The 55,236-nt window shown below is 63.6% G+C and carries 57 protein-coding genes and 1 pseudogene (1 of these 58 cut by a window edge); 35 read left to right on the top strand and 23 right to left on the bottom strand.

The annotated features are described in order from the left end of the window. From mnxG to QCL51_RS13915, 20 genes and pseudogenes are all read left to right on the top strand, one after another. Window positions 1-5,658 carry the 3' portion of a manganese-oxidizing multicopper oxidase MnxG gene (gene mnxG, locus QCL51_RS14010; RefSeq protein WP_338443507.1) on the top strand. 180 nt of this gene lie to the left of the window's left edge, so the window shows 5,658 of its 5,838 coding nt (coding positions 181-5,838); the start codon falls outside the window, past its left edge; the stop codon is at window positions 5,656-5,658. 18 nt (window positions 5,659-5,676) lie between these two features. Then, on the top strand, window positions 5,677-7,653 hold the full coding sequence (locus tag QCL51_RS14005; protein ID WP_021785613.1) for a cytochrome D1 domain-containing protein: 1,977 nt from the start codon (window positions 5,677-5,679) through the stop codon (window positions 7,651-7,653). Further along, on the top strand, window positions 7,650-8,306 hold the full coding sequence (locus QCL51_RS14000; RefSeq protein ID WP_021785612.1) for an SCO family protein: 657 nt from the start codon (window positions 7,650-7,652) through the stop codon (window positions 8,304-8,306). The genes QCL51_RS14005 and QCL51_RS14000 overlap by 4 nt, the downstream gene beginning before the upstream one ends. Further along, on the top strand, window positions 8,303-8,968 hold the full coding sequence (locus QCL51_RS13995) for an SCO family protein (protein ID WP_338443506.1): 666 nt from the start codon (window positions 8,303-8,305) through the stop codon (window positions 8,966-8,968). Before QCL51_RS14000 ends, QCL51_RS13995 begins: the two co-directional genes overlap by 4 nt. Before the next feature lie 104 nt (window positions 8,969-9,072). Further along, the gene (locus QCL51_RS13990; RefSeq protein ID WP_338443505.1) at window positions 9,073-10,563 is read left to right on the top strand and encodes an ABC transporter substrate-binding protein; all 1,491 of its coding nucleotides are present in this window, start codon (window positions 9,073-9,075) and stop codon (window positions 10,561-10,563) included. A gap of 12 nt (window positions 10,564-10,575) precedes the next feature. Next, complete coding sequence (locus QCL51_RS13985; protein WP_021785609.1) at window positions 10,576-11,217, top strand: SurA N-terminal domain-containing protein; 642 nt, start codon at window positions 10,576-10,578, stop codon at window positions 11,215-11,217. Between the two features lie 249 nt (window positions 11,218-11,466). Continuing rightward, window positions 11,467-12,000 (top strand): response regulator, encoded by a 534-nt coding sequence (locus QCL51_RS13980; protein ID WP_021785608.1) that lies wholly within the window; start codon window positions 11,467-11,469, stop codon window positions 11,998-12,000. 183 nt (window positions 12,001-12,183) lie between these two features. After that, window positions 12,184-13,857: a GspE/PulE family protein gene (locus QCL51_RS13975; RefSeq protein WP_021785607.1), complete on the top strand. Its 1,674-nt coding sequence runs from the start codon at window positions 12,184-12,186 to the stop codon at window positions 13,855-13,857. After that, window positions 13,841-14,620, top strand: coding sequence for a hypothetical protein (locus QCL51_RS13970; protein ID WP_021785606.1), 780 nt, complete (start codon window positions 13,841-13,843; stop codon window positions 14,618-14,620). Before QCL51_RS13975 ends, QCL51_RS13970 begins: the two co-directional genes overlap by 17 nt. Window position 14,621: 1 nt before the next feature. Beyond that, complete coding sequence (locus QCL51_RS13965; RefSeq protein ID WP_021785605.1) at window positions 14,622-15,164, top strand: hypothetical protein; 543 nt, start codon at window positions 14,622-14,624, stop codon at window positions 15,162-15,164. Further along, window positions 15,151-15,714, top strand: a complete 564-nt coding sequence (pilO, locus tag QCL51_RS13960) for a type 4a pilus biogenesis protein PilO (RefSeq protein ID WP_021785604.1) — start codon at window positions 15,151-15,153, stop codon at window positions 15,712-15,714. Before QCL51_RS13965 ends, pilO begins: the two co-directional genes overlap by 14 nt. After that, complete coding sequence (locus QCL51_RS13955) at window positions 15,714-16,220, top strand: hypothetical protein (RefSeq protein WP_021785603.1); 507 nt, start codon at window positions 15,714-15,716, stop codon at window positions 16,218-16,220. The genes pilO and QCL51_RS13955 overlap by 1 nt, the downstream gene beginning before the upstream one ends. Beyond that, window positions 16,217-18,082: a secretin N-terminal domain-containing protein gene (locus QCL51_RS13950; RefSeq protein WP_274118899.1), complete on the top strand. Its 1,866-nt coding sequence runs from the start codon at window positions 16,217-16,219 to the stop codon at window positions 18,080-18,082. The genes QCL51_RS13955 and QCL51_RS13950 overlap by 4 nt, the downstream gene beginning before the upstream one ends. Continuing rightward, window positions 18,079-18,558, top strand: coding sequence for a type II secretion system protein (locus QCL51_RS13945; RefSeq protein ID WP_274118900.1), 480 nt, complete (start codon window positions 18,079-18,081; stop codon window positions 18,556-18,558). The genes QCL51_RS13950 and QCL51_RS13945 overlap by 4 nt, the downstream gene beginning before the upstream one ends. Before the next feature lie 5 nt (window positions 18,559-18,563). After that, window positions 18,564-18,938 carry a type II secretion system protein gene (locus tag QCL51_RS13940; RefSeq protein ID WP_003247965.1) on the top strand — a complete coding sequence of 125 codons (375 nt, stop codon included), beginning with the start codon at window positions 18,564-18,566 and terminating at the stop codon, window positions 18,936-18,938. Next, window positions 18,913-19,440, top strand: a complete 528-nt coding sequence (locus QCL51_RS13935) for a type II secretion system protein (RefSeq protein ID WP_021785600.1) — start codon at window positions 18,913-18,915, stop codon at window positions 19,438-19,440. Before QCL51_RS13940 ends, QCL51_RS13935 begins: the two co-directional genes overlap by 26 nt. Then, window positions 19,437-19,838, top strand: a complete 402-nt coding sequence (csgE, locus tag QCL51_RS13930; RefSeq protein WP_101196051.1) for a curli production assembly/transport protein CsgE — start codon at window positions 19,437-19,439, stop codon at window positions 19,836-19,838. The genes QCL51_RS13935 and csgE overlap by 4 nt, the downstream gene beginning before the upstream one ends. After that, window positions 19,835-20,248 (top strand): curli assembly protein CsgF, encoded by a 414-nt coding sequence (locus QCL51_RS13925; protein ID WP_003247970.1) that lies wholly within the window; start codon window positions 19,835-19,837, stop codon window positions 20,246-20,248. The genes csgE and QCL51_RS13925 overlap by 4 nt, the downstream gene beginning before the upstream one ends. 34 nt (window positions 20,249-20,282) lie before the next feature. Continuing rightward, window positions 20,283-21,134, top strand: a complete 852-nt coding sequence (locus QCL51_RS13920) for a CsgG/HfaB family protein (RefSeq protein WP_021785597.1) — start codon at window positions 20,283-20,285, stop codon at window positions 21,132-21,134. 291 nt (window positions 21,135-21,425) lie between these two features. Then, a pseudogene (locus QCL51_RS13915) lies at window positions 21,426-21,663 on the top strand (hypothetical protein). A 148-nt stretch (window positions 21,664-21,811) separates the two neighbouring features. On the opposite strand, the gene QCL51_RS13910 reads toward QCL51_RS13915, so the two are convergent. Beyond that, complete coding sequence (locus QCL51_RS13910; protein WP_274148903.1) at window positions 21,812-23,560, bottom strand: OPT family oligopeptide transporter; 1,749 nt, start codon at window positions 23,558-23,560, stop codon at window positions 21,812-21,814. Between the two features lie 213 nt (window positions 23,561-23,773). After that, complete coding sequence (locus QCL51_RS13905) at window positions 23,774-24,688, bottom strand: LysR family transcriptional regulator (RefSeq protein ID WP_338444891.1); 915 nt, start codon at window positions 24,686-24,688, stop codon at window positions 23,774-23,776. 93 nt (window positions 24,689-24,781) lie between these two features. Here QCL51_RS13905 and QCL51_RS13900 point away from each other — a divergent pair, with 93 nt between their 5' ends. The 7 genes from QCL51_RS13900 to QCL51_RS13870 all read left to right on the top strand — a co-directional run bounded on the left by QCL51_RS13900 (window position 24,782) and on the right by QCL51_RS13870 (window position 29,553). Then, entirely contained in the window at window positions 24,782-25,729 is a 948-nt protein-coding gene (locus QCL51_RS13900; protein ID WP_319298134.1) for a ketopantoate reductase family protein, read from the top strand. Then, window positions 25,726-26,124, top strand: coding sequence for a glyoxalase/bleomycin resistance/dioxygenase family protein (locus QCL51_RS13895; protein ID WP_021785592.1), 399 nt, complete (start codon window positions 25,726-25,728; stop codon window positions 26,122-26,124). The genes QCL51_RS13900 and QCL51_RS13895 overlap by 4 nt, the downstream gene beginning before the upstream one ends. After that, window positions 26,121-26,576: a MaoC family dehydratase gene (locus QCL51_RS13890; RefSeq protein ID WP_004576665.1), complete on the top strand. Its 456-nt coding sequence runs from the start codon at window positions 26,121-26,123 to the stop codon at window positions 26,574-26,576. The genes QCL51_RS13895 and QCL51_RS13890 overlap by 4 nt, the downstream gene beginning before the upstream one ends. Beyond that, window positions 26,573-27,805 (top strand): CoA transferase, encoded by a 1,233-nt coding sequence (locus QCL51_RS13885; protein ID WP_338443494.1) that lies wholly within the window; start codon window positions 26,573-26,575, stop codon window positions 27,803-27,805. The genes QCL51_RS13890 and QCL51_RS13885 overlap by 4 nt, the downstream gene beginning before the upstream one ends. Then, a complete protein-coding gene (gene aroE / locus QCL51_RS13880; protein WP_274148909.1) occupies window positions 27,802-28,620 on the top strand; it encodes a shikimate dehydrogenase in 819 nt (272 codons plus the stop codon). Before QCL51_RS13885 ends, aroE begins: the two co-directional genes overlap by 4 nt. A gap of 4 nt (window positions 28,621-28,624) precedes the next feature. Further along, entirely contained in the window at window positions 28,625-29,062 is a 438-nt protein-coding gene (aroQ, locus tag QCL51_RS13875; RefSeq protein ID WP_338443490.1) for a type II 3-dehydroquinate dehydratase, read from the top strand. 233 nt (window positions 29,063-29,295) lie between these two features. Then, entirely contained in the window at window positions 29,296-29,553 is a 258-nt protein-coding gene (locus QCL51_RS13870; protein ID WP_021785589.1) for a hypothetical protein, read from the top strand. 53 nt (window positions 29,554-29,606) lie between these two features. Here QCL51_RS13870 and QCL51_RS13865 read toward each other — a convergent pair whose 3' ends face one another. From QCL51_RS13865 to QCL51_RS13855, 3 genes are all read right to left on the bottom strand, one after another. Next, the gene (locus tag QCL51_RS13865) at window positions 29,607-30,299 is read right to left on the bottom strand and encodes an anti-sigma factor (RefSeq protein ID WP_021785588.1); all 693 of its coding nucleotides are present in this window, start codon (window positions 30,297-30,299) and stop codon (window positions 29,607-29,609) included. Beyond that, window positions 30,296-30,844 (bottom strand): sigma-70 family RNA polymerase sigma factor, encoded by a 549-nt coding sequence (locus QCL51_RS13860; protein WP_021785587.1) that lies wholly within the window; start codon window positions 30,842-30,844, stop codon window positions 30,296-30,298. Before QCL51_RS13860 ends, QCL51_RS13865 begins: the two co-directional genes overlap by 4 nt. 103 nt (window positions 30,845-30,947) lie before the next feature. Then, window positions 30,948-31,475 carry a DUF3455 domain-containing protein gene (locus tag QCL51_RS13855; protein ID WP_021785586.1) on the bottom strand — a complete coding sequence of 176 codons (528 nt, stop codon included), beginning with the start codon at window positions 31,473-31,475 and terminating at the stop codon, window positions 30,948-30,950. Window positions 31,476-31,689: 214 nt separating this feature from the next. Between QCL51_RS13855 and QCL51_RS13850 the strand changes: the two genes are divergently transcribed. The 3 genes from QCL51_RS13850 to QCL51_RS13840 all read left to right on the top strand — a co-directional run bounded on the left by QCL51_RS13850 (window position 31,690) and on the right by QCL51_RS13840 (window position 33,256). Continuing rightward, window positions 31,690-31,977, top strand: coding sequence for a hypothetical protein (locus QCL51_RS13850; protein ID WP_021785585.1), 288 nt, complete (start codon window positions 31,690-31,692; stop codon window positions 31,975-31,977). Window positions 31,978-32,379: 402 nt separating this feature from the next. Next, the gene (locus QCL51_RS13845; RefSeq protein WP_325950829.1) at window positions 32,380-32,748 is read left to right on the top strand and encodes a hypothetical protein; all 369 of its coding nucleotides are present in this window, start codon (window positions 32,380-32,382) and stop codon (window positions 32,746-32,748) included. A gap of 199 nt (window positions 32,749-32,947) precedes the next feature. Further along, window positions 32,948-33,256 (top strand): hypothetical protein, encoded by a 309-nt coding sequence (locus QCL51_RS13840; RefSeq protein ID WP_021785583.1) that lies wholly within the window; start codon window positions 32,948-32,950, stop codon window positions 33,254-33,256. Between the two features lie 224 nt (window positions 33,257-33,480). Here QCL51_RS13840 and QCL51_RS13835 read toward each other — a convergent pair whose 3' ends face one another. After that, window positions 33,481-33,681: a hypothetical protein gene (locus tag QCL51_RS13835; protein WP_021785581.1), complete on the bottom strand. Its 201-nt coding sequence runs from the start codon at window positions 33,679-33,681 to the stop codon at window positions 33,481-33,483. Between the two features lie 167 nt (window positions 33,682-33,848). Between QCL51_RS13835 and QCL51_RS13830 the strand changes: the two genes are divergently transcribed. Then, a complete protein-coding gene (locus tag QCL51_RS13830) occupies window positions 33,849-34,208 on the top strand; it encodes a hypothetical protein (RefSeq protein ID WP_021785580.1) in 360 nt (119 codons plus the stop codon). Between the two features lie 41 nt (window positions 34,209-34,249). Here the strand turns inward: QCL51_RS13830 and QCL51_RS13825 are convergent, their stop codons facing one another. Continuing rightward, window positions 34,250-34,456 (bottom strand): hypothetical protein, encoded by a 207-nt coding sequence (locus QCL51_RS13825; protein ID WP_021785579.1) that lies wholly within the window; start codon window positions 34,454-34,456, stop codon window positions 34,250-34,252. A 325-nt stretch (window positions 34,457-34,781) separates the two neighbouring features. Here QCL51_RS13825 and QCL51_RS13820 point away from each other — a divergent pair, with 325 nt between their 5' ends. Both QCL51_RS13820 and QCL51_RS13815 read left to right on the top strand, forming a co-directional pair. Continuing rightward, window positions 34,782-35,582, top strand: coding sequence for an LPS biosynthesis protein (locus tag QCL51_RS13820; protein ID WP_021785578.1), 801 nt, complete (start codon window positions 34,782-34,784; stop codon window positions 35,580-35,582). Window positions 35,583-35,652: 70 nt separating this feature from the next. Continuing rightward, window positions 35,653-36,153 (top strand): methylated-DNA--[protein]-cysteine S-methyltransferase, encoded by a 501-nt coding sequence (locus QCL51_RS13815; protein ID WP_021785577.1) that lies wholly within the window; start codon window positions 35,653-35,655, stop codon window positions 36,151-36,153. Between the two features lie 4 nt (window positions 36,154-36,157). Here the strand turns inward: QCL51_RS13815 and QCL51_RS13810 are convergent, their stop codons facing one another. Both QCL51_RS13810 and QCL51_RS13805 read right to left on the bottom strand, forming a co-directional pair. After that, window positions 36,158-36,400: a hypothetical protein gene (locus tag QCL51_RS13810; RefSeq protein ID WP_323601230.1), complete on the bottom strand. Its 243-nt coding sequence runs from the start codon at window positions 36,398-36,400 to the stop codon at window positions 36,158-36,160. Next, the gene (locus QCL51_RS13805) at window positions 36,397-37,140 is read right to left on the bottom strand and encodes a carbon-nitrogen hydrolase family protein (RefSeq protein ID WP_338443483.1); all 744 of its coding nucleotides are present in this window, start codon (window positions 37,138-37,140) and stop codon (window positions 36,397-36,399) included. Before QCL51_RS13805 ends, QCL51_RS13810 begins: the two co-directional genes overlap by 4 nt. 214 nt (window positions 37,141-37,354) lie before the next feature. Between QCL51_RS13805 and QCL51_RS13800 the strand changes: the two genes are divergently transcribed. Beyond that, window positions 37,355-38,080 carry a serine/threonine protein phosphatase gene (locus tag QCL51_RS13800; protein ID WP_338443482.1) on the top strand — a complete coding sequence of 242 codons (726 nt, stop codon included), beginning with the start codon at window positions 37,355-37,357 and terminating at the stop codon, window positions 38,078-38,080. Here the strand turns inward: QCL51_RS13800 and QCL51_RS13795 are convergent. After that, window positions 38,028-38,642, bottom strand: coding sequence for a LysE family translocator (locus QCL51_RS13795; RefSeq protein ID WP_338443481.1), 615 nt, complete (start codon window positions 38,640-38,642; stop codon window positions 38,028-38,030). The two genes, QCL51_RS13800 and QCL51_RS13795, sit on opposite strands and share 53 nt — an antisense overlap. 83 nt (window positions 38,643-38,725) lie before the next feature. Next, on the bottom strand, window positions 38,726-39,535 hold the full coding sequence (locus QCL51_RS13790; RefSeq protein ID WP_101196065.1) for an AraC family transcriptional regulator: 810 nt from the start codon (window positions 39,533-39,535) through the stop codon (window positions 38,726-38,728). Window positions 39,536-39,666: 131 nt separating this feature from the next. Here QCL51_RS13790 and QCL51_RS13785 point away from each other — a divergent pair, with 131 nt between their 5' ends. Then, window positions 39,667-40,290, top strand: coding sequence for a LysE family translocator (locus QCL51_RS13785; RefSeq protein ID WP_101196066.1), 624 nt, complete (start codon window positions 39,667-39,669; stop codon window positions 40,288-40,290). On the opposite strand, the gene QCL51_RS13780 is transcribed toward QCL51_RS13785, so the two are convergent. The 12 genes from QCL51_RS13780 to QCL51_RS13725 form a co-directional block, all read right to left on the bottom strand. Beyond that, complete coding sequence (locus tag QCL51_RS13780) at window positions 40,287-42,764, bottom strand: autotransporter outer membrane beta-barrel domain-containing protein (protein WP_338443480.1); 2,478 nt, start codon at window positions 42,762-42,764, stop codon at window positions 40,287-40,289. The two genes, QCL51_RS13785 and QCL51_RS13780, sit on opposite strands and share 4 nt — an antisense overlap. A gap of 112 nt (window positions 42,765-42,876) precedes the next feature. After that, window positions 42,877-43,152, bottom strand: a complete 276-nt coding sequence (locus QCL51_RS13775) for a peptidylprolyl isomerase (RefSeq protein WP_010953969.1) — start codon at window positions 43,150-43,152, stop codon at window positions 42,877-42,879. Between the two features lie 87 nt (window positions 43,153-43,239). Then, window positions 43,240-45,192 carry an acetoacetate--CoA ligase gene (locus tag QCL51_RS13770; protein ID WP_338443477.1) on the bottom strand — a complete coding sequence of 651 codons (1,953 nt, stop codon included), beginning with the start codon at window positions 45,190-45,192 and terminating at the stop codon, window positions 43,240-43,242. Window positions 45,193-45,283: 91 nt separating this feature from the next. Beyond that, complete coding sequence (gene eco / locus QCL51_RS13765; RefSeq protein ID WP_021785663.1) at window positions 45,284-45,763, bottom strand: serine protease inhibitor ecotin; 480 nt, start codon at window positions 45,761-45,763, stop codon at window positions 45,284-45,286. 55 nt (window positions 45,764-45,818) lie between these two features. Beyond that, a complete protein-coding gene (hbdH, locus tag QCL51_RS13760) occupies window positions 45,819-46,589 on the bottom strand; it encodes a 3-hydroxybutyrate dehydrogenase (protein ID WP_021785664.1) in 771 nt (256 codons plus the stop codon). Between the two features lie 10 nt (window positions 46,590-46,599). Next, entirely contained in the window at window positions 46,600-47,991 is a 1,392-nt protein-coding gene (locus tag QCL51_RS13755; RefSeq protein ID WP_103444317.1) for a GntP family permease, read from the bottom strand. A 225-nt stretch (window positions 47,992-48,216) separates the two neighbouring features. Then, complete coding sequence (locus QCL51_RS13750) at window positions 48,217-49,599, bottom strand: sigma 54-interacting transcriptional regulator (RefSeq protein WP_103444318.1); 1,383 nt, start codon at window positions 49,597-49,599, stop codon at window positions 48,217-48,219. 59 nt (window positions 49,600-49,658) lie between these two features. Beyond that, the gene (locus QCL51_RS13745; protein WP_338443472.1) at window positions 49,659-50,672 is read right to left on the bottom strand and encodes an ABC transporter permease; all 1,014 of its coding nucleotides are present in this window, start codon (window positions 50,670-50,672) and stop codon (window positions 49,659-49,661) included. After that, the gene (locus QCL51_RS13740; protein WP_021785668.1) at window positions 50,672-51,730 is read right to left on the bottom strand and encodes a microcin C ABC transporter permease YejB; all 1,059 of its coding nucleotides are present in this window, start codon (window positions 51,728-51,730) and stop codon (window positions 50,672-50,674) included. The genes QCL51_RS13745 and QCL51_RS13740 overlap by 1 nt, the downstream gene beginning before the upstream one ends. Further along, window positions 51,727-53,526, bottom strand: coding sequence for an extracellular solute-binding protein (locus tag QCL51_RS13735; protein ID WP_135192731.1), 1,800 nt, complete (start codon window positions 53,524-53,526; stop codon window positions 51,727-51,729). The genes QCL51_RS13740 and QCL51_RS13735 overlap by 4 nt, the downstream gene beginning before the upstream one ends. Window positions 53,527-53,668: 142 nt before the next feature. Then, window positions 53,669-53,950, bottom strand: coding sequence for a peptidylprolyl isomerase (locus QCL51_RS13730; protein ID WP_003248318.1), 282 nt, complete (start codon window positions 53,948-53,950; stop codon window positions 53,669-53,671). 81 nt (window positions 53,951-54,031) lie between these two features. Then, window positions 54,032-55,093 (bottom strand): 3-deoxy-7-phosphoheptulonate synthase, encoded by a 1,062-nt coding sequence (locus QCL51_RS13725; RefSeq protein ID WP_103462546.1) that lies wholly within the window; start codon window positions 55,091-55,093, stop codon window positions 54,032-54,034. Between the last annotated feature and the right edge of the window lie 143 nt (window positions 55,094-55,236).

Genomic DNA, 55,236 nt, shown 5'->3' with positions numbered 1-55,236 from the left:
GCCCTTCGTGAGGATGTGGTGGACGACAAGCAGGTCCCCCTCAGCAAGGGCGGGGCCGCAGTACCGGGCAAGGTCACCCTGCGCCCGGACAAGCGCCCGCGGCCTATCGTGCTGCGTGTGGCTGCCGGTGACTGCCTGACGGTCAACCTAACCAACCTGCTGGATTACAAGGCGAACCCCAACAAACACGGTATCGAGGCCGAAGTGCCCGAGGGTGAGGCAGAGGCGCCGGAGGTTGAAAACGAAGGCGGCGAAGGCTTTGTCGCCGACGAACAGGTCGCCGAGCGCATGGTCGGCTTCCAGGTCAACGGTATGCAGGCGGTGAACAGCATTGCCGATATTTCCGCCTATACCGGGCGCAACGGCAACTTCTTCGTCAGCCCCGGCAGCACCCGCAGCTACACCTTGTATGCCGAGCGCGAAGGCGCCTTTGCCGCCACCAGCAAAGCCGCTACATTCGGCGGCGAGGGTACGGCGGGCAACGTTTCCAATGGCCTGTTCGGCCAGGTGGTAGTGGTGCCCAAACTGGGCCGTACCTACCGCAATACCCTCACTGAAGAAGAAATGCGCCTGGCCACCACCGGTCGAACCGCCACCGGCCAGCCCGTGATCGACTACGAAGCCCGTTATCCGCAGGTCGAGCCGTGGATCGCCGAAGGCAAGGCCGGCAAGCCGATCATTGCCATGGTCAACGGCAACGAGATCATCAGCAGCGAGACCGATGCCATCGTCATGGGGCCCAACCCCGACGGCAGCTTCCCCGGCGCCACTTACCCGCTGGAAAGCACGGGCAAACGCAACCCGGCGCTGCCCAACCGACTGGAGGCGTTCCGTGATTTCGCCTCGCAGTTCGCCGACGAGGTTGCCGGTACCCAGGCCTTCCCTGGCTACTGGGCCGACCCGGTGATGGGCCATGTGCTGGAGCCTACGCGCGATGCGTTCATGATCAATTACGGTTCTGGTGGCATGGGCGCCGAAGTGGTGGCAAACCGCTTGGGGGTGGGCCCGATGCACGATTGCCTGTCGTGCGCCTATGAAGAGTTCTTCCTCAGCGCCCACACGGTTGGCGATATCGGCACCCTGGTGGATGTACCGGCAAACGTCGGCCTGGAACACATCCGCCCAGGCGAAGTGCCGCCGGCCAGTGCCGTCGGGGTCAAGGCCAGCATGGCCCTTTACCCCTCAGAGCCTGCCAACGTGCACCACAGCTATATCGGTGACTTCACCAAGTTCCGCAACACCCACAACGGGCACGAGCAGCACATCTTCCACTTGCACGGCCACCAGTGGCTGTTCAACCCCAATGACGACAACTCCGACTACATCGATGCCCAAGGCATCGGCGCCGGCGTCGGCTACACCTACGAAATCGCCAACGGCGGTTCGGGCAACCGCAACCGTGTTGCCGGCGATGCCATTTACCACTGTCACTTCTACCCGCACTTCGCCCAAGGCATGTGGGCCATGTGGCGGGTACATGACGTGTTCGAAGAAGGCACGCGGCTGGAGGTAAGCGGGGAGGGCGAGAATGGCTTCCACAGTACCCCGTTCGCACTGCGGAGCGGTAAGCCGGCCTTTGGCGCCCGAGCCCTGCCCGATGGCGAGATCATTGCCGGTACGCCTATTCCGGCCATCGTGCCGCTGCCCGGCAAGGCCATGCCGCCCATGCCCGGCAAAGTCGTGGTCGTGCCCAAGCTCTCCGAAACGTTGGTTGCCGTCAACGATGATGACCACGAAGACGATGACGAGCCTGCCGGCGAGGCGCCAGTGCGCAAGGCCGTGGGCTCGCTGGCGCTGGTCGACCGCACCGAGGCCAACCGCAACGCCGACGGCACGTTGAAAAACCCAGGCTACCCGTTCTGGATCGGCGGCATGGAAAGTAGCGTCGGCAACCGCCCGCCAACCCCGCCCCTGGACATGCTCGACCCGGCCCTGGCCCGGCAGCTGAAAGACAGCGGTAAAGCCCTGTGGGCCAACCTGGATGCGAACCAGGTCGATGGCTGGGACGGCGGCCTTGGCCGCCATGCACTGGACGGTGTGTCGGCCGGTGGCGTAGCGGATACCACCACCACCAAACTGGACTTCACCAAGGTCGTGCACAAGGCCAAGCCCATCTACCTGCCGGAAGAGGGCACCGATGTGGAGCAGGCAGCCATGCAGTTCCACGCCATGGGTGAACACCCCAGCTATGCACTGATTCCCGGTAACCAGCCAGTGGCCAAGGCGTTCCGCACCAACGGCGCCTTGCCGACTGCGGGTGCGCCGTACTACGAGCCCTGCATGGATGACCGTGGAAAACGTCTGACGCAGTCCTCCGGGGTCGGTGAGTTCAACAGTGGAGAGAGCCTGACGGGTGTGAACTTCCGTGGCGCCTCGGCCTTCACTGCCGACCGCCCACGCATCTACAAAGGGGCCAACATCCAGTTCGACGCGGTGTATAACAAAGTGGGCTACCACTTCCCGCAGGCACGCATCATCGCCCTGTGGGAGGACGCCTGGCCGGTCATTACCAAGCAGCGCCCGCCAGAGCCGCTGGTGATGCGCATGAACACCTTCGACTGCGCGATGTACCAGCACACCAACCTGATCCCGAACATCTATGAGATGGACGATTACCAGGTGCGCACCCCGACCGACGTGATCGGCCAGCACATCCACCTGCCCAAATGGGACCTGACCGCCGCCGACGGTTCGGCCAACGGCTGGAACTACGAAGACGGCATTCTTTCGCCCGGTAGCGTGGTCGAGCGCGTGCATGCCATTCGTACTTATAACGGTTGCACCGAAGGGGATAGTCGCGATGGCACTGCTGCCTGCCCGATAGCCAGGCAGCACCCGTACTTCGGCCGCTTTGGCCGCGCCGACTGGCTGGGCGCACGTACAGCCATGCAGCGCTGGTTCGCCGACCCGCTGGTGAACGTGCATAACGTCGACCGTGGCCTGGGCACCATCTTCACCCATGACCACCTTGGCCCATCGACCCACCAGCAAGTGGGCCTGTATGCCACCGTGCTGGCCGAACCGGCCGGCTCTACCTGGTACCACGCCGAAACCGGCGAGCAGCTGTATAACCCGGCCACGCGCCAGGACGGCGGCCCGACCTCGTGGCAGGCGGTGATCCAGACCGGCGACCACGATGGCGACGGCAAGAACGACAGCTACCGCGAGTTCTTCCTGGAGTACAGCGACTTCCAGCATGCCTATGAAGCCGGCGTGTATGTAGGCGCAGGGCCGGACGGCATTCCCAATGCCCAGTCGTACCCGGCCACGGCCGACAGCTTCCGCTACGCCATCAACCCGCCCGTGCGTGGCAAGGCGTCGAGCCTGCTTGAGGCCATCGTCGAGGAACGTGGTGGTATCAACCCTGGCTGCCCAAGCCGGCCATGCCCGCAGGCGATCTCGGTGGATGACCCGGGGATGTTCGTCGTCAACTACCGTAACGAGCCGCTGGCCCTGCGCGTGTACGACCCGAACAAGGTCGGCCCGGACGGCAAGCGTGGCATGCAGGCCGACGGCCTGGCCGGCGACCTCAGCTATGCCCTGCAAACCCGTACCGACCGCGCTATCCCGGCGATGAACCTGTCGCCATCGGCGATCACCTCGGCAGTCGGCCCCACCGGCGGCACCACGCTGTTCCCGCCACATATCAACACGGCCGGCGCCGAGCCGGGCGACCCGTTCACCCCATTGCTGCGAACCTATTCCGGTGACAACGTGCGCCTGCGCATGCACGCCGGTGGCCACGAAGAGGAGCACAACGTCACCCTGCACGGCGTGAAATGGCTGCAGAATGGCTCTGGCTTTGGCAACAGCTCCAACTCGGGCTGGAAGTCGTCGCAAATGATCGGCATCTCCGAGCAGTTGGGCTTCATGGCGCCTGTGTCGATGATCTCCAGTTCGGCAGCCACCAACGGCGACTACCTGTACTCGCTGGACGCCGCCCTGGAAGGCTACTGGAACGGTATCTGGGGCATCATGCGCAACTACACCGCGCAGCGTGCCGACCTGTTCCCGCTGCCCAACAACCCGCAGCCGGTGGCCATGCGCAATACCGTGAACTTCAACGGCATCTGCCCGAAAACCACGGCCAACCCCAACGGCATCGGCACCCGCACCACGGTCAAGCGCAACTACGAGATCGTCGCGGCGCTGGCCAACGACATCCTCGAAAACCGTAACGGCGTCAGCATCAATGACCCGGCGGGCATCGGCCAGCATGTCGGAGGCGCGCTCAAGGCCGACGGTGGCACCCTGGTGTTCAACAGCCGCAAAACCGCCATCCCGCTGGTCAGTGGGGTAGACCCTGAAGATGGGGCGACCTTCACCATCGGTGGCCACAGTGCGCCGCTGCATGACCCGACCGCGATCCTGTACGTGCGCAAGGCTGACCTCGACGCCACCACCGGCAAGCTCAAGCCGGGTGTTCCGGTAGAGCCCCTGGTACTGCGCGCCAATGCCGGCGACTGCATCAGCATCACCCTGGAGAACCGCTTGCCACTGGTGATGCCAGACCTGTCGAGCACTGCAGTGATGCACAACGTGGTCAAGCGTGACCGCTTCGACAGCGAGGGCTCCACCGCGTTTGCCAACAACCTGATGCGGCCGTCCAGCCACGTGGGCCTGCATGCGCAGCTGCTGGCCTACGACATCACCAAGTCCGACGGTGCCAACGTTGGCCTGAACCCGGTGCAGACCGTGCCACCGCGTGCCGGCACCAGCGGCGCTTACCCGACCAAGGAGTACCAGTACTACGCCGGCCACTTGGAGCGTGAAGGCAAACCGGTGTCGCAACTGGGCCGCACAGTGGACAACATCAAGACCACGCCTATCGAGTTCGGTGGCCTCAACCTGACCCCGTCAGACTTCATCAAACAGCCGCAGAAAGGTCTGGTGGGTGCCATGAGCATCCTGCCGCAAACCGCCACCTGGACCGAGGATACTGCTACCCGTACCCAGGCCACGGTGAAGGTCAGTGGCCAGCCGGACTACCGCGACTTCGTCACGGTGTGGCAGCGCGCACTGAACATGCGCTGGGCCGACGGTCGTCCGGTAGAAGGTATCAATGTCGAAGGCAACGGCGCTGCCGGTGACCCGCAAGACAACGGCAACATGGCGGTCAACTACAAGACCGAACCGTTGTGGCTGCGCTTCGGCATGGCGCCCGACTCGCCATTCGGCCGCGCCAATGGCCTGGGCTTTGGTGATGTACCCAACGCCCACATGGCCTACGCCAACGCCCTGGTCGGTGGCGACCCGCAAACCCCGGTGCTGTACGCCAAGCCAGGGCAACCGGTGCGCAACCATATCGTGATGCCCAGTGGTGGCAGCCGCGGCATGGTCTACCAACTGGACGGGCACGTATGGCCACTGCACAACTACCAGGCCGAGAAGAGCGATGCGGACGGTTACCCGATGAGCATGCCTGGTATCGGTTCGGTGCGCTTTGGCTACAACCCGATGGCCATGTACATCGGCGCGCAGGAAAGCGTACTGCCAGCGGCGCACTTCAGCTTCATGCTGCCGAGTGCCGGCGGTGCCAACGCGGTGGCGGGTGACTACCTGTTCCGCGACTACGCCGCCTACGGCAACCTTTCGGGGCTGTGGGGGATCTTGCGGGTGACCAACGAAGCGCCGCCGGCAACGGCCCCGGCGCAGTGACGGAAGGGGAACGCGAGCATGAACAAAAAGACTCGCCCTGCTTACCTGGGGGTAGTGTTGGGGGTAGCGCTGATCGGCCTGGGCGTGGCGTACGAAAAGCTATGGTGCGACCCGCGCGAGCTGTTGCAGGAACGGGCCAATCCGCAGGCCTTGCACCGGCTCAGCCGGGACGGCGTGACCGTGGAGTTCGAGGCCCGGCCATTGGCCGGAGGGGAACTGAAGGAGGGCGATTTCGCCAATATCCGCTTCAAGCTCAGCGACCAGACCAGTGGTCAACCGCTGTCGGGCATGGCCCCGGGGGCGTGGATCGACCCGGTGCAGTCGGCCCCGGCGGGGGACCGCGAGCAGAGCTGCAAGGCGCGGGTTGCGCTGTTTCTCAAGAGCAGCATCGGGGCCCGGCCGCTGCTCGACCTGAACAGCTACTTCTTGCTGATGTTGAACAATGACGCCAGCCTCACCGTGATCGACCCGACGGTGTCGGTGGGGGGCGTAACCAGCACCATGGCCCGCATCGAGCTGCCAGGCCGGCCCATGGACTGGGCGGCCATCAGCGATGACAAGCAGGTTTTCGTGTCGATACCAGAGCGGGGCAAGGTTTCGGTGATCGATACCGAGACCTTCACCCGCGTGGCCGACCTGGATGCCGGTGACCAGCCGCTGCGCGTGGCCCTGCAGCCGGACCAGCTTCGGCTGTGGGTCGGCAACAACAGCAGCGACCCGGCCAAAGGCGGGGTAACAGTGATCGACGTGCCGGGGCGCAGCGTCCTGAAACACTTCAACACCGGTACCGGGCACCACGAAATCGCCTTCAGCGCCGACTCGCGCTATGCCTACGTCAGCAATCGCGACAGCGGCACCCTGAGCGTCATCGACATCCCGGAAATGCGCCTGGCCAAGACCATCAAGGTGGGCCCACACCCGCTGTCGGTCAGCTATTCGGCGCTGTCCCAGGCCGTGTACGTGGTCGATGGCGAGGAAGGCAGCGTAAGGGTGTTCGATGCCCGCAGCCACCAGTTGCGCCACACGGTCCAGGCCGAGCAGGGCCTGGGGCCGATGCGCTTCAGCCAGGATGGCCGCTACGGCATCGTGCTCAATACTCTGGAGAACCAGGCCCTGGTCATAGACGCCAGTACCGACAAGCTGATCCACCACGTTCCGGTGGCGGCCGAACCGTACCAGCTGACGTTCACCAAAGGCTATGCCTACGTGCGGGGCCTGGCCTCACCGAGAGTGAGCATGATCAATCTGGCCAGCCTGGGAGAGGGGCGCTCGCCAATCGTGCAAAGCTTCGAGGCCGGCCCGGCAGCGCCGCGCCAGGCCGGTGACCTGCCACTGGCCCAAGGGCTGTCGGTATCGCGTGATGATAATTCGGTGTTCGTGGTCAACCCGGTGGACAACAACACCTACTTCTACACCGAAGGCATGAATGCGCCGATGTCCGGCTACAACAACCGCGGCCACCAGGCCCGCGCCGCCCTCGTCGTTGACCGCAGCCTGCGGGAAGTGGCCCCCGGCGTGTATGGCTCGACGGTGAAGCTGCCCATCGCCGGCAAGTTCGATGTGGCCTTCCTGCTCAACCAGCCGCAGATCATTCACTGCTTCAGCACCGAGGTGGCCGCAGGGGCCAATGCCAGCAAACCCAAAGGCGCGCGTGCCGAGTTCATCGGCCTCGACCAGCCGCTGCCGCAGCACAGCGACTTCACCGCGCGAGTGCGGATTGTCGGTGACGACGGGCAGCCGCGCCTGGGCCTGAACGACTTGAGCCTGCGCTACTTCCTGGCGCCATCGTCGATGCCGCGCAACCTGCAGTTGCAAGAGGTGGGCGAGGGGGTCTACCAGGCGGCGCTGAACCTGCCTGAGGCCGGTGCCTGGTACCTGCATGTGCAGTCGCCCTCGTTGGGGCGCAAGTTTGCCGAAGAAAACTACACCAGCCTGCGCGTCCTGCCGGCTGCTGCAACCAACGCTTCCCAGACTGACGTGAGGAATGTGCGATGAACGCCAAGCATGCTTGCACACTGTTGGCCCTGAGTCTGGCATTTGCCAGCAACCTGGCAATGGCCCACGCCGGTCACGACCATGACGGTCACACCGGGCAACCGCCGGCGGCGCATCAGGAAAAGACCAGCGTGCGCTTTGCCGATGTTTCCCTGCTGAACCAGGACGGCATGCCGGTACGCCTGGAGAAAGACCTGGTGAGTGACCATCTGGTGGTCATGGGCTTCATTTACACCAGCTGCACCACGGTGTGCCCGGTGGTGTCGTCGATCATGGGCAAGGTCCAGCAACAGCTGGGCGGCCGGGTAGGCGAAGAGATTCGCATGGTGTCGATCAGTGTCGACCCCCAGCGTGACGACGCCAAGCGCCTGCAAAATTATGCCAAGGCATTCCAGAAAGGGCCGGGCTGGAGCTGGCTGACCGGTACCCCATACGCCATCACTGAAACCCTGAAAGGGCTGGGCAGCTTCAACGCCGACCTCAGCCAGCACCCGCCGCTGATATTGGTGGGTGACGGGCGTAGCGGGCACTGGACGCGTTACTACGGCTTCACCGACCCGGCTGTATTGATCGAGGAAATCAACCGCCTCAGTGCCCGCCGGGTACATGCCAAGAGCACCGCCATTGCCGACCACCACGAGGTGCAACCATGAGCACTGCAAGCACCCACCGCGCTGGCATGCGTGCTTTCGACTGGCTGGTGCTGGGTGGCTGCCTGTGGATCCTCACGTCGGTGGCGTTCGCCCACGAAGGCCATGCTCCGCAACCCCCCGAGCCGCAGCCGGCACCGCAGGCGATGGCCAGTGGTGGCGGCACCCGCGATGCCAGGACCTGGTTCACCGACACCCTGCTGAAGGACCAGAATGGCCGCGAGCTGCGCTTTTACAGTGACGTGCTCAAGGACAAGGTGGTGATGCTCAACGTGATCTTCACCCACTGCACTGATGCCTGCCCGCTGATCACCCGCAAGCTGCGCGAGGTGCGCGAGGCCATGGGGCCAGTGCTGGCCGGCCAGGTGACCTTCGTGTCGATCAGCAGTGACCCGCTGAACGACACCCCCGAGGTGCTGAAGGCGTTCGCCGCCAAGCAGGGGGTGGATGGGCCTAACTGGTTGTTCCTGACTGGCGACAAGCCCAGCGTCGACCTGGTGCTTGGCCGTATAGGGCAGTTCCTGCCGAGTCCCGAGCAGCATTCGACGCAGCTGATTGCCGGTGATGTTGCAGGTAAACGCTGGAGCAAGATTCGCCCGGATGCACCGCCAGCGGCCATTGCCCAGCGCATGCAGCTGCTGACCCAGCCGCTGGCCGGTCGGTGAGTATCATGGGCCGCCTGGGGAATTGGCCTCTGTGGCATCAGCTTTTGCGGGCGCGCCCTTGCGTCGCGAAAGGGCTTGCGATATGGCTCACATGCGCGCTTGGCATGGCATCTTCGACCTCAGCCTTGGCGCTGGACCTGACCGACCACGAACAAGCCGGCAAACGCCTTTACCGTGAGGGCGTTTCCAGTAGCGATGCTCAGTTGCAAGCCCGGGTAGGCGCCAGCGACATCACAGTCCCCACCAGCGTGCTGCCTTGCGCCAGTTGCCACGGCAACGACGGCCGTGGCCGAGCCGAAGGCGGTGTGCGCCCCCCAGGCCTCGACTGGCAACGCCTGGCACTCGGCCAGGGCATGCGTGAGGCCAACGGCCGTCGTTACCCGGCCTATACCGACAGCAGCCTGGCGCGGGCCATCCAGCAGGGCATCGACCCGGCAGGCAATCGCCTGGACCCGGCCATGCCACGCTTCGAACTGACCTTGGCCGACCAGCGCAACCTCACCGCCTATCTCAAGCGCTTGGCCCAAGAACGCGACCCTGGTGTGGAGGAGGGCGTGCTGCGCCTTGGCACCCTGCTGCCCGCGAGCGGTCCGCTGGGCGAAGCCGGTCAGGTAGTGCGTGCCGTGCTGGAAGACGGCGTGGATCAACTCAATCAGCAAGGCGGCATTCACGGGCGGCGCGTGGAACTGGTCGTGCTTGACCCAGGTGCCGACCCGGTCAGTGCCGAACGCGCCTTGCAACAATTGCTCGAGCAAAAGCGGGTGTTTGCCCTGATCGTGCCATTGGCGCCCATGCTCGACCAGCGCCTGACGACCTTGCTGGCGCCACAGAACGTGCCGATGGTCGGCAGCACCCCGCGCAGCGGCGGCAGCGAACAGATCTTCGACCCGCTACCCGGCTTGCCCGAGCAGTTGCTGAGCCTGGCAGAGCATGCCCGTGGAGCGCTGGGCCTGGCCCCGGATGAGTTACGTGTAGTGTTTGCCGGTAACGAGCACGCAGCCTTGGCCGAGCAGGTACGCGAGCTTTTACGACAGCAGGGCTGGGCGCCACCCGCTATCCAGGCTTTCGACGGCCAGGCCGTGGACGGGCAGGGCATCGTCTTTCTTGGCCGCGCCCAGGCCTTTGCCGAGTTGGCCACGGCGTTGCAGGTGGCCGGCCGCGAGCCTTACCTGTTTGCCGCCTCCAGTCAGGTGGCCGGCGCTGTGGCGCGTTTGCCGGCGCAGTGGTCGCAACGGCTGTTTCTGGCCTATCCCTACGTGCCAGAGGACTGGACCGAGCAAGGCATGGCTGCGCTTACCGGGCTGCAGCAGCGTCAGGGCCTGGACCCGCGCCAGGCGTCATTGCAGGTCAATACGCTGTGCGCATTGCGCCTGCTGAGCGAAGCGCTGAAGCAGATTGGTCGTGATGCCAGTCGCGAGCAACTGATTGCTGCGCTCGAAGGCCTGCACGATGTGCCCACCGGCCTGACCCCGGCACTGGGCTTTGGCCCTGGTCGCCGCCAGGGCATGGCAGGTGCCCACGTGGTGGCCGTGACCCTGCCCGGGCCGCGCTTTACTGCGGTCACCCCCTACCGACCAGTGCCGGTCAGCCCTTGAGCGGAGGTTGTCATGCGTATCGTATGGTTGTGCCTGTTGCTGGTGCTGACCAGGGCGAGCTGGGCCGATGTGCCGGCGGCGCGAGTCAATGGTGTCGAGATCGGGTTGATGCGTCTGGAGCGCTACTTCAGCGAGTACCTGGACGCTCAGGGTCGGGCGGTGACCAGCATCCGCAACCCAGGCCTGTATAAACGCCTGCGTGACCAAGCGCTGGACGAGCTGATCGACAAGGAGCTGTTGTGGCAGGAAGCGCAACGCCAAGGCATAGCCATCAGCGATGAACAAGTGTCGGCGCAGATTGGCGAGGTGGAAGCGGCATTTGGCAGCCCGGCGTTATTCGAAAGGCGGCTGGCAGAGGCAGGCTTCGATAGGGCACAGTACACTGAATACACCCGGCATGAGATGGCGGCCCAGCAGGTGTACGCCCAGCTCAGCGCAGTCGACGCGCCGAGCCAGGGCGAAGTGGAGGCATTCTATGATGCCAACCAGGAGAGACTGCAAGGAGCGCAGAACCAAAGTGATAATCCATCGGTCATACGCGAACAGGGCCTGGCGTTGGCCAGGGCAACGCTCATCGGTCAGCGGGAGGCGCAGGCGCGCCAATCCGTGCGCCAACGTTTGCGCGAGTCCGCTAAAGTGGAGATCGCCAACTGAGACCGTTGAGGGCGCTTGCCCCAATCCTGGGGAATTAAGACTTGGCAATGTGCCATCATTTTCCCCGCTTGTGGGGAACGGGTGGGGTGCGCCTGCTCTGCGTATGTCGGTTACTGGCCGGCACCCTAGTAAAATCAGTGGCTTACAGTGGTGCAACATGACTATTCACGCCTGGCACGAAGCCTGCTCAAGTCTCTACAAGGGCGTACTTCGCAGACCGGGGAACCGGGCAGTATTTGGGAGTCGACCTTGGTGAACAGAGTATTGGTAGTCGATGACGAACAGACTCTTGCGCAGAACCTGCAAGCGTACCTGCAGGCGCAAGGCCTGGAAGTTCATGTTGCCCACGACGGTGCCAGTGGTATCGAACAGGCTGAAAGCCTGGCACCGCAAGTAGTTGTGCTGGATTACCGCCTGCCCGACATGGAAGGTTTTCAGGTTCTGGAGGCTGTACGCAAGAACAGGCAATGCCACTTCGTGCTGATCACCGCCCACCCCACCGTCGAGGTGCGTGAGCGGGCCGCCGAACTCGGTGTGAGTCACGTCCTGTTCAAGCCGTTCCCACTGATGGAACTGGCGCGTGCGATCTTCGACCTGCTGGGCATCGAGCGCCGGCGCAGGGCCACAGACAACCCGGCCGAAGGGTTCGTCGAACGACGCCAGAACAGGAACGAATCGTTCCCCCTGCAGTTGTACGATGGAAGCTGGGTGTTGGCCGACCGCCGCCGTAATGGCGCCAAGCCACCAGAGCCCGACGACGATCAACTGCTCACAGGGGAATAGCGGCGCCCGCACCCCTGGTAGAGCCAGCCTGCGACGCGCCCCTGAGCGGAGTCGCAGGCCATGCCACAAGCATTCGATGCAACCCCGGAATCTGCAAAGCCTGCACCGACGTCTTCGCGGGCATGCCCGCTCCCACAGGATGTATGCAGCCCACAGACCTGTGATGTACCTGTGGGAGCGGGTATGCCCGCGAAGAACCCGGCAAAAATTTCCGCCTACCCCCGCGAACTGCTGGCCCAGGCCCGTCTGCAAGCCACTGACGAGCGCCTGCTCGACTGCCTGGAACGCCTGGCCTGCGACACCCCCGACACCTTCACCCAGCGCCTGGGCCTGACCCTGCATTACCCGGTACTCGACAGCCACAGCCTGCTGGCCAGCACCCCACGCTTCGACAAGGTGGCCTTGGCCCAGTGCATCAAGCGCGAATGTGTGCTGATCGAGCAAGGCGGCCAACTGCTGGGCGTGTTCGCCGACCCCTTCGACCACGCCCGCCTGGCCTGGATCGACGACGTACTGCAAGGCGCGCCGCTTTACCTGGCCCACGCCGCCGACCTGGCCACCTTTCTGGCCCGTCATGAAGAAAGCTTCCACGCTGTCGATGCCCTTGACCACGACGCCGAAGCCAGCAGCGAAAGTGACCCGCTGCAACGCCTGTCGCTGGCCAGTATCAGCGAAGACCAGAGCCGCGTGGTCAAGCTGGTCAACTCCACCCTGTACGACGCCCTCAAGCTGCACGCCAGCGACATCCACCTGGGCATGACCGGCCAGGGCCTGACCATCAAGTACCGTATCGACGGCGTGCTCAACGGTGCTGGCAAGGCCAGTGGCAGCGCCTTCGCCGACCAGGTGATCTCGCGCATCAAGGTCATGGCCGAGCTGGACATCGGCGAAAAACGCGTACCCCAGGACGGCCGCTTCAAGGTGGCCGTGGGCGACCGGCAAATCGACTTCCGGGTGTCGATCATGCCTAGCATCTTCGGTGAAGATGCCGTGCTGCGGGTGCTCGACAAGCAGGACTTGTCTGACCGGGTCAGCGGCGTGCAACTGCAAGCCTTGGGCTTTGCCGACGAAACCTTGCGCGCCCTGCGCCGGTTGGCGGCAGAACCCTACGGCATGATCCTGGTCACCGGCCCTACAGGCAGCGGCAAGACCACCACCCTGTACGCCATGATCAGCGAGATCAACCATGGCGTGGACAAGATCATCACCATCGAGGACCCGGTCGAGTATCAACTGCCCGGCGTGCTGCAGATCCCGGTCAACGAGAAGAAGGGCCTGACCTTCGCCCGCGGCCTGCGCTCGATCCTGCGTCACGACCCGGACAAGATCCTGGTCGGTGAAATCCGTGACCCCGACACGGCCCAGATTGCCGTGCAATCGGCGCTCACCGGCCACCTGGTGTTCACCACCATCCACGCCAACAACGTGTTCGACGTGATTGGCCGCTTCAGCCAGATGCAGGTCGACCCCTACAGCTTCGTTTCTGCGCTCAACGCGGTGCTGGCCCAGCGCCTGATTCGCCTGGCCTGCCCGCACTGCGCCACGCCCTGCGAACACGATGACGACACCTTGTATGGCTCAGGCCTGACCCGCGAGGGTGTTGCCGGCTGGACGTTCGTCCGCGTCAAGGGTTGCGGCCAGTGCCGTGGCAGTGGCTACCGCGGCCGCAGTGCGATTGCCGAACTGCTGCACCTGGATGACGACCTGCGGCAAATGATCGTCGAGCGCCGCCCGCTGGCGCAGATCAAGACGCTTGCCTGCCAGCGCGGTCTGCGCCTGCTGCGGGCCTCGGCCCTGGACCTGGTCCGCGATGGCCGCACCACCCTTGAGGAGATCAACCGTGTCACATTCATCTGACCGTTACTGCGCCGTAGTGGGCGCCGAGGGTGTCGGCCTGGGCCGCTGGCACAAGAACCACCACCAATGGCTGGGCAGCCGTGCGTTCAGTAGCGACGTCGCCCAATCGGCCTGGGAAGCTGCCGTCGATGCACTTGCTGCGCTGTTGGCCGAGCATGCGGTGCGGGGTGCCCAGTTGCGGGTGCTGCTGTCCGCCCGCTACAGCCGCTTCTGCCTGGTGCCCTGGAGTGACGCCATTGGCCACCCTCGCGAGCTGGACGCCTATGCCCGTGCTTGCTTCGAAAACCTCTACGGGCAGCCGTTGGACGACTGGCGCATCGTGCTGTCACCCGAGCCTGCCGGTGCGGCCCGCATCGCCACGGCACTGCCCGAAGCCTTGCTGCAACGGCTGCAGGCACTGGGCCAGGAAAGCCGCCTGAGCCTGCGCTCGGTGCAGCCGTACCTGATGGCTGCCTACAACCGCTGCTGGTCACAGCTGGAGCAGGGTGACTTCCTGTTCGTGCTGGCCGAGCCGCGCCGCAGTGTATTGCTGCTGGCCGCCGGCGGTGCCTGGCAGCAAGTGCTGGCGCAAGGCTGCGCTGACAGCGACCAGGCCCTGCAAGCACTGATCGAGCGTACCTGTGAGCTGTACGGCGAGCACCTGCCACGGGTGTACCTGCATGCCCCGGGTCGCTGCGACATGCCGCAACTGGCGGCCGTGCAACTGTGCCAGCCGGCCAGTGAAGCCGACCCGCTGTGCGCCATGTGGCGGGCGGTGGCCTGACATGCGCCGCCTCGACCTGGAATTTCAGCCACGGCGCAGCGGACCGCTGGTTTGGTCGCTGCTCGTCCTTGCCAGCGCCATGGTCGCCGGCCTGGTGCTGCTGCAGCAAAGCTTGCAGACCGAGCAAGTGGCACTGGAAGCCAGCGTCCATAGCCTGGAACTGCAACTGGGCCGCCGCCCGGCCAGCGCCGAACCCAGGAACAGCGCTGCCAGCCGGGAGCAGGCTGAGCGCCTGGCACAGATGCGCAGTGTGTCGCAGCAACTGCAGCGCCCTTGGCAGCAACTGTTCGCCATGCTTGAAGCCATGCCGCAGGACGACGTCGCGCTGCTTGCTCTGACGCCGGATGCGCGCAAGGGCCAGGTGCGCATTGCCGCCGAGGCGCGCAACCTCGAAGCGATGCTGCAGTACCACCAGCGGCTGGAAGCCAGCGACGAGCTCAGCGACGTGTCGTTGCTCAACCACGAGGTGCTCGCTGCGCGGCCCGAGCACCCGGTGCGCTTCACCCTCACTGCCACCTGGGAGACCGGCCATGCGCGCCCTTGAATCGTTCAGCAGCCTGATCCTCCATGAGCGCCTGCGCGTTGTCGGCCCGGTAGGCCTGGCTGCGGTCGCCGTAGGTCTGCTCGCCATTGGTGTGGGGTGTGCCGGTGTGCTGCCGCAATGGCAAAGCGTACGCGAACTGCGCGCCACCGAAGCGCAGGCCAGCGTACAGGTAGGGCGTGTCAAGCGGGGTGAGCTGAAGATTGCGGCCCAGCCCGAGCAGCAGGCCCTCGACAGCCTGCGCCAGCAACTGCCCGGGCAGCCCCAGGCCAGCGAACTGATCGAGCGTCTGTACCGCCTGGCCAGCGCCGAGCGCATCAGCTTGGCCCGTGGTGAATACGCGTTGGGCATCGACCCCAAGACCCAGTTGGCCCGCTATCAGATCGTGCTGCCTGTGCGCGGCAGCTACCCGCAGATTCGCGGCTTTATCAAAGGCCTGCTCAAGCAACTGCCGACCCTGGTGCTGGAAGACCTTGAGCTGCAACGCAAACGCATCGGCGACAGCGAGCTCAATGCCCGCCTGCGCATGACCCTTTACCTGTCGAGGTCGTGATGAACACACAACGTGCAGTCATCTGGGTCGGCTTCCTCGGCGTGAGTGCGGCGCTGGCCTGGGCACCGGACCATTGGTTTGGCCAGGACGATGGCGTCGCGGCCTTCGCGGGTAAACCCGCTCCTGCAACAGAAAGCGCTGCGCCCATTGTGGGAGCGGGCTTGCCCGCGAAAGGGCCGGAGCAGGCTTCCCGCGACCTGTTCCCAACCCAGCAATGGACCCAACCCAAAGCCCTGGCCACGGTCATCGAACAGCCCGTGGTCGTCGCGCCAGTACTGGCACCCGCTCCGACCGCCCCAGCCTTGCCATTTGAATTCATCGGCCGCATGGGTGACCGCGACGACCTGCAGGTCTTCCTGCAGAGCGGCGAAAAACTCTACGTCGTGCGCCAAGGCGACGTGATCGAAGACACCTATCGCCTCGATCGGGTATCGGCCAGCGAGCTGAACCTGGTCTACCTGCCTTTGCACCAGTCGCAGACCTTGTCTGTCGGGAGCGCACCATGATGTCGTCAAAGCTGTGCAAGCCTGCTCCGTTTCTGCTCGTTGCGCTGTGCGTGGCCATTGCCGGTTGCGGCTCCAGCGCGGTACGCAAGGACAGCGATCAATTGATGAAGGAGGGCCAGTACGAAGCCGGCATCGCCCGCCTGGAAGAGGCGTTGCGCGACGACCCGCGTGACACAGAGCTGAACATCGCCCTGGCCCACAGCCGCCAGGCGGCTGTCGAGGCCCTGATTACCCAGGCCGACAGCGACCGCGTCCGCCACGACTTCGCCAACGCCCGCATGGGCTATGGCCGGGTGCTCACCCTGGAGCCGAACAACCGCCGTGCCCAGGAAGGCATTCGCCAGCTGGAGCTGATCCGCACCCTGGACGAACGCGTCGCGCTTGGCCAGGCAGCGCTGCGCCAGGGCGACCTGTTCGGTGCCGAACGCTACATGCGCGAAGTATTGCGTCTGGACCCGCAGAATCAGAAGGGCATGACCCTGCGCAGCGACATCGAAAACGTGCAGGCACGCACCGCGCAGCCGTACCCGCAATTGCGCAGCAAGCTCGAGCGGCCGGTAACCCTGGAGTTTCGCGATGCCAACCTGAAGACCATCTTCGAAGTGCTGTCGCAGGTGGCCGGCATCAACTTCATCTTCGACAAGGACCTGCGCCCGGACATGAAGGCCACCATCTTCGTGCGCGAGGTGCGCATCGAGGACGCGATAGCGCTGCTGCTGGAGCAAAACCAGCTGCGCCAGAAGATCGTCAACGACAACACCGTGATGGTCTACCCCGACTCGCCGCAGAAGACCAAGGACTACCAGGAACTGGTCATGCGCACCTTCTACCTGACCAGCATCGATGCCAACACCGCGCTGAACATGGTCAAGACCATGCTCAAGACCCGTGACGTGTTCGTTGACGAGCGCCTCAATACCCTGACCATGCGCGACACCCCGGACGCCGTGCGCATGGCCGAGAAGCTGCTGCAATCGCAGGACCAGTCCAACCCCGAGGTGGTGCTGGAGGTGGAAGTGATGGAAGTGGCCACCTCGCGCATCCTTGACCTCGGCCTGCAATGGCCCAACACCTTTGGTGTGCTGAGCAACGACGGCAAACCGGTCAGTGTGCTCGACCAACTGAGGGGCATCGACTCCAGCCGCATCAGCATTTCTCCGTCCCCGCAGGCCAAGATCAACGCCCAGGACAAAGACATCAACACCCTGGCCAGCCCGGTGATCCGCGTCAGCAACCGCGAACAGGCGCGCATCCACATCGGCCAGCGGGTACCGATCATCAGCGCCACCTCGGTGCCGTCGACCCAAGGCCCGGTCATTACCGAGAGCGTCACCTACCTGGACGTCGGCCTGAAGCTTGAAGTGCAGCCCACCGTGCACCTGAACAATGAAGTGGCAATCAAGGTTGCGCTTGAGGTGAGTAATGCCACGCCGCTGGAAGCCACGCGCCAGGGCACCATTCCGGTTCAGGTCGACACCCGCAACGCGCAGACCAGCCTGCGCCTGCATGATGGCGAAACCCAGGTGCTGGCAGGCCTGGTGCGCAACGACCACAACGCCAGCGGCAACAAGATCCCCGGCCTTGGCGACATCCCTGGCCTGGGCCGGCTGTTTGGCAGCAACAAGGACGACATGAGCAAGAGTGAGCTGGTGCTGGCGATCACCCCGCGTATCGTGCGCAACCTGCCGTACCAGAGCCCGTCGGACATGGAGTTTCCCACTGGCACCGAGTCGGCCATGCAGGTGCGCCAGATGGCGCCACTGGCGCCGATGGACATGCCCGGTAACGCGCCGGCCACTGATGCACCGGTCGTGGACAGCCAGATGGCGGTCGTCCCGACCAACGTGAGCCCACGGCCATGAAAGCCCGGCGCCGCATGCACGGCTTCAGCCTGATCGAGGTGGTGCTGACCCTGGCACTGCTCGGGCTGCTCGCCAGCTTGGCCGCGCCGCTGACCGAAACCGTGGTACGCCGCGGCAAGGAGCAGCAACTGCGCGAGGCGCTGTACCAGATTCGCGACGCCATCGATGCCTACAAGCGGGCCTTCGACGCCGGCTACATCGAGAAGCGCGTGGATAGCAGTGGCTATCCGCCGAACCTGCAGGTGCTGGTAGAGGGCGTGCGCGATGTGCGCAGTGCCAAAGGCGCCAAGTTCTACTTCCTGCGGCGCATCCCGCACGACCCGCTGGTGGCGGCAAAGGATGAAGACGAAGGCGGCTGGGGCCTGCGCGCCTACGACAGCAGCCCAGACAACCCGCGCGAAGGCGAAGACGTGTTCGACGTGTATTCCAGGGCCCGCGGCAAAGGCCTGAACAACATCCCTTACGGGCAATGGTGACAGCCATGAAACGCAGCAAAGGCTTCACCCTGATCGAACTGCTGGTGGTGATGGCGATCATTGCCACGCTGATGACCATCGCCATGCCACGCTACTTCAACAGCCTGGAAAGCTCGCGCGAGGCCACCCTGCGTCAAAGCCTGGCAGTGCTGCGCGAGGCGCTGGACCACTACTACGGTGACACCGGCCATTACCCCGATTCACTGGAACAGCTGGTGGAACAGCGCTACCTGCGCAACACGCCGGTCGACCCGATCACCGAGCGCAGCGATGCCTGGCAGCTGGTGCCACCGCCCGAGGGCGTGGCCGGCGGCGTGGCCGATATCAAGAGCGGTGCCACAGGGAGGGCGCGTGATGGCAGCCTCTTCGCTGAATGGTAAGGCCAGTGGCGGCTTCACCTACCTGGGTGTGCTGCTGCTGATTGCGGTCAGCAGCGTGGCCCTGGCCGCCACCGGCACGATCTGGGCGAGCGCCGCCCAGCGCGACCGCGAACGCCAGTTGCTGTGGGTTGGCGGCCAGTATGCCCAGGCCTTGCGCAGCTACTACCGCGCCTCGCCAGGGCTGGCCCAGTACCCCCAGGATCTGACCGACCTGCTACAGGACAACCGCTTCCCGCAGGCCAAACGGCACATCCGCAGGCTTTACCCTGACCCGATCAGCAACAGCGACGAGTGGGGCCTGCTGCGCTCGATCGACGGCCGTATCACTGGCGTCTACAGCCGCTCGGACGCCACCCCTTTCAAGCGCAGTGGCTTCAGCGCCGAATGGAGCGGGTTCGAGGGGCTGGAACACTACAGCGACTGGCAGTTCGTCGCCGAGCAGGCCTTTACCGAAAGTGCACGCGGTGTGCAGATGAATGCGGGCCCGGGAGATACGCCATGAAGCGCCTGGCTGCGCTGTGCCTAGGCCTGCTGCTGATGGCAGGGGTGGCCACCTGCGCCAAGGCGGGTGCCGAAGACGAGATGCAGGGCTTTATCGTCGATAACACCATCTCGCACATCGGCCACGACTTTTACTACTACTTCGCCGACCGCCTGCGTGCCACCAGCCGCCTGGACTTCAACCTGGTGGTACGCGAACGCCCGGATGCCCGCTGGGGCAGCCTGGTGACGGTGGAGTTCGAGCGTGAAGTGGTGTACCGCCGGTTCCTGCCACCGAACACCACCGAGCTCAAAGACGAGGCCGTCGCCGCCGCCGACCTGGTCAAGCAGCAGATCATTCAACGCAAGCTGCAACGCCTGCTACAGGACACCACCGACTTGGAGAGGGACGAGCTATGAACCACCGTATTCCACGTTGCATTGCCGCCTGCCTGCTGGCCAGCGCCTGTGCTGCCCAGGCCACCGAGCTGGTGTACACCCCGGTCAACCCGGCGTTTGGCGGTAACCCGTTGAACGGCACCTGGCTGTTGAACAACGCCCAGGCGCAGAACGACTACGACGACCCGGACCTCAAGGACCGTGCCTCGGCCTTTACCGGCACCACAGCCCTTGAGCGGTTCAGCAACCAGCTGGAGTCGCGGATGTTGTCGCAGTTGCTGGACAACATCAGCAACGGCAACACCGGCAGCATGGCGACCGATGCGTTTCTCATCGACGTCATCGACGATTCCGGGGCCTTGAGCATCAAGGTCACCGATCGTGCCACAGGAGAAATTTCGATCATTGAGGTCAGCGGCCTGAACCCCTGAGAGGGAAGGGCTTTTATGTTGGGGAGAGAACACCATGAAACGTCTGCTGAGCACGCTGCTGATCCTCACCGCCCTGGGCCTGCAAAGTGGTTGCAGCCTGCGCGAACCCATGTCGGCTGAACTGGACTCGGAAACCCCGACCCTGACCCCTCGGGCCTCGACTTACTACGACCTGATCAACATGCCACGGCCCAAAGGCCGGCTGATGGCCGTGGTGTACGGCTTCCGCGACCAGACCGGGCAGTACAAGCCGACCCCGGCCAGTTCGTTCTCCACCAGCGTCACCCAGGGCGCGGCCAGCATGTTGATGGACGCACTGAGTGCCAGCGGCTGGTTCGTGGTGCTGGAGCGTGAAGGGCTGCAGAACCTGCTGACCGAGCGCAAGATCATCCGTGCATCGCAGAAAAAGCCTGATGTGGCGGAAAACATCATGGGCGAGCTGCCACCTCTGCAAGCCGCCAACCTGATGCTCGAAGGCGGCATCATTGCCTACGACACCAACGTGCGTAGCGGCGGCGAGGGCGCCCGCTACCTGGGGATCGACATTTCCCGTGAGTACCGGGTGGACCAGGTCACCGTCAACCTGCGCGCCGTGGACGTGCGCACCGGGCAGGTGCTGGCCAACGTGATGACCAGCAAGACCATCTACTCGGTAGGGCGCAGTGCCGGGGTGTTCAAGTTCATCGAGTTCAAGAAGCTGTTGGAGGCCGAGGTGGGGTATACCACCAATGAACCGGCGCAGCTGTGCGTGCTGTCGGCGATCGAAGCGGCGGTGGGGCACTTGCTGGCGCAGGGGATCGAGCGGCGGCTGTGGCAGGTAGCGGGGGATGCGGGGGAAGGCACGGCGATGGTGGACAAGTTTTTGAGCCAGAATCAGCAGCCGTGATCAGGCTTGAGGGCCTCTTCGCCGGTAAACCCGCTCAAGTGCAGCGCTGGCCTCAGGCTTGGCGCGGTCCCTTGTAGGAGCGGGTTTACCCGCGAAGAGGCCAGTGCAGGTGGCACGATCATTTGAACAATGCTGATACCCCAGGGCCGCTTTTTTGTGTCCCGCTGCTTCGTTTTATGGCGGCCCCAGTGAATCAAGGCGCGACGCGATGACAAAAGGCTTACCTGATTCTCCTGTACGCGCCACCACGGCGGACTTCAGTTTTCCACCTGTGAATGCAGCCATCCACCGTTGTTCGCCGTTCGTTCGGGCATGGTTTGAAGATGCGCTGGTGCACCTGCCCACGCGGCTGAGAGGGGCGTTTGCGACCAACCTCAAGGCGCTGGAACTGGCCAAGGGCACCTGGCGTGATCTGTTGTTGAGCGATGACCATGGGGTGGACTCGGCCAAGGCGGTGCAGCCGGTGTTTGAAGGCTTGGGTCTGTGTTTGGGTTTCGAGGTCTTGGCGATAGGGATTCGTCGCCTGTGAGATCGAGCGCCGCCCGCGCGGCGCATCGCGAGCTACGCTCGCTCCTACGTTTGTTTCGGGCCAGTCATGCCTGTCACAGGTGCGCGCGACAGCTTGGTTTGTACGACGCGATAGATGGGCCGCGCGGGCGAGGGGTGATACGCAGTATCTACAACCCACGAAGCATCTCCCAAAACGATGCCGCCACCCCCATGATGCTCTCACCGGCAATCAACCCCGCCGCCGCGGTAATCGCAAAACGCTCCGTCACCCTCGGCCACCGGCAACTGACCAGCCAGGTCACTACGGCACCAAACCCCATCATCAGGCTGATCGATGCAGGCAGGATGAACGCCAACCCCAGCGCCGCCGTACTCGGCAGCCAGCGGGCTGCCCGTTGCGGCAACAGGCTGTCCAGTGCCCCCAGCAGTACGCCAACAGCACTCCCAGTCGCAATCGCCCAGCGCGACTCCAAGGACAGCGCCCCCAGCCCCTGGGTCAGCGTCTGCGCAACCGCTTTCCAGGTCGCCGCTGCCGGTGCCGGCCACTGCTCAGTGAGCAACAAGGCCTGCGGATCGGGAATCAGCACTCGATACACCAGCACGCCGACCACGCTACCGATGAAAATACCGACGCACTGAGCAATCAGCTGTTTGTGCGGCGTAGCGCCGATCGCCTGGCCAACCTTGAAGTCGTTCATCAGGTCGGTGGATTGCCCGGCCGCGCCGCCCGCCGTGTTGGCACTCATCAGGTTGATCGCCACCTGGCCGGGGGCGATCAGGCCGAAGCTGAGCTGCGACAGCTTGCCGATGGCGCCAATCGGTGCGATGCCAGTGGCGCCGACCACGCGCGCCGCGACCACGGCAAGGCACACGGCCAACGGAATGCTCAACAGCGCCATCCACCAGTCGATGCCAAACAACAACACCTGCAGGGTAATGATCAGCGCCGTGGACAGCAGCAGCCCCGACGCAGGCCAGGGGCTAAAACGCATCCTGGCGCGCGGCGTTCGCTGTTCAGCGGGCGATCGCCGGGGCACTTGGAACAGGCGAACCAACAATGAAGTCAGCGTCGCGCAGACCATCAGGCTCACGCCAGGCCACAACAGCCATTCCACCAGCGCGGCAAACTGCGGGCCGCTGGCGTTCGGAGCAAGCGCCACCAAGGCCTGTTCGATCAACCACGGCGCCAGTCCGCCCCAGGCCAGCGCGGCGCCAATCAGTAACGTCACGCCCACGCGAATGCCGATGATGCTGCCGAAGCCGATCAGCATCAGCGAAGGGTCGACCGTGAAGGTCAGGCGCTCGAGCGCCGGCGTGGGCGCCCAGCGCGGTATCGCCCAGACGAACCCGTCTACCCATTTGACCAGTGCTGAAAGCAACGCGGCGCTGCATAGCACCTTGATCCGCGCCATGGCTTCGCGCCCGTGGTTGTAGATCTGCTGCAGCGTTTCCAAGGTCGCCATGCCTTCGGGAAACTTCAGGCCATGGTCGTTGAGCAGGGCGGGGCGCAGGTACCAGGCGATCCAGATGCCCAGGAAGCTCACCGAGAACACCCAGGCCATCATCGGCAGCGGGTCCAGTTGGTGTCCGGTGAGCAGGGTATAGGCGGGGATCGGCGCGACCAGCCCGCCGGAGATGATGGAGGCGGCGGCTGACGCCACGGTCTGGTTGATGTTGCTTTCGTGCAACGTCCACGCGGAGCGGTTGTTGCGACGCCTTGCCAGGCCCTGCCACAGGGCGAAACCGACCAGCAAGGCGATGATCGACATGTTGAATGACCAGCCGATCTTCAGCCCTGCGTACACATTCGAGGGCGTGAGCAAGATGCCCAGCACCGTGCCGGTGAGCACCGCCCGCAGGCTCAGTTCACGTTCGATGCGAACCTGGGGGAGGGCGGTTGAGGAGGCATGTCCCATGGCAATCCTTTGTCGACGTCGCAAACGCGCTCTGGACAACTGAGCCCTACCAGCCACGAAGGTTCACTGCTGGCGCCAAAGACGAGCCTGAAGGCTGTAGCAGCCCTGCGCGTGTGCGGCTTTATCCGATGTGTTAACCAAACGTCGCTTGTGACTTGGCTTGTTGGAGAATTCGGGCCTTGTCAGGGCAATGCTATCTAAGTCGAGAATGGATCATGCCTGGCTTGCTTGCTGAAACAATCCGCGCACGACGTCCCTCAACCATCGATTTCCATTGTCCTGATGATAGCGGGCATGCCAATGCTGTTTGACCGTGAACCCCTCCACTTCGAACGGGCAGTCATGGACCTGTAGCCCATGCATATCGGCCAGTGTCTGCCCGATATGCCGCGGCAAGGTGCCTAGCAGATCGGTAGTCCCGATTATCATCCCTAACCCGAGAAACGCTGGCAGCTCCAGCATGATCCGCCGTTCGATCCCGGCCCGCGCCAATCCCGCTTCCAGCAGCTTCTGCCCGGTGCCGAAACTGATCTGCACATGCCCCTCGGCCCGATATCGCTCCAGGCTCATGCCATTGCCCAGGCGCGGATGCTGCGGATTGCTCAGGCACACCCAGTCCTGCTCGAACAGCACCTGCTGGTACATCCCCCCTCCCAGCCAGGGCACGAAGCCGATGGCCAAGTCCGCTTCACCCGATTCCAGCGCGCTCTCGGTATTGCCGTCGATCCGCGCTGCCTCCAGGCGGATGCCCGGCGCATGGCTGCGCAGATGGTTGAGGATGCTTGGCAGCAATGTGATATGGCTGGCATCGCTGACACACAGGCGAAAACGCCGCTGCGCCGTGGCGGCGATGAACTGCGGCTCCCAGGCGGTCAGCCGGCGCAGCGATTCCAGCACCTCGCGGCACGGCCCTATCAGCTGATCGGCGCGCGGGGTAGGGGCCATGCCGCCCGGCGTGCGCACGAACAGCGGGTCGTTCAATTGCTCGCGCAGACGCGCCAGCCAGATGCTGATGGTCGGCTGGCTCTGCCCTAGCTGTTCGGCGGCGCGGGTCACACTGCGGCATTGGTACAGCACGTCGAACAGCTGCAGCAGCTTGGGTTCGGGCAGGGCCTCCAGGGTAGCCATCATTGCGATTCTCAATAGTCGTATTGAGGCCATTGTATAGCGCAAATAACCCCTGCTGCATAAGGTGATCGCAAATCACAGGAGGTCTGCGACGTGAAAATCTGCATTCTGGGCGCCGGAGCACTGGGTTGCGCCATTGGCGCGGCCCTGAGCGAGGCAGGGCATGAAACCTGGCTGCTGAACCGCGGCCGCGCGCACGTCGAGGCGATGAACCAGCACGGGCTGCGGGTGCAGGACGAACGGGGCGAGCGCTATGTACCGGTCAACGCGGCCATTGAAGCCGAAGACGTTGGCGTGACCGATTTGGTGGTGGTGCTGGTGAAGTCGTTTCACACCGCCGAGGCCATCGCCGGCGCTGTCGCGCTGATCGGGCCGCAGACGTTGGTGCTGTCGCTGCAGAACGGCCTCGGCCACGAGGACATCCTGGCCGAGGCGGTGGGGCGTGAGCGGGTGCTGGCTGGCAAGACCTATGTCGGCGGCGTGCTGCTCGCGCCGGGCTCGGTCCGCGCCGGTGTCGTCGGCAAACAGACTTTCATCGGCGAGCTCGACGGCCAGCTGACGCCGCGCGTGCAGGCCATCGCCGAAGCGTTCAACCACGCCGGGCTGGCCACCACGGTCAGCGACAACATCCTCGGCACCATGTGGGACAAGCTGCTGGTCAACGTCGCCACCGGTGCATTGAGCGGCATCACCATGCTCAGCTACGGCCAGCTATACAGCGAGCCGCTACTGGAAAGTACCGCCAAGGCCGCTGTGGCCGAGGCCATCGCCGTTGCCGAGCGCGCCGGCATCCGCTTGAGCCTGACCAGCCCCGAAGCTGCCTGGACACTGGCCGCCGAAGGCCTGCCGGCGAGCTTCCGCACCTCGATGCTGCAGAGCCTGGAAAAGAACTCGATCACCGAAATCGACTTCATCAACGGCTCCGTCGTGCGCTGGGGCCAGCGCCATGGCGTGGCCACGCCGGTCAACGCGACCCTGGTGGCCTGCATCAAGGGTATCGAGCGCGCCATGGCCGATCACCAGAAGGGAGAAACCCCATGAGCCAGCCAAAAGCCTACCTCGAACACGTGGCGTTCTGGGTGCAGGACATTCAGTGGCATATCCGTTTTTTCAGCGAGGTGTGCGGCATGAGCATGCGTGAAGTGCAGGGTGACGTTGAGCAACCGGCGCAGTACTGGACCCTCGGCGGCCTGCAGTTCATTCACCAGCCGGACTTCACCGGCCCGGAAGGGCGCATGGCGCACCTGGGCATCATGTGTGAGGACCTGGAAGCGGCGCTGGCCGCTGCCCAACGCTTTGGGGTCAGCGAAATGCCCCAGGGCCGCAACTGGTTACGCCTGCCTGATGGCCTGGCGGTGGAGTTCATCCAGGCGCTGCCGGCCAAATGCGTAGCCCAGGCACTGGCCATCGACCCGCGCGCGGAGGTGCAGGCATGAGCGTAATTGAAAAGTACTGGGACGATGCCCGCGAGGGTGACGAGTGCATCAGCCCGACCTACACCGTGACCCGCGAACGCATCCTGGCCTACGCCGACCTCACCGGCGACCACACGCCGGTGCATGTCGACGAGGCTTACGCCAACGCCAGCCACTTTGGCTGCCTGGTTGCCCACGGCCTGTTCGGGCTGTCGATCGCCGACGGCCTGAAGACCCAGTGCGAGTACCGCTTCCTGCCGGGCATGTCGCTGGGCTGGACCTGGGACTTCGTGCTGCCGATCAAGGTCAACGACGTGCTCCACGTACGCATGCGAGTGGGTGCGATGCGCCCGAGCAACAGCCGACCTGGCTGGGGCATCGTGGTGTTGCCTTCGGAACTGATCAACCAGCACGGCGAAGTCGTGCAACGTGGCGAGCACCGGTTGATGGTGCCGCGGAGGGCAGCAGCATGAGCCAGGCATTGCCATTGGCGGGTATCCGCGTCGTTGATTACAGCCACTTCCTCGCTGGCCCCTATGTCGGCCGTTGCCTGGCGGCGCTTGGCGCAGAGGTGATCAAGGTCGAGCGGCCGGGTAGCGGCGACGCTGGCCGCCAGCACGCGTTCACCCTGGACGACCAGCAGAGCGGCTATTTCCTGCAGCTGAACATGGGCAAGCAGGGCGTCAGCGTCAACATGAAGGACCCGCGCGGCAAGGCGTTCATGCAGCGCCTGACCGATTCGGCCGACGTGTTCATCGAGAACTACCGCCCCGGCGCCCTGGACAAGCTGGGCCTGGGCTACGCCGAGCTGTCGGCGCGCAACCCGCGCCTGGTGTACTGCTCGATTTCCGCCTACGGCCATACCGGGCCGGACGCCCACCGCGCCGGCTTCGGCCTGATCGCCGAGGCCAAGAGCGGGATCATGCAGATGGTGGGCGTGCCGGGCGAGGCACCGCCGCTGCTGCGTATTTCCCTGGGCGACATGTACACCGGCATCCACGCGGTGGCGGCGATCAATGCCGCGCTGCTCGGCCGGGTGAGCAGTGGCCGTGGCCAGCATATCGACATGGCGCTGTACGACACCCTGGTGTCGATGCACGAATACGCGGTGCAGTGTTACACGCTGTCCGGTGGCACTGTGTTGCCCCAGCAGACCGGCCACGACATGCCCACCTCGACCCTGTACGGCGTGTTCCGCGCTGCCGACGGCGACCTGGTGATCGCTGCCCAGGTCGACGATGCCTGGCAACGCTTCGCGGCCATGCTCGAAGCCAACGGCGGCCCGCCCGGGTTCGGCAGCGACCGCCGCTACCACAACCTCAACGGCCGCAACGCCCACCGTGAGGCGATCCTGGCGGTGGTCCGCGACTGGGTCGGCGCGCGTCGGGTGGCCGAGATCCTGGCGTTGCTCGATGCCATCGACATCCCCAGTGCCAAGGTCCAACGCATCGACGAAGTGCTGGCCGATCCGCAGATCCAGGCACGCAACATGGTCATCGAGCAGCAGCACCCACGCTACGGCACGCTGCGCCTGCCCAACCTGCCGTTCCGCTTTTCCGACTGCGACACCACGATCCACCAAGTGGCCCCGGACCTTGGCCAGCACAACGCCGAAGTGGCCGCCGGGCTTGGCTTCAGCCCCGAAGAAATCACTGCCCTGCAGGCAGACGGTGTACTGTTCACCCACGGAGATGCACGATGAGCGACCGCTATGCAGTGATCGGCCGGCCGATCAACCACACCAAGTCCCCGCTGATTCATGGCCTGTTCGCCCAGGCCAGCAACCAGCAGCTGGAATACGGGGCTATCGAAGGCTCGCTGGAAGATTTCGAAGCCCAGGTGCTGCAGTTTCGTAGCGAAGGCGGGAAGGGCATGAACATCACCGCCCCGTTCAAGCTGCGTGCCTTCGAGCTGGCCGACCGGCGCAGCGAGCGGGCGCAACTGGCACGGGCGGCAAATGCGCTGAAGTTCGAGGATGGTCGCATCGTCGCCGAGAACTTCGATGGCATCGGTTTGCTGCGGGACATCGAGCAGAACCTTGGCGAGCCGCTGCGCAACCGCCGTGTGCTGCTGCTGGGGGCTGGTGGCGCGGTGCGCGGGGCGTTGCTGCCGTTCCTGCAGGCGGGGCCATGTGAGCTGGTGATCGCCAACCGGGACATGGCCAAGGCGCTGGCGCTGCGTAACGAGCTCGATCACCCGCGTCTGCGCATCAGCCGCTACGAAGCGCTGGAAGGGCAATCGTTCGACATCGTGGTCAACGCCACCTCGGCGAGCCTGACCGCTGACTTGCCGCCACTGCCGGCTGATGTGCTGGGCGAGGCGGCCTTGGCCTACGAGCTGGCCTATGGCAAAGGCCTCACGCCTTTCCTGCGTCTGGCCCGCGCGCACGGCCAGGCGCGCCTGGCCGATGGCGTCGGCATGCTGGTGGAGCAGGCCGCCGAGGCGTTTGCCTGGTGGCGCGGGGTGCGGCCCGACACACGTGCGGTGATCGATCAGCTGACGATTCCCCTGGAGTAGGTCGATGGTCGCCAATGTACTGATGCTGCATGGCATCAACCACAACATGTTCGGCAAGCGCGACCCGCGCCAGTACGGCACTGCGACCCTGGCCGACATCGACCAGGCGTTGCAGGCCTTGGGCGAACAGCTGGGAGCCCAGGTTGAGAGCTTCCAGAGCAACTTCGAAGGCGCCATTTGCGAACGCATCCATCAGGCCTATGAGGACCGGGTAGATGCCGTGCTGATCAATGCCGGTGCCTGGACCCATTACAGCTACGGCATTCGTGATGCATTGGCCATCATCGAAGTGCCGGTGGTAGAAGTGCACATGTCCAACATCCATGCCAGGGAGCCGTTCCGCCATCACTCGGTATTTGCCGAGGTGGTGCGCGGGCAGATCTGCGGGTTTGGTGTCGAAACCTACCTGCTGGCGCTGCGTGCGGCGATGAGCATGGTCTGAGCAGGGCCGCATGGCTTAGCGGGATTACCCGCGAGGCAGGTGACGCGGGGCATGCGGCGACGGCTCCTGAAGTGACCGTAGGTGTGGCGGGTGTCGTGCTGCCTACCCATCCAGCATGGATGGAAAGCCAGTAGCGACTTCCGTGACTGCATAGTACGGTCCGCCTTCAACAAGCCACCCGGTTCGTTGCCTCCACCCCCACGGACCGGGGCTCTCATGACCTGGGAGGTCGAATGGAAGTCGCTACAACGATCAGTCAACAAGAACTGGATAACGCCTTGGTCGCGTTTGCACGCTACAAAATCGGAGAGATCAAGATCTTCGACCTGGAGCAGGCAATGAGCTTCGAAGCAGGCCAAGCCTTGTCCCAAAGCGGGCTGGTCCGTTTCTCAATTACCAAAATGGTGTCAGGACGTTATCGCATCAGCGATGAAGGAGAGAACGCCATCACAGAGGCTGGGCGGGATCGCCTTGAGGTGATCCGCGCCTGACCCTGGCTTCCAGCTTTACGAAGGCCGCAGACACGTGCTGCGGCCCTTTCGTGTCATATCACTTTCACCGCGCGTCCAATGAACTTCACCGGCCCTGTCGGCAGACCGGTAGGCGAGCCACCGGCTTTCTCCAGCGTCAGCTCGAACAATTGATTGGCCTCCAAAGGGGGCAGGCTTTGCAGCGGAACCCGATAGGGTTCGCCTGGTTTGACCAGGCCAAGCGAAACCGGGGCACGCCATTGCTCGCCCTTGGTCCAGAACTGCAGGGCCATGCCGTCGGGGACCGTGTCCTGGCCCAGCGGCAGCAGTTCGATCATGTGGCTGTCACTGGCTTGTACCACCCAGCCGGGGGCCTGGCTGTTTGGCGCCACCAGCACCACCAGGTATTCCGTGGTAGAGGGGGGCGTGGTCAGCAGGATAAACGCCAGCAGCAGGCTTGCAGCCAGCCCTGCGGCGCTGAGCCCTTGCCACAGGCCGAGGCGTTGCCACAAACGCGTCTGTGTGCGCGGTGCGGGTAGCTCGTCGAGGCTGCGCTGGATACGGCGCCACAGGCGGGGGCTCGGCGGCTGTGGGGTAGATAGCGCGGTCAGCTCCAACAGCCGGGCCTCCCAGGCATCCACAGCGGCGCGGAGCGCGGGGTCGGTATGCAGGCGCTCGGCCACCGCGGCATATTGCTCCGGCGACAAGGTCCCCAGCACATATTCCCCGGCGAGGCTGTCCAGTTCTTCGGCAGAATCGGGCTTCATTCCAGACACTCCCGTAGCGCTTTGAGGCTGCGTTTGATCCAGGCCTTGACAGTGCCCAGTGGCGCGCCCAATAAACCGGCTATCTCGGCGTGGCTGCAGCCGTCCACGTAGGCGTGCAGGATGCAGCGTTGCGGTGCGGGCTGCAGTTGTTCAAGGCAGCGGTAAATCTTTGCTGAGCCGGACCAGAGGTCAAGGTCATCAACCCTCCCGTGCAATGTTGACGCAGTTTCGGTGTCGGCATCGGTCAGTACCGTTTCACGGCGGGTATCGCGTATCGAATTCAGTGCCAGGTGGCGGGTAATGCTGTAGATCCAGCCCCGAGCCGAGCCGCGCGCCGGGTCGTAGCTGGCGGCGCGGGTCCAGATGCGGATGATCGCATCGTGGACGATGTCTTCTGCAGTGGCGTCGTCACGTGCGATACGCCGGGCAACGCCCAGCAGGCGCGCGCCTTCATGATCGTAGAGCGCCTGCAGGGCTCGCCGGTCACCCTGTGCACAGGCGACCAGGCAGCGATGGAAGTCGAAGGGGGCGGCCGGCGAGTTCAACGTGTGTGGCTTCCTTGTGTAAGGCAAGGTACCCCGGCCATCCAGCCGGGGGCTTGCCATCGAGCGTAGATCATCACTCGCAGGGCGTAGGCTCAGGTGCGTGTTACTTGGCTGTCCAGAACACATAGTCAGCCTGGTACTGGACGACCTGCCTGGCACCTTTGTTCTGCGTCGTGCAGTCGACTGACGGCGCCACACCACCGCGGGTAGCCAGGCGCTGGATATAGCTGACCCCCTGCATGGCGCCTTTGCCTTCGGCCGGGTTGGCCTTGACCAGCTGATAGGGGATGGCGCCTTTGTCCGCCGGTGCCACTGCCAGTTGGGTGCCGGTGACTTTCGAGCCATCCTTGGCCTGCCAGGTGGCGGGCGGGCCAAAGTAGTCGCCCACCTGGTTACCGGTACGGTCATTGAGCACTGCCTTGGGACCGACGAAAGTCCATTCGGTCTGACCGGGGGTGTTGGCCTTGTCGCGGCACTCGTAGGTGATCTCGCCGACGCCGACGGTTTCGAGCAGGACGCGATGGCCATCAGGGACTTTGATCGGTTCTGGCAGCGCGCTCTGGGCGTGGGCGGGCGGCAGCGCAAGGGCGAGGCTGCAGGCAAGCAGGCAGGCGGAGTATTTGAAGTTCATTTGCAGTGCTCCTGAAAGTCATTGGGCTGGGCAGTCAAAGGCCGCCCACCAGCAATACCCGCCAACGGGCGGACTGGATGCACTGAATAAAAAAAATGCGTAGCGAGATGAGCCTGCATGTGTTTGCCTACAATCTCGAACGAGCGATGAGCCTCTTCGCCATCGCAGGACTGATTTAACGCGCACACCCCGACAACCCACGAGGACACTACAAATGAAGCGTTTGTTACTGGGCCTGTTGCTTGCCGCATCGGGCGCTGCCCACGCCGGTATTCCGCTGTTGAACGCGACATGCCCCGGAAATATCGAGGTCCATGCCGATAAAGGTGGGCCTATCTACATCAATGGCAAGGAAGCCAAGCTAAAGAAATTCAATGACAACTATTTCGAGGCCAAAGGTGGAGGGGTAACGGTATCGTTGTCGATCAACCCGGACGGCTCGCCGGACGTTTCGTATACCGGTAAGAACAAAGCCAATGGCGTATGCCAGATCAAGGACTGACTGCGCGATTGCGCGGTTGGGCTGGCGCAGTGTCAGCGGGCTGCATCAGGGCGCTGGAACGGGAATTGCTGTGACCCCTGAGACATTGATCATGCGGAGTACGCAGAAATGACTCAGGATGACCGCTATTACATGATTTTCAGCGTGGTTGCTGTGCTGGTACTGGACCTGGCGGCGACTTATGTGTTTCTCAACGCCATCCCCTGACCCCGGTTATGGGGTAGGCCTTCCTCGTAATCGGGGCACGGCAGGGCGTGAGGGAAACGCCCTGAAACCTATATAGCAAACAAACCTAATGCCCGGTCGCGATGGCGCAGTAACATGGGCATACCAAAACCTAAAAAAGGGCAGGCTGCTTGGCAACATTTCCCGGTTTTCGATGGGGCTGCAGGAGCGTGTCGCATGAATAACTCAAGATCGCTAGCAGGGGCACTACTTGTATCCGGGGTAGCCATGTTGTTCATGGCAGGCTGCGCACAAAGCCCTGATGTGCGTGACAGCCACGATTATACGGCTGGCACTACCATGAAAAGCCCACCTGCGTATCTGGGGTGCGTCAAAGGCGAGCTACAAAGCAATGTGAAAACCTATGAAGTCGAGGGTGATAACGCGGTCAGGCTTTTCGTCGAAAGCACTGACCCCGACAAGGCCGATGGTCTTGTAGAGTTGCGGGGCGCGGGAGCCGAACGCCACTTCACGGCCTATCAACGTGATGCCTGGTACGACCATGGCAGGTTGCTGGATGCTGCACTGATGTGTTCAAAAGCGTAATCATTCTACCCCACACCAATAGCCCGCCGTCGAGAGCGGGCTTTTTGTCTGCCGATCGCCTGCCCGGCAACGTTCAAAAAGGGCGGGTGGAGCCGGTATGGCCTGAGCAGCGTTGCTTTGCATTTGCCGGCCCCGCCCGTAATAATCGTTGTATTTGGATGGAGAGTCGCAGGTGGAAGCAAGAAGCGTAGTCGCCGAAATGTTCATTGGGATTCCGACGCATTTCTGGGTTTTGCCTGTTGCCGGCCTGGTTGCCTACTACGGGCTGAAGTGGTCCGCCAGATCCAGTCATCGTGCCACCCTGCTACAAGCCTCGACTTACCTGTTACTGCTGGCACTGGCAGTTCTGCCCAACGGCTTTTATGCACTGTTTCCTCCCGCACCCGAGCCGGATGTGCTGTTGAATCAAACGCCGTTGCCCAACTATGCAGGGCGCTTCTACCTGGATGCGTTCTATGTCTTCAGTGGCTGGGCGCTGAGCAAAGTAGTCAAGTTAAAGTTCAGCTGATTCGCAGCTCGCATACCTGTCGCGCTGACGGGATCAGTAATTGCATACCCCTTTTGAAACCGGCGCATCTGGGGATACGGCAATGCTCTCTGAAGATCTGTACGTCATGTTCCTGTTTGTCGGCAGTGTGTTGGCCCTGGATATAGCAGCCATTGTGTTGTACAGGGGAGCCAAGCCCTGACCCCGGGTTTGGCTCGCAATGGCGCCGGAGTATCCTCAGGGCTTCAGCTTTTCTCCTGTACCTGCAGCACCGAACCCTTGTCGTCAGTTGCCAGCAGTCCGCCGGCGTTGGTGTCGTCTGATTGTCGCTCGGCAAGGGGGACGTCCTGCGAGCGAAAGATACTATGGCCCTGTTCACCGGTTTTAAGGGTGACGAGTTTGCCGTTCTGATAGAAGAACTGAGTGTGGTTGGCGTTCGTTTGCATGGTATGAAGCCCTGCCGAGTCGTGGTGTGATGTCCCTCGGGAGTTTCACTGTTGCGGCGTGCCCCGGCTACTGGCAGAAATATCAGGTGCGCTACACAGATCTCGCTTGGGCTTCGTCCTGCTGCAAGACTTTGGTTGATTGGTAACGCGGTGTCATCGCCGTTAGAATGCAGCGTATTCATAACGGCCGATTGCAAATGCCTACATTTCGTATTTTTCTCGCAACTGTGTTGGTTGCCAGCCTTGCCGGTTGCGCAACCCCTGGCAAACCCACAGCCAGCAAACTGACCAAAAAGTCGCCGCAGCAGTACGCCGCCTGTGTCCTGCCAAAATGGCAGGCGCTGGCACCCCAGGCCACGCAGAAGTCGATAGCCCACGGCTACCGGCTCACGGCATCAAGTGCCGTGGCAAGCGACGATGTGCTTGACGTAGTCGACGTTCGCGAGGGCAGCCGCGCGACCTTCTACAAGGGCAGTTTTCTGTCTGGCGACAAATTACGCCAGGCTGCCAAGGAATGTCTGGATTGAGTCAGTAACCCGAGCTTGCTGAGCCGCGCAGATCTCTACGGTTACCCCGCGTCATCCCGCTTGTTCAAATGCTCGCACTTCACCTGCGCCTCCTTCCGGTTTGGATAGCTCGGCTTGAGCCGCTCCTTTGCCTGATTGTCATAAATGTCGAACCCTCCACAAACGGTAGCGGCGTAGTAGCGGCTGCCTACGCGGAACGACTCCTTTTCGATCGGCACAGCGGGAACGATAACGAATCTTGGTTGCATTTTTCGTGCCTCCCCAGGCAGATGTTTAAGTATTAGTCTCGCCAGTGGTAAGCATCAAGCAGGCTCATGACGAAAGGCGCTTAGTACCCGTCCGTCACCATCGGTGATGGTCATCGCTATTCCTTATCCACAGTAGGGGAACACTTTTTCACTGCGGTGGTCTGTTAAGGCAGTTGGACCAGCCGGTATTCGCCAGGCTGAAACCCCGCCAAACAAGGGAATGGCGGTTGACTGAAGCTCAGCCAAGTAACGTCAGGTAAAAGCGGCCACGGCATATACACGGATCAGTATTGTGGTTTGTACTGTCCGGTTAAAGATGCCATTGATGAACACACTTCCGTTGCAGCCAAGCGCTGAACGCGGGGCGTTCTCCGATTTCGAGGCGTGTCGCAACACCCAGAAGGGCCCCGTGGTGATCCTTGCCTCCGGCGCTTCTGCCAAACAGTTTCCACTGGGCGAGTTTGCGCATTTGCCCATCATCGCCATGAATGGCTCGGTCGCCATGACCGCCGAACACGGCATAAAACCTTTCTTCTACGTGTGCACCGACAAAAGCTTTTGCCAGCAACAGCCGGCCTTGTTCGCCACTGCCGTGCGCGACAGCGAACGCCTGGCCCTGTGGCCAGAGCAGTATGCGCGTGCCGATGTGCCAGCCCACACCCAGTGTTATGCCTTGCACAAAGCCGACACGCCGAGCCTGCTGGACGGTTTGCGCGGCCAGGGTGACAGTTGCGTGTGCAACCGGGCACTGTGGAGCAAACGCAGCCGCTCGATCGCCTTCAGTAAAGACCTCGCCCATGGCTTTTTCGATGCCCGCACGGTGGTTTATGTGGCCTTGCAGTTGGCCTATCACCTGGGCTTCGAGGAAGTGTTGCTGGTGGGGGTAGACCTCGACCAGAGCGTCGGGCGCTTTTACGAGGACGGCCAGGGCCCGTCTTCGCCGTGCGGGCTCGACCAGCATTGGGACAGCCGCATCCTGCCGTCGTTGACGCTAATGGCCAGGGAGGTGGTGAACGAGCATTTCCGCGTCTACAACCTGTCGGCAACATCACGCATTCCCGCTGAACTGATACCCAAGGTCACGCTCAGCCAGGCGCGGCACATTGCCGGCTGCGCAATGAACTGAGCAAGAAAGCGGGTGCATGAAAGACTGTGGATGCGTACAGTTGGGCGGTCGCAACTTGCAGGAGCCGGCTATGTCCAGCGCATTCACGATCATGCCATCGCCCGTCGGTATGCTCACCCTTGTGGCCCGTGGCAACTGCCTGGCAGCCGTATTGTGGGAAGAAGAGCGGGAAAACCGCGTACGCCTGGGCGCACTGCACCGGGACGACCAGTGCCCGGTACTGCTGGAAGCCGCTCGCCAGCTGGAAGAGTACTTTGACGGCAAGCGCCAGCGTTTCGAGCTGGCGCTGGACTTCGCCGGTACTGAGTTCCAGCGTCAGGTGTGGGCTGCGCTGCTGGCGATACCGTTCGGCGAAACCCGCAGCTACAGCGATATTGCCCGGCAGCTCGGCAACCCCAGGGCGGTACGCGCGGTCGGCGCTGCCAATGGCCGCAACCCGATTTCGATCATCGCCCCGTGTCACCGGGTAATCGGCGCGTCGGGCAACCTGACCGGTTTTGCCGGTGGCCTGGCGGCCAAGCAGTACCTGCTGGCGCTGGAAGGGCGGCAAAGCCTGGCACTGGACCTGTAAGGCGTCAACCGAACCCGCTGGCGATCAGGCAGGCCAACACAGCCAGCACCGTACCAGCGATCAAGGTGTACTGCCGCCGCGCCTGACGTGCGCGGGGCTCGACCTCACGCAGGTACTCGCCGGGCGTAGGCGCATCGGGCCGATGGCGCAAGCCCTCGGCCACATCGGCAAGTTGACCCTGAATCAGCAAGCCGACCAGGTAGTAGGTGCAGGCGTAACTCAGCAACGCCAGAAACAGATAGATCATGCAAGGTACGGACTCAAGGGCAGGGTGATCGCGCTGGCACTGCGGGTGTCGAGTACGATCAGGCCTTCACTGTGGTCATCCAGGCTGGCCAGCAACTGCCCTTGGCTGTCCCACGCGGCAGAACCGCCAGCACCGATGAAGGTGTCGGCCGGCCCCACGCAGTTGGCCATCAACACTGGCATGCCCAGCTCGCGTGCCACCTCTGGGTAGTGCGCATATCCCTCGCGGATACCCTTGGCGGTTTTCGCAACGCTGACCAGGTACAGGTCGGCACCGCGCTCGCGGGCAATGGCGGCATGCGCCATGAACATCGATTCGTAGCAGATCGCCGGCGCCACCCTATGTTCTCCCACCTCCAGCAGCAATGCCTGATCACCTGGGGTGAAGTAAGGTAGCTCATCATCATGCAAGCGCTGCTTGGCATAGGCCTGGCGCGGCGCCCCAGGACAGAAGATGGGCATGCCGATGCGTATGCCGTCGGGCGTCGGTAATGGCAGGCCCACGGCAACCGTAATGCCCAAGCGGTCGCACGCTGCCTGCAGCGGGTCCAGGCGCACGGAGGTGACGGGCAGGGCGGCCTGGCGTGCCACACTCGGCTCATAGCCGGTCAGTGACAGCTCGGGGAACACGACCAGTTCGGCACCCAGGGCCGCAGCCTGCTCGATGCAAACCAGATGGCGCTGGAGGTTGGTTGGCAAATCGCCCTTGAGCGACGCCAGTTGTACGGCGCACAGTTTCATCAGAACCATTCCCTGGTGAAGATTGACGTGCCGAGCATACTATCGGCACCAACGCCTGTTCCAGTGAAGGGTTTTTCAGGAAGCCTAGGGTGCGCGGCAAAACGCCCTCCGACCTGCGCAGCCACGGTACCTTGTGCCATGCTGTCCAGTGACAGCGCCATGAGCACGGCCTGCGCGAAAGCGGGCATGGTGCTACCAGCGGAGGAACACTGTAATGGCACGGTTTCGGCGGCTGATCGCCAATATCCGGGGACGGGATCTGGCCGTGGGCGATATCCATGGCCACTTCCAGCGCCTGCAACAATGCCTGGATGCGGTGGGGTTCGATCCGGCGGTGGACCGCTTGTTCAGCGTGGGTGACCTGGTCGACCGTGGGCCGCACAGCGAGGCAGCGCTGGAATGGCTGGCCCAGCCTTGGTTCCATGCCGTCCAGGGCAATCATGAAGCCTTGGCAATCACCCGCGTGCGTGGTGGGCGGCTCGACCTGGGCATGTACCGAGCCGCCGGGGGTGGTTGGTTCCTCGACTTGCCGCGGCGCGAGCAACTGCGTTTCGTGGAGCGTTTCGAGCAGCTGCCGATTGCCATGGAAGTGGAGAGTGCAGACGGGCTGGTAGGCCTGCTGCATGCAGACAGCCCGTTTGCCGACTGGGCAGTCTTACGCTCCTGGCTGGAACTGGATGACGACCCTGACGTGCGCCAAGTGTGCCAGTGGTCGCGTCGGCGCCTGAAAGAGGGGGACACCCAACCGGTGCAGGGCCTGCGAGCCCTGCTGGTCGGCCACACCCCGGTGCTGGAGGCCAAGCTGCTGGGCAATGTGTGGCACCTGGACACGGGGGGCTGGGCCAGCGGCCATTTCACCTTGGTCGACATGCGCACCTTGCAACGGGTCAGCCCCGAGCCAGATGCAGCAACAATGCCCCCGTCAAGATCACCAGCATGACCCCCGAGGCCCGCTCCAGCCACGCCAGGCTGCGGGCGAATCGCCGCAGTACCCGCTGGTTGCCGATGGCCACGGCGACCAGCAGGTCCCAGAGCAGGACGATGCTGAACATCCATACGGCGTAGGCAGCCTTCCAGCCGGGGCTGACGCTGGCGACCATGCTCGCCAGGCTGGCATAGAACAACGCGTTCTTGGGGTTGAGGATGCCGGACAAGAAGCCCATGCCCAAACTGCGCCACCAGCCATGAACCCGCTGGCTGCCGGCGACTGTGCCCAGGCTGGTTTGCCCGGCATGGCGCAGGAACAGCACGCCGATGTACAGCAGGTAGCTGGCGCCTGCCAGTTGCAGGCTGGTGAACAGCGGGCCGCCCTGCTGCAGTACCGAAAGCCCAGTGAAGGCCATGACGATGAACGCGCCATTGGCCAGCGCTATGCCCAGGCAGGCGCCGCTGGCGATGCGCCAGCCGCTGTTGATCGCGTTGCGTGCGACCAGGAAAAAGTCCGGGCCAGGTGAGAGCAGGGCAAGGAAGTGGGCCAGGGCGATGATCATGAATTGTTGCATTGGGGGCTGCTCTACGGAAAAAACCGCAGTCTGCTGCCGGGCCCGTTCTGGCGTATTGAACAATATTGCACCTGCAGCAGCCTTCAGTTCCCTCGGTACTGCCCCGGCGTAACCCCCACATGGGCCTTGAACACCCGCTGGAAATGGCTCTGGTCAGCAAAGCCAAGCTGATAGGCCACTTCCGCCAGGGCCAGCCCTTCACTCAACAGTTGCCGCCCGCGATTGACCCGGGCATTGAGCAGGTAGGCATGCGGCGTGAACCCGGTAGCCGCACGAAACGCGCGGATCAGCTGATAGCGCCCAAGCCCCGCCTCCCGCGCCAACACCTCCAGGCTCAATTGCGCAGGGTCCTGCTGCTCGATGCGTGTAAGCAACCCGCTCAAGGTGGCGGTTTCCAGGGTGGGGGGCGCTGCCAGCGGTGGGTGCGCGGAAAAGTCCAGGTCGCCCAGAAAGGCAATCAGCGCCGCATCTTTCTCACCGGTGCAGGCACTGGAAAACAGTAACCTGTTCAGCGCGCAGAACTGCCGATATACCTCAGCCTCCCTGCAGATACGCACCGGTTCGCTGGCTCCGATACCGCCAAGACCTGACTCCAGGCGCAACTGCGTCAGCCAGTCGGCATCCACATGCAGCATCTGATAGCTCCAGGCCAGGCCGGGTGCCGGGTTGCAGGCATGCACGCGGTGGGCGGGGACCATTACCAGTGTGCCGGGTACCAGGTGCTGCTGCCCGTCGGCAGCCCCGGTGAAATGGCTGTGGCCAGCATCCACCGCACCAATGGAAAACGTCGGGTGGCTGTGGGCCTTGTAGCAGGCCCGGCTATCGCAGGCGCGCCGGCTTTCGACATGTGCCAGGGCCGGGTCGCGCCACAGGGCGGCGTGGGAACGGGGCATTACAGGCTCCTCGGTATTGCCGGAAGGGTAACAGGTACCGTGCACCCGTACAGTTTTTATCACTGGCTGTTACTTGACCCCAGGGCCCGGAACGCGCCGAAATAGACGGCTGTTGTCAGAGGAAAACGAGAATGGACCTTTCAAGCCTGCTGCTTTTCATTCCCGCCTGCTTCGCCTTGAACATGGCGCCAGGGCCAAACAACCTGTTGTCGTTGCACAACGCCAGCCGTTACGGCCTGCGCACCGCCTGCGTGGCAGGCGGCGGCCGTATCCTTGCCTTCTGCGGCATGATCGCCCTGGCAGCGATGGGCCTGGCAGTGGTGTTGCATACCAGCGAATACCTGTTCCTGGCCATCAAGGTGGTGGGCGCGGCCTACCTGTTCTACATCGCCTGGCAACTGTGGCGCGCACCGGTGAGCGAGACCGTGGTGGCAAGCGATCACCCAGGCGGCACTTGGCGCCTGGCGCGTCAGGAGTTCTGGGTGGCGGCCGGTAACCCTAAGGCCATCCTGATCTTCACCGCCTTCCTGCCGCAGTTCGTCTCGGTCGGTAGCAGCACCCCGGTGAGTGAGCAGTTCCTTTGGCTGGGTGTGTTGTTCCTGCTGCTGGAATGGGCGGCCATTGCCATCTACTCAGGCCTGGGCGCCTACATGCAGCGTTGGTTCAGCCAGCCTGGCCCACGCCGGATGTTCAACCGGGTCAGCGCTTCCTTGCTGGGTTGCGCGGGCCTCGGTCTGCTGGCTGCGCGCCGCTAGAACTGCCAGCGCACGCCCAGGTTCACGCCGCTGGCTTCCTGCTGGCGGCTGTCCAGGTTGGCGGTGTACTGCACGCCGCCATGCAGGCTCAGCGCTTTGTTGACCTGCGCTACCACACCGCTTTCCAGTTGCACCGAGGTATAGCGGTAATCGGTCCTGATCTTGTCTGCGTCATCGAAGGTCAAGGTGTCGCGCCCACCGTCACCGTGCCACAGGTTGACCTGCGCATAGGGTTGCAACAGGCGCCCGCTGCTTCCTGTGAACGCACCTTCCAGGCGCAGGCCCAAGCGACCTGTCAGCTCGACCTGGGCGTCATGGCTGATGCGCGAGACGCTGTCGCTGGCGCTGTCCAGCGCGACCTTTTGCGCAATCAGCTGAGCTTGCGGTTCCACGCGCCAGCGCTCGGACAGGGTGATGGGGTAGCCCGATTCCAGTGAAGCTGTCCAGGCGTGGCCGTCGACGTTCAGCGTGTCGCCACGATCGGAGCGGGCGCGGCCATCCAGGCGGGTGTACTGCAACACCGCGTCCAGGTACGCGCCCTGTGGCCCGACCAGCGTCCAGTAGGTGCCCACGCTATCGCCATCGAGGTTCAGGTCGCCCACGCTGCGGTCTTGAACGGCCAGGGCAAACCCTTTGACGTCGGCGTCCAGGTGGCTGTGGCTTACGTAGATACCGACATGCTGGCGGTAACTGTTCTCGTCAACCTTGGCATACAGGTCCTGGCCTACCTTGAAACCGTACAGGTCGCCGTCCAGGCTGGGGTTGACCGTGCCGCTCCATTGCTGGCGCAGCGCGCCGCCGTAGGCTTGCCCCCAGCTGGCGGGCAGGGCGCTTTCTCCCTGCAGTAACAGCTGGTCGCCCTGGCGTTGGTGGAAGGTGCCCAATGCCTGGCGGGCGATGATCGCGGCACCCCGTGGCGCTGCGGCATAAACCGGGACCTCGGGGCGGTACAGCGGCAGGCTTTGGCCCTGCGCCGGAGCAGGCAGCTCGGCCTGGCCGGGCGCGGGCGCAGCAACGGGCGGGGTGACGGCCGGGGTGATCACCGGCGGCTCGCCCGGTGCCGGCACAGGGGTTGGAGCGGGTGGCGCAACCAGCGTCGAGCGCAAGTACCAGCTGTTTTCACTGCCGGCAGTGACACCGCCTTTGAACAGCCGGTAGTCGTAGGCACCGGCCGATAGCCTCTGGGCCTGTACAAAGGCGTTGGCCGTGCTGGTGGCGCCGTCGCGGGCTTCGACCACCTGGATGCCGTTTTGGGCAGTCGCCGCACCTGCACCGTTGAGGTTGTTGATGAGCACCTGGGTAGAGCCGGCGATGGCACCGCGGCTGATCACCAGGCGATCGGAAGCAGCGCCATCGCCGGCCAGCACGCTGTTCAGGCGCAGGGCGCCGTTGTTGCCGGTGTAATCACCCTCGATGCTCAAGCGGCCCAAGGCATCATTGCCGGCTGTGAGGTCAAGTGTACCTGCGTTGCTGATTGCGGCGCGCTGGTCCGGGGCAAATGCAGTGATTACCCCTTGGCGTGAAGTGATGCTGCTGCTGGCGTCGAGGGCGAGGCTGCCCGTGCTGCTGTTGCTGTCGCCCAGTACCAGCGTGTCATCCAGTGCCAGCCGGCTGCCATTGTTCAGCGCCACACGCTCCCAATTCACATAGCGGGCACCGCCTGCCGGCTGGCTGGCATCGAACGTCAGGCTATCGGTACCGTCGCCACCGTCCACAGTGATACTCAGCACCTCGGGCGTGAGGCCTTTGAGCAGTGCCGTGTCATCACCTGGCCCCGCATCCACGCGCCCGCCAATACGGCCACCGTCCCAGGTGAAGCGGTCGTTGCCAGTGCTCAGCAACACATCGCCGCCAACCTGGCCGCCATGCACCAGCACCTGGTCATCGCCACCGCTGACGCTGATATTGCCGCCGATGTTGCCATCGAAGACTTCGATATAGTCCTTGTCGAAGGCCGCGATGACGTTCCGGTCGACGCTGCCGCCACGCATGATGAAGGTGTTCTCGTCCAACCGCATGTTGACGTTGCCGATACGCCCGTTGTCCATTTCGGCATAGTCGCCGCTGTCGAACGTGCCCTTGATCCAGCCGCCGGTCATGTGAAAGGTGTCCAGGCCATCGCCCTGGTTGACGTTGCCTTCGATGACGCCGCCGCTCATGGCGAAGTCATCGATGCCGGCACCTTGGTGGATGTTGCCGCCAACGCTGCCAGAGGCCATGTCGATGCTGTCTCTGCCGGCGCCAAAGGTTACGTCGCCGGTGATGGCGCCGCTACCGGATGCCGGGAATATCAGGCGGTTATCACCGCTGGTGTCCACCAGCGAGGGCGCAGTGCCGCTGTCACAGGTGTAGGTGTCGTTACCCGGGCCGGGTGAGATGGTGCAAGCCGCGTGTGCAGCGGGCGTGACTATGCCCAGCAGCGGCAGTGAACCCAGGGTCAGCATCAGGCGTAGACGCATCAGGAAAACCTCCATTCACCAGGGAGACCTGCGCACCACGCGTGGTGTGCAGGGTTACCGGGGTTGTATAGAGGAGTGCGTCACGACCACAACTGGCAAAAATGTCAGGTGGCAAAAGGCTAGCGCCTTAGTCGCGGTAGAACGTTTGCACCAGGTGGTAGCCGAATTTGCTCTTGATCGGCCCGTGTACCACCCGCAAAGGCTTTTTGAAAATCACCTGGTCGATGGCACCGACCATCTGCCCTGGGCGGATTTCGCCCAGGTCACCACCCCGCTTGCCGGATGGGCAAAGAGAGAACTTTTTGGCGAGCACGTCGAAAGCCTCGCCGTTGGCGATGCGCTGCTTGAGCTTTTCGGCTTCGTCAGCGGTCTTGACCAGTATGTGGCGGGCTTGGGCTTTCATGGGCTACCTGTGTATCGGGAAAAAAGGCGGCATTATGCCTGATTGAATCCAGCAGAAGCGATCGTGCCTGAATGGCCGCGATGAATGTCAGCTCTTCAGCTCTGCGCGATCGCGAAACTGCTCCAGTGCCTCCGGGTTGGCCAGGGCATCGGTGTTCTTCACCGGCCGCCCATGCACCACATCGCGAATCGCCAGTTCCACCAGCTTGCCACTGATGGTGCGCGGTATGTCGCTGACCTGGGCGATCACCGCCGGCACATGGCGGGGTGTGGTGTACTGGCGTATTACCTGGCGGATGTGCTGGCGCAGGGCTTCATCCAGCTGCAGGCCGTCGTGCAGGCGCACGAACAGTACCACCCGCACATCCCCGTTCCAGTCCTGGCCGATGGCCACGCTTTCAACGACCTGTTCGACCTTTTCCACCTGGCGGTAGATCTCCGCCGTGCCAATGCGCACGCCGCCCGGGTTGAGCACGGCGTCGGAGCGCCCGTGAATCACCATGCCCCCGCTGGCACGCTGCTCGGCGTAGTCGCCCTGGGCCCACACCCCCGGAAACTGGCTGAAATAGGCATCCTGGTAACGGCGGCCGTCCGGGTCGTTCCAGAAACCGAGTGGCATCGAGGGGAAGTTGCGCGTGCACACCAGCTCGCCTTTTTCGTCCACCACGGGCTGACCCTGCTCGTTCCACACCTCCACCGCCATACCCAGGCCCTTGCACTGGATTTCGCCACGACGTACAGGCAGGGTCGGGTTGCCCAGCACGAAGCAGGAGACGATATCCGTACCGCCCGACATGGACACGAGCCACAGGTCGGCCTTGATCTTGTCGTACACATAGTCATAGCTGTGCGGTGACAGCGGCGAACCGGTGGACATCAGCAGCCGCAGGCTGGTCAGGCAGTGGCTGGTGGCGGGTTCCAGGCCTGCCTGCTCCAGTGCCGCCAGGTACTTGGCGCTGGTGCCGAAGGCGTGGATGCCCTCGGCCTCTATCAGGTCCAGAAGGCGCCCGGGGCCCGGGTGGAACGGCGAGCCGTCGTACAGCACCAGCGTGGCACCCACCGCCAGGCCGCTGGCCAGCCAGTTCCACATCATCCAGCCGCAGGTGGTGTAGTAGAACAGCACGTCATCGGCCTTCAGGTCGTTGTGCAGGCCGTGTTCCTTGAGGTGTTGCAACAGCACGCCTCCGGCGCGATGGACAATGCACTTGGGCACGCCAGTGGTGCCACTGGAATAGAGGATGTACAGCGGGTGGTCGAACGGCAGCGGGGTGAAACGGGGCTCGCCGCCGGGCTGGAAGAAGTCATCCCACAGGCTGACGTTGGCTGCCTGGAATTCGTCGGCACGCGTGCCTTTGCGGGTATGGGGCACCACGATCAGTTGCTCCAGGCCAGGCAACTGCGCGCACACCTGGTTGACCTTGGTCACCTGGTCGGTGGCCTTGCCCGCATACTGGTAACCGGCGCAGACGATCAGCAGCTTGGGTTCGATCTGGCCGAAGCGGTCGATGATGCCGTGCACGCCGAATTCGGGCGAGGAGGAAGACCAGACTGCGCCAAGGCTGGTGCAGGCGAGCATGGCCACCAGTGTTTGCCAGGTATTGGGCATGATGGCCGCTACCCGGTCGCCCGGGACGATACCTGCAGCCTTGAATGCCGTTTGCAGCCCGGCCACCTGCGCGGCCAGTTCAGCATGGCTGAACACTTCGCGTTGGCCGTCTTCGCGCACGGCGACCACGGCCGGGCGGTCGTCGCGGCGGCGCAGCAGGTGTTCGGCAAAGTTCAGGGTGGCATTGGCGAACCACTGTGCATCGGGCATCTGCGGCCCTTCGCTAAGCACCTGGCTGGGTGGGGTATGCCAATGTACGTGGAAAAACTCGGCAAGGGTTTGCCAGAAGTCGGCGCGCTGTTCGATGCTCCAGCCGTGCAGGGCCTGGTAGTCGTCGAGTTGCAGGTTGTAGCGCAGGTTGACCCGGCGGCGGAAGGCATCCATCCGGCTGGCCTCGATCTGCGTTGTGGACGGGCGCCAGAGCACATCGTTCATGCCGAATCTCCTTTACCGGAACAAAGCAGGCTCAGTGCAGGATCAGCCTTGTGTTGCGAAGAAGCTGATCCTGCAGAGAAAGCGGTTCTGCTTACTCTACTTTAGCCTTTTGCACATCCTGCGATGCCGACCACACGCGGTAGCGCACTTCGACATCCTTGGGCACATACACCACTACCGGCAGCTTGCTGTTGTAGCGCAGCAGGAAGCCGTCGCCGACCACCGGCACGAAGGCCTCGGTCTTCTTGCCGTCCGGGCAGGCCATCAGTGTGCTGGCCGGGCCGCTGACGTTGTCCAGGCGGTAGTAACTGTAGCCCCAGCCTTCCAGGGTGCGCTCTTCGAGGCTGCCGCCCAGGCGCTGGCGATTGCAGTCGACCTGCAGGGTCTTGCCAGCGAGGATTTCCAGTTTATAGGCCGACTCATCGGCCTGGGCCGGCAGGTGGATAACCTGCCGGGTGAAGCCTTTTTCCGCCTCGGGGTAGGGCGCGATGTCCTTCAGGCTGGCGGCCATCGCAGGTGCGGCGGCGGCCAGGCTCAGGGCTAGAAGCGCGGTCATTGGGGTAGGGCGCATAAGGCCTCCTTGCTGATAAACGAATGCGCGGCCGTTGCCAGGCCCAGGCCGCCCGTCACTGGGCCAACCAGCCACCATCGACGTTCCAGGCGGCGCCGCGAACCTGGCTACCGGCCTCGCTGCACAGGAAGAGTACCAGCTCACCGAGGTGTTCGGGGGTAACGAAGGCCAGCGACGGTTGCTTTTCTGCCAGCAGATCGTGCTGCGCTTGCAACCGATCGCCACCCTTGGCCGCACGATCGTCGATCTGCTTTTGTACCAGCGGTGTCAGCACCCAGCCCGGGCAGATGGCATTGCAGGTGACATGACTGGTGGCGGTTTCCAGGCCGACCACCTTGGTCAGGCCGACCACACCATGCTTGGCTGCCACGTAGGCTGCCTTGCCAATCGAACCGACCAGGCCATGGACCGAAGCGATATTGATGATGCGCCCCCAGTCGCGCGTGCGCATGCCCGGCAGTGCCAGGCGGGTGCCATGGAATACGGCCGACAGGTTCAGGGCGATGATCTTGTCCCAGCTTTCCGGCGGGAACTGCTCAACCGGTGCCACATGCTGGATACCGGCGTTGTTGACCAGGATGTCGACGCCGCCGAACTCACGTTCGGCCAGGTTGAACAAGGCTTCGATCTGGATCACATCCGACAGGTCGGCCGGGTGATGGACGACCTTCACCCCGTGCCGGGCAATTTCCGCCATGGCGGGGCCCGGGTCGCCAAAGCCGTTGAGCACGATGTTGGCGCCAGCCCGGGCCAATACCTGGGCGATGCCCAGGCCAATGCCGCTGGTTGAACCGGTGACGAGTGCAGTTTTGCCTTCAAGGGTCATGCCATGCTCCTTAGACGATGCCAGTGGCGTAGAACGTGGTGATGACCACGAACACCGCCAGGGTCTTGATCAGGGTAATACCAAAAATGTCCTTGTAAGCCTCGCGGTGGGTGAGGCCAGTCACCGCCAGCAAGGTGATCACCGCGCCGTTGTGCGGCAGGGTGTCCATGCCGCCGCTGGCCATGGCGGCTACCCGGTGTAGTACTTCCAGCGGGATGTCGGCCGCGTGGGCGGCGGCGATGAACGTGTCGCCCATGGCTGCCAGGGCGATGCTCATGCCGCCCGAAGCAGAGCCAGTGATGCCGGCCAGCAAGGTCACGGTGATGGCTTCGTTCACCAATGGGTTGGGGATGCCGCGCAGGGCATCGGCCAGCACCAGAAAACCCGGCAACGAGGCGATTACCGCGCCAAAGCCATATTCCGAGGCGGTGTTCATGGCTGCCAGCAAGGCACCGCCCACCGCGCTTTTAGTGCCTTCGGCCAAACGCGTACGAATGGCCCCAAAGGCGCACACCAGGACCATCAGGATGCCCACCAGCAACGCAGCCTGCACAGCCCAGATGGCCGTCAGCTTGGTCACGTCGCTTTGTACCGGTGCACTCATGCCTGGCAATTGCAGGCTGTGGCTGGGGCCGTACCAATGCGGTATCCAGTGGGTGAACACCAGGTTCATGACCCCCACCAGTATCAGCGGCGACAGCGCCAGCCAAGGGTTGGGCAGGCTCAGGTCGGCAGCGGTTTCCGGCTCGTTGCGCAAGTTGGCGCCATAACCTTCACCGGCGCGCAGGGCCTTGTTGCGCTGGCGCTGCAGATAGGCCATGCCGGTAAAGAAGACGAACAGCGTGCCGATCAGGCCCAGCCACGGTGCGGCCCAGGCGGTGGTGTTGAAGAAGGTGCTGGGGATGATGTTCTGGATCTGTGGGGTGCCGGGCAAGGCGTCCATGGTGAACGAGAATGCGCCCAGGGCGATGGTGGCCGGGATCAGGCGTTTGGGGATGTTGCTCTGACGGAACATTTCGGCGGCGAACGGGTACACCGCGAACACCACCACGAACAGCGAAACACCGCCGTAAGTGAGCAGGGCACAGACCAGGACGATGACCAGCATCGCCTGGCGGGTGCCGAGCAGGCGGATGGCCGCAGCGACGATCGAGCGGGAGAAGCCGGACAGCTCGATCAGCTTGCCGAACACCGCGCCCAGCAGGAATACGGGGAAGTACAGTTTGATGAAACCGACCATTTTCTCCATGAACACCCCCGTGAACGCAGGGGCGACGGCAGAAGGGTCGGTGAGCAGGACAGCGCCGAGGGCGGCGATGGGGGCGAAGAGGATTACGCTGTAACCGCGGTAGGCGGCCAGCATCAGCAAGGCCAGAGCGGCGAGTGCGATGAGCACGGTCATCGGGGTGGGTCTCCTGGGTGAGTCTTGTTTTTATCGTTGAACAGGAGATAGCGGGAATCGTGCCAACTATGTAACTTGCTGATTTGTAAGGGATAAAGAGTTTTGTTAGAAGTTTATGTCTACATTCAGAGACGCCAGGGGCTGCTTTACAGCCTATCGCTGGCTTGCCTCTGATAGAAGGCGGAGCTCTGGCGGTAATCTCAAATAAGAAACAAGAGTCTCCAATCAGAGACCAAGTGCCGCCATCTTCTTGTACAGCGTCGACCGCCCCAGCCCTAAGGCTGCCGCTGCCTCCGGCACTTTTCCTCCCTGTTCGGCCAGCGCCCCGGTAATCAGGCCGCGTTCAAATGCCTCGCACGCCTCGCGGTAGGTCTGGCGTTTGGGCGCCTCAGCCAGCGGGCTCAATGGCCCCAGTGCCGCACGCAAGTCCGCAACCCCCAGCCGAGGCTGATCCGCCAGCAAGGTCGCGCGCTCCAGCACATTGCGCAGCTCGCGAATGTTCCCCGGCCAGGCATGCCTGGCCAGCAGTTGCTGCGCTTCAGCTTCCAGCTCGTACTGGCTGCCCAGCTCAGCCAATATGGCTTCGCACAGCGCCGGCAGGTCCTCCAGCCGTTGCCGCAACGGCGGGACATCGATCGGCAGCACATTCAGCCGGTAATACAGGTCGGCGCGGAAGGCCCCGCGGGCCATGGCAGCCTGCAGGTCGATGGAGGTGGCGGCAATGATGCGCACATCGCTGCGCAGCATCTGGTTCGAACCGACCGGCTCGTATTCCTTTTCCTGCAGCACCCGCAGCAGCTTGCTCTGCAAGGCCAGCGGCATGTCGCCGATCTCGTCGAGGAACAACGTGCCGCCTTCGGCCAGTTGCAGCTTGCCGCTGCGGCCTTTGCGATCGGCACCGGTAAAAGCACCCGGCGCAGTGCCGAAGAATTCGGCTTCCAGCAGCGTCTCCGGGATGGCTGCGCTGTTGATGCTGACAAAGGCTTTGTGCGCCCGTGCTGACGCTGCGTGAATGGCGTGGGCCAGCAGTTCCTTGCCGGTGCCGGTTTCGCCCAGCAGCAACACGGGTGAATCGCTGCCGGCGCCACGCCGGGCGCGTCGCTTGGCTTCCAGGCTGGCCGCGCTGCTGCCTACGAACTGGGCGAAGCTGTACTTGGCCTGGCGGGCGCGTAGTTGCGAGCGGGTCGAGGCCAGTTCCTGCTGCATGCTGGAATAGCGTTTGAGCAGCGGCGAAAGGCTGCGCAGTTCGTCGAACAGGGCAAAGCCGATGGCGCCGATCAGCGCGCCCTGGTCGTCGTGGATGGGCAGGCGCATGACCACCAACGGCTCGTTCTGCGTGTCGAGCATGTCCAGCAGGATGGGCCGGCCATTGCTTACCACGTCGCGCATCAGGCTCCCAGGGATCACCGTTTCGCAGGGTTGGCCGATGGCACTGGCAGCGTCGGCCAGGCCAAAGCGTCGGGCGTAGCGTTCGTTCATCCAGACGATGCGTGCCTGGCGATCGACGATCACCGTGCCTTCGCTGGACTGCTCGATGATCTCGAACAGCGAGCGGATCGCCAGTTGCCGTACCTGGGGGTAGTCCTTGAGGCTGTCGCTGTCGTGCATGGGTGAACATCCTGAATCATGTATTGGCACAAGCCCCTGAAAAGACCGGGCCTGAAAACTTATCGTCGGGGGTCAAACGCCTCACGCAGGGCATCCCCGATAAACACCAGCAGTGACAGGATCACCGCCAGCGCAAAGAACGCGGTAAAGCCCAACCACGGTGCCTCCAGGTGCTGCTTGCCCTGGGTCACCAGCTCGCCCAGCGAGGCGCTGCCCGCTGGCATGCCAAAGCCCAGAAAGTCCAGCGCGGTCAGTGTGGTAATGGCCCCGGTCAGCATGAACGGCACATAGGTCAGCGTGGCATTCATGGCATTGGGCAAGATATGCCGCAGCATGACCTGGCTGTCCGGTAACCCCAGCGCCCGCGCAGCCTTTACATACTCCAGATTGCGCCCGCGCAGGAACTCGGCGCGCACCACGTCGACCAGGGCCAGCCAGGAAAACAGCGCCATGATCCCCAGCAGCCACCAGAAATCCGGTTCGACAAAACCGCTGAGGATGATCAGCAGATACAGCACGGGCAACCCCGACCATACCTCCAGCAGGCGCTGCCCGAGCAGGTCGACCCAGCCCCCGTGGTAGCCTTGCAGGGCGCCTGCCGCCACGCCAATAAGCACACTGACCGCGGTAAGGGCAAAGGCGAACAGCAGCGATACCCGCGTGCCATAAAGCACCCGCGCCAGCACGTCACGGCCTTGGTCGTCGGTGCCTAGCCAGTTGCTGGCACTGGGCGGGCTGGGGGTGGGCACCTGCAGGTCGTAATTTGGTGTGTCGGCACTGAACGGGATAGGTGCGAACAGCATCCAGCCACCCTGTTCCGCGATCAGTTGGCGCACATAGGCGCTGCGGTAGTCGGGTTGAAACGGCAGTTGCCCGCCAAACTGCTGCTCGGTGTAGCGTTTGAGCGCCGGAACGTACAGCTCGCCCTTGTAGCCCAGCAGCAGTGGCTTGTCGTTGGCCACCAGTTCGGCGCAAAGGCTCAGCAGCAGAAGGCCGGCAAACAACCACAGCGACACCCAGCCCAGGCGGTGGCGCCGAAAGCGTTGCAGGCGGCGTGATAGGGGCGATAGCATCAATGCGCCCTCGTATCGAAGTCGATGCGCGGGTCGAGCAACGTGTAAGACAGGTCACCGATCAGACGAATCAGCAGGCCCGCCAGGGTGAAGATGAACAGCGTGCCGAACACCACCGGGTAATCCCGCGACACGGCGGCCTCATAACTCATGCGGCCCAGGCCATCGAGCGAAAAGATCACCTCGATCAGCAACGAACCGGCGAAAAATACCGTAATCAGCGCCTGTGGCAGCCCGGCCACCACCAGCAGCATGGCGTTGCGCAGTACGTGGCCATACAGCACGCGGCGTTCGCTAAGGCCTTTGGCCCGGGCAGTGACCACGTATTGGCGGGAAACCTCGTCGAGGAAGGCATTCTTGGTCAGCAACGTGAGGGTGGCGAACCCTCCGATCACCAGGGCGGCGACCGGCAGCACCAGGTGCCAGAAGTAGTCGGCGACCTTACCCAGCAGGCTGAGCTCGTCGAAATTGTCCGAGACCAGGCCGCGTACCGGGAACCAGCTGAGCGAAGTGCCGCCGGCAAACAGTACGATCAGCAAGAGCGCGAACAGGAACGAAGGCAGGGCGTAACCGATCACGATCAATGCGCTGCTCCAGGCATCGAAGCGGCTGCCATGGCGCATTGCCTTGCGGATGCCCAGCGGGATCGACACCAGGTAGGTGATCAGCGTGGCCCAGAAGCCCAGCGACAAGGTGACCGGCAACTTGTCGAGAATCAGGTCGGTGACTTTGGCGCCGCGGAAGAAGCTGTTGCCAAAGTCCAGCCGGGCATATTGGCCCAGCATCAACCACAGGCGTTCGGGGGCGGACTTGTCAAAGCCGTACTGGCGCTTGATCTCTTCGATCAGTTTCGGGTCCAGGCCGCGTGTGGCGCGGGATTCGCCATGAACCACTTCAGCGCGCGCGCCAGGTGCGCCGCCACCGATGCCCTGGAGGCGGGCCACGGCTTGCTCCACCGGGCCACCCGGCGCGGCCTGGACGATGGCGAAATTGACCAGCAGGATTGCCAGCAGCGTCGGAATGATCAGCAACAGGCGGCGCAGGATATAAGCGGTCATGGCGAGGCCTTCCGGCGTTCGGCCATTTGCGCGTTGGTCAGCGGGGTAGGGCTGACCTCCCACCAGGTGTCCAGGCCCTCGTCATAGGTGGCCTGGACCTTGGGCAGGCCGAAGCGGTTCCACCAGGCGGTGGAGCTGCCTGGCGGGTAGTAGTTGGGGATCCAGTAGTAATTCCATTGCAGCACGCGGTCCAGGGCATGGGCGTGACGCAGCATGTCGGCCTGGGTGTCGGCGCGAACCAGGCCGTCGATCAGGTGGTCTACGGCCGGGTCCTGCAGGACCATCAGGTTGTTCGAGCCGGGGTCGTGAGCGGCCGCCGAGCCGAAGTAGTTGTACAACTCGGCGCCCGGCGACAGGGTGACCGGGTAGCCGGTGACGATCATGTCGTAATCGCGCGCCATCAGCCGGTTGACGTACTGGGCCGAGTCGACGTTGCGGATGTTCAGGGTCACGCCGATCTGGGCCAGGTTGCGCTTCCACGGCAGCAGCAGGCGTTCAAGGCCCGCCTGGCCATTGAGGAACGTGAACGCCAGTGGCGTGCCCTGGCTATTGACCAAGCGGTCGCCTTCGGGGTACCAGCCGGCTTGTTCGAGCAGGGCCAAGGCCTGCAACTGCTGTTTACGGATGATCCCCGAGCCGTCGGTGACCGGGGCAGTGAACACCGTGGTGAACACTTCATCTGGCACTTGGCCGCGCAAGGGGGCGAGCAGCTTCAACTCCTCCGCATCCGGCAACTGGCGAGCGGCCAAAGGGGTATTGGAGAACACGCTTTGCTGGCGGATGTACAGGTTGCGCATCATCTGCCGGTTGCTCCACTCGTAGTCCCACAACATACCCAGCGCCTGGCGCACACGGCGGTCCTTGAACTGCGGCTGGTCGAGGTTGAACACGAAACCTTGGGCCACCTGCGGTTTGGCCGGGGCCAGGTGGGCGCGTTGCAGGCGGCCGTCGTCCAGTTGCGCACCGTTGTAGCCCAAGGTGTAGGCCGTGGCGGAGAACTCGCGGTTATAGTCGTAGCCACCGCCTTTGAGTACCTGGCGCGCCACTTCGGTGTCGCCGAAGTACTCGATGCGCAGCTTGTCGAAATTGTAGCGGCCACGGCTGGCCGGCAAGTCACGTGCCCACCATGTCGGGTCGCGTTCGAAGGTGATGCTGCGGCCGTTGTCGATGCGCCCGATGCGGTATGGCCCGCTGCCAACCGGCTTGTCGAAGCCGGCACCGTTGGCAAAATCGCGCTGCTGCCAGTCGTGCTCGGGCATTACCGGCAGGCTGGCGAGGTCCAGCGCCAGGGTGCGGCCGTGCTCGGGCTTCAAGTCGAATCGTACGCTGTGCAGGCTTTCCACGGTCACGCCGGTCACGTCGGCAAACTGGGTACGGTATTTGAGGCTGCCCTTGCTCATCAGCAGTTCGAAGGTGAAACGCACGTCTTCGGCGCGCACCGGCTTGCCATCGGCGAAGGTGGCGCGTGGGTCGATGTCGAAACGCAGCCACTCATCATTGGGGCCGCGCTCCATGCGCCGGGCGATCAGGCCGTAAACGGTATAGGGTTCATCGTACGAGCGTACCGCCAGTGGCGCGTACAGCAGACCATCGACTTCGCTGACACCGATGCCTTTGTCGATGTAGGGCAGGATGTGGTCGAACTGGCCGATCTCGATGGCCGAGCGGCGCAAGATGCCGCCCTTGGGGGCGTCGGGGTTTACATAGTCGAAATGCCGGAAGCTGGCGGCGTAGCGGGGGGCTTCACCGTAGACGGTGAGGGCGTGGGTGGTAGCCGCTTGGACCGTAAAGCCCATGCACGAAAATACAAGCCCCCACAATACTTGTGGGAGCGGGTTTACCCGCGAATGCGTCGGAGCAGGCAACGAGGTTGTCTGGTCTGGCCTCTTCGCGGGTAAACCCGCTCCCACAGGGGGGCTGATCACCGGGAGGGGGGAATCAGTCCTGGCGGCTGGTCACTTCCAGCAGGTGGTAGCCGAACTGGGTCTTCACCGGGCCTTGCACGGTGTTGACCGGGGCGCTGAAGACCACGGTGTCGAATTCCTTGACCATCTGGCCTGGGCCGAACGAGCCCAGGTCACCGCCCTGACGGCTGGACGGGCAGGTGGAGTTGGCTTTGGCGATTTCAGCGAAGTCGGCGCCTGCTTCGATCTGGGCTTTCAGTTCGTTGCACTTGTCTTCGCTGCTGACCAGAATGTGGCGGGCGGTTGCACGGGCCATGGGTACTGCTCCTTGGGGGTAAAAAAGGCAAGCCTAGCGCACTTGTCCGGGGTATGTCTCGCCAGGCTTGCAACCATTGGCCTACAGTTTTTGTGCCGCCTCACGCAACAGGGTTTCGGTCGAGGCCCAGCCCAGGCAGCCGTCGGTAATCGACACGCCGTATTTGAGTGCGCCCTTGCCCAGTGCCTGGCAGCCATCGAACAAATGCCCTTCGATCATCACCCCGACCAGCGAACGGTCGCCGCCCAGGCGCTGCTCCAGCACCTCATTGAAGACCGCTGGCTGGCGCGCCGGGTCCTTGCCGCTGTTGGCGTGGCTGCAATCGACCATGATCCGTGCCTGCAGGCCGGCCTTGGCCAACGCCTGGCGGGCCATGGCGATGCTGTTGGCATCGTAGTTCGGGCCTTTGTGGCCGCCGCGCAGTACCAGGTGCGTGTCCGGGTTACCCAAGGTCTCGATGATCGCCGGGTGGCCCTGTGCATCCATGCCGAAGTGCCGGTGGGGGTGGGCAGCGCTGCGCATGGCGTCGCTGGCGATGGCGATGCCGCCGTCCGTACCGTTCTTGAAGCCGACCGGCAGTTCCAGCCCACTGACCATTTCGCGGTGGATTTGCGATTCGGTGGTGCGTGCGCCAATCGCGGCCCAGGCCAGCAGGTCATCGAAGTAGCCGGCGGCCATCGGTTGCAGCAACTCGGTAGCGATCGGCAGGCCGCGTTCGATCATGCTCAGCATCAGCCCGCGGGACAAGGCGATGCCTGAGTGCATGTCGTCACTGCCATCGAGGTGCGGGTCGTAGGCCAGGCCTTTCCAGCCCACTGTAGTACGCGGTTTTTCGACGTAGGCGCGCATCACCAGCAGCAGCTTGTCGTTGACTTCGCGGCCAAGGGCGGCCAGGCGGTCGGCGTATTCCAGGGCTGCGCGTGGGTCATGGATGGAGCAGGGGCCGACGATGACCAGCAGGCGCGGGTCGCGGCCTTCGAGGATGTCGCGGATGGCCAGGCGATGGGCCTGGACTTGCTGGGCCAGTTCGCTGGACAGTGGCATCTGTTGTTTGAGCAGGTGCGGGCTGGGCAAGCGTTTGCTGACAGTGGTGTTGGCCGCTTGCGGCTGGGTCAGGGGCAGGGCGAGGTTGGAAGCGTGCATGGCGTTTTTCCCTGGGCGGACAGCGGGTTCAGGCCCGCATTGTCGGCCCTATCGAGGTGTTCGACAGATCGTTGAATTGGTATTGGCTGCTGCATTGCCACCTGTAGAGGACCGATCGGAGGCGGCAGGCTGGCCCGAGCGGG

Origin of the sequence: Pseudomonas sp. LTR0 (assembly GCF_036630035.1) — a bacterium.
Taxonomy (GTDB): Bacteria; Pseudomonadota; Gammaproteobacteria; order Pseudomonadales; family Pseudomonadaceae; genus Aquipseudomonas; species Aquipseudomonas putida_Y.
This window is presented reverse-complemented; position numbering and strand designations above follow the sequence as displayed.

Bases quoted from the DNA above. Each gene is read 5' to 3' on its own strand.
- QCL51_RS13885 (WP_338443494.1), top strand. From the start codon at position 26,573: ATGAGCCAGGCATTGCCATTGGCGGGTATCCGCGTCGTTGATTACAGC.
- QCL51_RS13790 (WP_101196065.1), bottom strand. From the start codon at position 39,535: ATGCCCCGTTCCCACGCCGCCCTGTGGCGCGACCCGGCCCTGGCACAT.
- QCL51_RS13910 (WP_274148903.1), bottom strand. From the start codon at position 23,560: ATGGGACATGCCTCCTCAACCGCCCTCCCCCAGGTTCGCATCGAACGT.
- hbdH (WP_021785664.1), bottom strand. From the start codon at position 46,589: ATGACCCTTGAAGGCAAAACTGCACTCGTCACCGGTTCAACCAGCGGC.
- QCL51_RS13920 (WP_021785597.1), top strand. From the start codon at position 20,283: ATGAAACGTCTGCTGAGCACGCTGCTGATCCTCACCGCCCTGGGCCTG.
- QCL51_RS13745 (WP_338443472.1), bottom strand. From the start codon at position 50,672: ATGCTATCGCCCCTATCACGCCGCCTGCAACGCTTTCGGCGCCACCGC.
- eco (WP_021785663.1), bottom strand. From the start codon at position 45,763: ATGCGCCCTACCCCAATGACCGCGCTTCTAGCCCTGAGCCTGGCCGCC.
- QCL51_RS13905 (WP_338444891.1), bottom strand. From the start codon at position 24,688: ATGGCTACCCTGGAGGCCCTGCCCGAACCCAAGCTGCTGCAGCTGTTC.
- QCL51_RS13810 (WP_323601230.1), bottom strand. From the start codon at position 36,400: ATGATCTATCTGTTTCTGGCGTTGCTGAGTTACGCCTGCACCTACTAC.
- QCL51_RS13965 (WP_021785605.1), top strand. From the start codon at position 14,622: ATGCGCCGCCTCGACCTGGAATTTCAGCCACGGCGCAGCGGACCGCTG.
- QCL51_RS13990 (WP_338443505.1), top strand. From the start codon at position 9,073: ATGGCATCTTCGACCTCAGCCTTGGCGCTGGACCTGACCGACCACGAA.
- QCL51_RS13940 (WP_003247965.1), top strand. From the start codon at position 18,564: ATGAAACGCAGCAAAGGCTTCACCCTGATCGAACTGCTGGTGGTGATG.
- QCL51_RS13725 (WP_103462546.1), bottom strand. From the start codon at position 55,093: ATGCACGCTTCCAACCTCGCCCTGCCCCTGACCCAGCCGCAAGCGGCC.
- QCL51_RS13975 (WP_021785607.1), top strand. From the start codon at position 12,184: ATGCCCGCGAAGAACCCGGCAAAAATTTCCGCCTACCCCCGCGAACTG.
- QCL51_RS13955 (WP_021785603.1), top strand. From the start codon at position 15,714: ATGAACACACAACGTGCAGTCATCTGGGTCGGCTTCCTCGGCGTGAGT.
- QCL51_RS13995 (WP_338443506.1), top strand. From the start codon at position 8,303: ATGAGCACTGCAAGCACCCACCGCGCTGGCATGCGTGCTTTCGACTGG.
- QCL51_RS13770 (WP_338443477.1), bottom strand. From the start codon at position 45,192: ATGAACGATGTGCTCTGGCGCCCGTCCACAACGCAGATCGAGGCCAGC.
- QCL51_RS13855 (WP_021785586.1), bottom strand. From the start codon at position 31,475: ATGAACTTCAAATACTCCGCCTGCCTGCTTGCCTGCAGCCTCGCCCTT.
- QCL51_RS13890 (WP_004576665.1), top strand. From the start codon at position 26,121: ATGAGCGTAATTGAAAAGTACTGGGACGATGCCCGCGAGGGTGACGAG.
- QCL51_RS13730 (WP_003248318.1), bottom strand. From the start codon at position 53,950: ATGGCCCGTGCAACCGCCCGCCACATTCTGGTCAGCAGCGAAGACAAG.
- QCL51_RS13850 (WP_021785585.1), top strand. From the start codon at position 31,690: ATGAAGCGTTTGTTACTGGGCCTGTTGCTTGCCGCATCGGGCGCTGCC.
- QCL51_RS13840 (WP_021785583.1), top strand. From the start codon at position 32,948: ATGTTCATTGGGATTCCGACGCATTTCTGGGTTTTGCCTGTTGCCGGC.
- QCL51_RS13935 (WP_021785600.1), top strand. From the start codon at position 18,913: ATGGCAGCCTCTTCGCTGAATGGTAAGGCCAGTGGCGGCTTCACCTAC.
- QCL51_RS13795 (WP_338443481.1), bottom strand. From the start codon at position 38,642: ATGCAACAATTCATGATCATCGCCCTGGCCCACTTCCTTGCCCTGCTC.
- QCL51_RS14000 (WP_021785612.1), top strand. From the start codon at position 7,650: ATGAACGCCAAGCATGCTTGCACACTGTTGGCCCTGAGTCTGGCATTT.
- QCL51_RS13815 (WP_021785577.1), top strand. From the start codon at position 35,653: ATGTCCAGCGCATTCACGATCATGCCATCGCCCGTCGGTATGCTCACC.
- QCL51_RS13800 (WP_338443482.1), top strand. From the start codon at position 37,355: ATGGCACGGTTTCGGCGGCTGATCGCCAATATCCGGGGACGGGATCTG.
- QCL51_RS13845 (WP_325950829.1), top strand. From the start codon at position 32,380: ATGAATAACTCAAGATCGCTAGCAGGGGCACTACTTGTATCCGGGGTA.
- QCL51_RS13735 (WP_135192731.1), bottom strand. From the start codon at position 53,526: ATGGGCTTTACGGTCCAAGCGGCTACCACCCACGCCCTCACCGTCTAC.
- QCL51_RS13825 (WP_021785579.1), bottom strand. From the start codon at position 34,456: ATGCAACCAAGATTCGTTATCGTTCCCGCTGTGCCGATCGAAAAGGAG.
- QCL51_RS13835 (WP_021785581.1), bottom strand. From the start codon at position 33,681: ATGCAAACGAACGCCAACCACACTCAGTTCTTCTATCAGAACGGCAAA.
- QCL51_RS13755 (WP_103444317.1), bottom strand. From the start codon at position 47,991: ATGACCGTGCTCATCGCACTCGCCGCTCTGGCCTTGCTGATGCTGGCC.
- QCL51_RS13775 (WP_010953969.1), bottom strand. From the start codon at position 43,152: ATGAAAGCCCAAGCCCGCCACATACTGGTCAAGACCGCTGACGAAGCC.
- QCL51_RS13780 (WP_338443480.1), bottom strand. From the start codon at position 42,764: ATGGAGGTTTTCCTGATGCGTCTACGCCTGATGCTGACCCTGGGTTCA.
- QCL51_RS13870 (WP_021785589.1), top strand. From the start codon at position 29,296: ATGGAAGTCGCTACAACGATCAGTCAACAAGAACTGGATAACGCCTTG.
- QCL51_RS14005 (WP_021785613.1), top strand. From the start codon at position 5,677: ATGAACAAAAAGACTCGCCCTGCTTACCTGGGGGTAGTGTTGGGGGTA.
- aroQ (WP_338443490.1), top strand. From the start codon at position 28,625: ATGGTCGCCAATGTACTGATGCTGCATGGCATCAACCACAACATGTTC.
- aroE (WP_274148909.1), top strand. From the start codon at position 27,802: ATGAGCGACCGCTATGCAGTGATCGGCCGGCCGATCAACCACACCAAG.
- QCL51_RS13750 (WP_103444318.1), bottom strand. From the start codon at position 49,599: ATGCACGACAGCGACAGCCTCAAGGACTACCCCCAGGTACGGCAACTG.
- QCL51_RS13740 (WP_021785668.1), bottom strand. From the start codon at position 51,730: ATGACCGCTTATATCCTGCGCCGCCTGTTGCTGATCATTCCGACGCTG.
- QCL51_RS13820 (WP_021785578.1), top strand. From the start codon at position 34,782: ATGAACACACTTCCGTTGCAGCCAAGCGCTGAACGCGGGGCGTTCTCC.
- csgE (WP_101196051.1), top strand. From the start codon at position 19,437: ATGAAGCGCCTGGCTGCGCTGTGCCTAGGCCTGCTGCTGATGGCAGGG.
- QCL51_RS13865 (WP_021785588.1), bottom strand. From the start codon at position 30,299: ATGAAGCCCGATTCTGCCGAAGAACTGGACAGCCTCGCCGGGGAATAT.
- QCL51_RS13785 (WP_101196066.1), top strand. From the start codon at position 39,667: ATGGACCTTTCAAGCCTGCTGCTTTTCATTCCCGCCTGCTTCGCCTTG.
- QCL51_RS13945 (WP_274118900.1), top strand. From the start codon at position 18,079: ATGAAAGCCCGGCGCCGCATGCACGGCTTCAGCCTGATCGAGGTGGTG.
- QCL51_RS13805 (WP_338443483.1), bottom strand. From the start codon at position 37,140: ATGAAACTGTGCGCCGTACAACTGGCGTCGCTCAAGGGCGATTTGCCA.
- QCL51_RS13830 (WP_021785580.1), top strand. From the start codon at position 33,849: ATGCAGCGTATTCATAACGGCCGATTGCAAATGCCTACATTTCGTATT.
- QCL51_RS13895 (WP_021785592.1), top strand. From the start codon at position 25,726: ATGAGCCAGCCAAAAGCCTACCTCGAACACGTGGCGTTCTGGGTGCAG.
- QCL51_RS13925 (WP_003247970.1), top strand. From the start codon at position 19,835: ATGAACCACCGTATTCCACGTTGCATTGCCGCCTGCCTGCTGGCCAGC.
- pilO (WP_021785604.1), top strand. From the start codon at position 15,151: ATGCGCGCCCTTGAATCGTTCAGCAGCCTGATCCTCCATGAGCGCCTG.
- QCL51_RS13950 (WP_274118899.1), top strand. From the start codon at position 16,217: ATGATGTCGTCAAAGCTGTGCAAGCCTGCTCCGTTTCTGCTCGTTGCG.
- QCL51_RS13985 (WP_021785609.1), top strand. From the start codon at position 10,576: ATGCGTATCGTATGGTTGTGCCTGTTGCTGGTGCTGACCAGGGCGAGC.